We start from the raw sequence: 56,163 nt of genomic DNA, 5'->3' as shown, positions 1-56,163 counted from the left end.
CAGGCCTTCTACCGGACCGTGCTGGAGAGCCTCCCGCTGCTGCCTCCCCTGCACGTGGTGGTGAAGGTCCATCCGAACGAGGACATGACGCTCCTCGGCGAGCAGGTCCGGAGCTGGGGCTGGCCGGATGCCCGGTTCACCAAGGACTACGACATCCACCGCCTGTTCGGCGCCGCCGACGCGGCCGTGATGGTCACCTCCATGGCCGGCATGGAGGCGATGGCGCTCGGCTGCCCGGTGGTGGCCGTCCAGGCGCCCGGGAAGGACTACGAGGGCGAGTACATGCCCGCCTACGTCGGGGAGGGCGCGGCCGCCCGAGTGGACATGGGGGACCCGCGCGGCCTGGCCGCCACCCTCGGGAGGCTCCTCACCGATGACGAGGCGCGCGCGGCCCTCATCGAGCGGGGCGCCAAGTTCGCCGCGCGCTACGTCCATCGGGTGGACGGGGCGCTCGGCCAGCGCCTCCTCGGTGTGGTGGACGAGATCGGCCAGGAGCTTCGCCAGGTGAGGCGGCCATGAGCGGGCGGGAGTTCGCTGTCGCCGGCCGGCGCATCGGTCCCGGCGCCCCGGTGTTCGTGGTGGCCGAGGCCGGCGTCAACCATAACGGGGAGCGGGCGCTGGCCCGGCGCCTCGTGGACGCCGCCGCCGAGGCCGGCGCCGACGCGGTGAAGTTCCAGACCTTCAGCACGGAGGCGCTCGTGAGCCGGGACGCCCCCAAGGCGAACTACCAGCGGGAAGCCACCGGAGAGGCGGGGAGCCAGGGCGAGATGCTGGCGCGGCTCGAGCTCGACGCGGGCGCTCACCGGGAGATCCGGGACCGCTGCGCCGAGCGCGGCCTCGTCTTCTTCTCGACGCCCTTCGACGCGGCGAGCGCCGACCTCCTCGAGCGCCTAGGCGTGCCCTGCTTCAAGCTGGGCTCGGGGGAGATCACCAATCTCCCGTTCCTCCGCCACGTGGGCGCCAAGGGCAAGCCCGTCATCGTCTCCACCGGCATGTCGACGCTCGACGAGGTCGCGCAGGCCGTGGCCGCCCTGCGGGAGGCGGGCGAGGCGCCGCTGGCCCTGCTGCACTGCCTGAGCGCCTATCCGGCGCCCGCCGCCGAGATGAATCTCCGCGCCATGGACACGCTCTCCCAGCGCTTCGGCTGTCCGGTGGGGCTCTCCGACCACACCAGCGGGATCGAGATCGCGGTGGCGGCCGTGGCCCGCGGGGCGGCCATCATCGAGAAGCATCTGACCCTCGACAAGGGGTTGCCCGGGCCCGATCACCGCGCGTCACTGGACCCCGGGGAGTTCGCCGCCCTCGTGCGCGCCACCCGCTGCGTGGAGGCGGCGCTCGGCGACGGCCGCAAGCGTCCCATGCCCGCGGAGGCCGACACGCGGCGCGTCGCCCGCAAGAGCCTGGTGGCAGCCCGTGCCATCACGGCCGGCCAGCGGCTGGCGGCCGCCGACGTGGCCATCAAGCGGCCGGGCACGGGCATCTCGCCGGCCGACCTGCCCCGCGCCCTCGGGCGGGTCGTCAGGCGCGACGTGGCGCCCGACGAGGTGATCGGCTGGGAGACCCTGGGCGAGCCATGACCCCGCCCGCCCGCGCCCTCGGCGTGGTCTCCGTCAGCCGGTCGGACTGGGGCCACCTCCTGCCCGTTCTCGAGGAGATACGGCGGGTGCCGGACCTCAGCCTGCTCCTCCTCGTGGCAGGCATGCATCTCGAGGCCGACTTCGGCCTCACCGTGCGGGCCATCGAGGCCGACGGCTGGCCCATCGCGGCGCGGATCCCGATGAGCGAGACCGACGACTCGCCGGAAGGGATCGCGCGCTCCACCGCCCAGGGCGTGGCGGGCTTCGCCCGGGCCTTCACCGAGACTCGCCCGGATCTGCTGGTGGTGCTCGGCGACCGCTTCGAGATGCTCGCGGCCGCGGTGGCCGCGCTGCCCTTCGCGCTGCCCGTCGCCCACATCCACGGCGGCGAGGCATCGGAGGGGGCGATGGACAACCAGATCCGCCATGCCATCAGCAAGCTGGCCCATCTGCACCTGGCCTCCGCGCCGGTGCACGCCACCCGCATCGCGCAGCTGGGGGAGGAGCGCTGGCGGATCCACGCTGTGGGCGCGCCCGGCCTCGACCGCATCCGGCCCGCCGCGCTCCTCTCCAGAGAGGACACCGCCCGGGCGCTCGGGATTCCCGTCGCAGCTCGCTGGCTCCTGGCGACCTTCCATCCGGTGACCCTCGAGTCCGCCGACGCGGGCGCGCAGGTGGACGAGCTCTTGGCCGCGCTGGAGAAGATCGAGGGCGCGCTGGTGATCACCTATCCCAATGCCGACACCGCCGGGCGAGTCATCATCGACCGGATCGAGGAGTTCGCGGCGCGCCAGCCGCGCTGCCGGCTGGCCAGGAGCCTGGGCGACCGCCTCTATCTCTCCCTGCTCTCCCACGCGGCGGTCATGGTCGGCAACTCCTCGAGCGGGCTCATCGAGGCCCCGTCCTTCGGGCTGCCCGTCGTCAATGTCGGCAGCCGACAGCGCGGCCGGCTGCGCGGGCGCAATGTCGTCGATGTCGGCTACGGCCGGGAGGACATCGTCCGCGGCGTCGAGGCGGCGCTCACGCCGGGCTTCCGCGCGGGGCTGCGTGAGGCCGCCAATCCCTATGGCGACGGCCGCGCCGCCCCGCGCATCGTGGAGCTGCTCCGGGCGGTGTCCCTCGACGCGCGCTTGATCCAGAAGCGGTCGGCGGATGCGGAGTGAGCGCTGGATGAGCCCCATCGGCGATGTCCTGGTGGCCGCGGGGGCGAGCCTGCGCGAGGTGATCGAGCGGATCACCCGCAGCGGGAAGCAGATCGCCCTGGTGGTGGACGGCGCCGGCCGCCTGCTCGGACTCCTCACCGACGGCGATCTCCGCAAGGCCATCCTCCGTGGCGTCTCCCTGGAGGCCAGCGCTGGCGAGGTGATGAACCGCGCGCCGGTGGTGGCGACGGCCGGGCTCGGGGCGGCCGAGGCGCTGGACCTCATGCGGGCCCGTACCATCCGGCACCTTCCGCTCCTCGCCGGCGACGGGACGGTGGTGGACCTCCTGAGGCTGGAGGACCTCCTGGCGCCGCCTCCGCCGCTCCGCTGCCGGGCGGTGATCATGGCGGGCGGAGAGGGCCGGCGGCTCCGGCCCCTCACCGAGTCCACCCCCAAGCCCCTCCTCAGCGTGGGCGGCAAGCCCCTCGTCGAGATCCTCATCGAGCGCCTCCGCCAGTCGGGGATCGCGGAGGTGCTGATCGCGGTCCACCACAAGTCGGGGATGATCCGGGAGCGGCTGGGCGACGGCAGTCGCCTCGGGGTGCGCATCGAGTACGCGGAGGAGCCGCGGCCGCTCGGGACCATGGGCGCCCTCCCGCTCCTCCGCGAGCGGCTGGATCACGCCTTCTTCGTCGTCAACGCCGACATCCTCACCCGGTGCGACTTCCGGGCCATGTGGGAGTTCCACCGGAGCCAGGGGGGGGCTGCGATGACGGTGGGCGTGTCGGTCCATCAGGTGGACATCCCCTACGGCGAGTTCACGCTGAGCGGCGACCGGGTGGTCCGCGTGGAGGAGAAGCCGCGCAAGGAGTTCCCCATCAACGCGGGGATCTACCTCCTCGAGCCGTCGGTGATCGACCTGATCCCCGCCGGCCGCTACTTCGACGCCACCGATCTGATCCGCCTGCTCATCGACGCGGGGAAGCCCGTGGCGGCCCACCTCATCCGCGAGTACTGGCTCGATGTCGGCCGCCACCACGACCTCGAGAAGGCCAACCGCGACATGGCCGAAGGCCTGCTGGATTGAAGTGCGAGCCGAAGCGCGCGCTGGCGGTGAGGGGAGCGATGGACCCGGGGGGGTGCGAGCCGAAGCGCGCCCTGGCGGTGAGGCGAGCGCGATGACCGCGATCGGCGTCGTCGGCCTGGGCTATGTCGGGCTGACGCTGGCGGTGACGCTGTGCCGCAAGGGCTTCGCGGTCCACGGGATGGACGCCTCCCCGGATGTCCTGGCCGCCCTCGGCGCCGGCCGGCCCCATCTCTTCGAGCCGGGGGTGGAGGAAGGGCTGCGACGCTTCCTGGGGGAGCGTCTCCATGTGGGGTCGGCCTTGCCAGCCGGGGGGCTCGACGCCGCCATCCTGTGCGTGTCGACGCCGGTGAGCCCGGACACGCATGCCCCCGAGCTGGGCAACCTGAGGCTGGCGGCCCGCCACATCGCGGAGCGCTGCGGGGAGGACACGCTCGTCATCGTGCGCTCCACGGTGCCGGTGGGGGCCACACGGGAGGTCGTGCTTCCCGAGCTCCGCGCGCGCTGGGCGCGGCCGCGGCTGGCCTTCGCACCCGAGCGCACGATCCAGGGCCAGGCCCTGCGCGAGCTGGAGGAGCTGCCCCAGGTGGTCGGTGGGCTGGACGCCGAGAGCCGCGAGCGCGCGGTGGCGCTCTTCGCCCGCGTGACCCGGCGGGTCGTCCTCGTGGCCTCGCTGGAGACGGCCGAGCTCGTGAAGCTGGTGAACAACTGCCACACCGACCTGATCTACTCCTATGGCAACGAGGTGGCGCTCATCGCGGAGCGCTTCCGCCTCGACCCGCTGGAAGTGATCCGGGCCGCCAATCTCGACTACCCGCGACCGGACCTGGCCAGTCCCGGCTTCGTGGGCGGCGGGTGCCTGTCCAAGGACCCCTACATCCTCCTGAGTGCCGCGACGCGGGCGGGGTATGCCCCCTGGCTGGTCGGCCAGGCCCGCGGCCTCAACGAGCGGCTCCCGCTACACGTGGCGGAGCGGCTGGTGGCCCTCATCCGCGAGACGCGCGGCAGGGCCGAGGGCGCCAGGCTCTGCGTCCTCGGCTGGGCCTACAAGGGCTGGCCGCCCACCGACGACATGCGGGGAACGCCCATCGTCCCCATGCTCCCCCTGTTCCGCGCCGCCGGGCTCGCCCTGCGGGGCCATGACTTCCTCGTCCGGGGTGACGTGATCGCGGGCCTCGGCGCGACGCCCGTGACGCTCGAGGCGGGCTTCGATGGGGCCGACGCGGTCCTCGTCGTCACCAATCACCCGGACTACGCCAGGGCCGATCTCCCGAAGCTCCTCGGCGCGCTCAGGCGTCCGGCCGTGCTCTACGACTGCTGGCGCATCCTGGGCGAGGAGGCGGCGCGAGCCGCCGGAGTCCGCTATGCGGGGATCGGCTATGGCTAGAATCCTCGTCCTCGGCGGGGCCGGCTTCATCGGCTACCATCTGGCCTCGCGCCTGGCCGGGGAGGGGCATGCCCTGACCCTGGTCGACGACCTCTCCCGGGGCCGCCGGGACGCGGAGCTCCAGGCCCTCTGCGCCCGCCCGAACGTCGTGCTCGTCCAGGCAGATCTCACGCGCCCTGGCGCGCTCGGCTCGCTGCCGCGCCAGTGGGAGCAGGTGTACATGCTGGCGGCCGTGGTGGGAGTCCGGAACGTCGAGAGCGATCCCGCGCGCGTCATCCGCGTCAACACACGCTCCGTGCTGGAGGTGCTCGACTGGCTGCCCGGCGGCGGCGAGGTGCTCTTCTTCGCCTCCACCAGCGAGACCTATGCGGGCGGCGTCACGGCAGGGGCGCTGCCCGTGCCCACGCCCGAGGATGTGCCGCTCTCCGTCCCCGACGTGGCCGCCCCGCGCTTCGCCTACGCCGCCAGCAAGATCCTGGGCGAGGCCGCGGTGATCCATACCGCGCGGGCCCGCCGTCTTCCCGTCGTGATCGGCCGCTTCCACAATGTCTACGGGCCGCGCATGGGCACCGACCACGTCGTCCCGGAGCTGTCCCTCCGCGCCGTCAGGCGGGAGCGCCCCTTCCGCCTCTACGGCGCCGCGCAGCGTCGCGCCTTCTGCCACGTGGCCGACGCCGTGGAGGCCATGACCCGTCTCGTGGCGGTCGAGGCCGCCCGGGGACGGGTCGTGAACATCGGCAATGACGGCGAGGAGACCACGATGGAGGACCTCCTGCGGATCATCCTGCGGGCGGCCCGCTTCGAGCCCGCCATCCAGCACCTGCCCGCCCCGCCGGGCTCGGTGGAGCGCCGCTGTCCCGACCTGACGCGGCTCCGCGCCCTGACGGGCTTCGCCCCGAAGGTGCCGCTCGAGGCAGGGGTCGGGGAGACCTTCGACTGGTACCGGGCCTGGTGGGAGCGACGCGGAGGCCGGCCGTGATCCCGCGCACGCCCCCCATTCCGAACGCTGTGCCCCGGCTCGCGGGCAATGAGTGGAGGTACCTCAAGGAGTGCCTCGACACGAACTGGGTCTCCTCGGCCGGGCCGTTCATCGAGCGCTTCGAGCGTGAGGTGGCGCGCTACGTGGGCGCTCCCCACGCCGTGGCGACAGTCAATGGCACCGCCGCGCTCCACGTGGCGCTGAGGGTCGCCGGCGTCGAGCCCGGCGACGAGGTGCTGGTCCCCAGTCTGACCTTCATCGCCACCGCCAATGCCGTCGCCTACTGTGGCGCGCATCCGGTATTCCTCGACTCGGAGGAGGCCTCCTGGGGGGTGGACCCGCAGAAGGTGGCCGACTTCCTCGCCCGGGAGTGCCTCACGAGGGCCGGGCGCACCGTCAACCGCGCCACCGGCCGCGTCGTGCGCGCGCTCCTGCCGGTGCATCTCTACGGCCACCCTTGCGACCTCGACCCGCTGCTCGAGGTGGCCGGCCGCTATCCGCTGGCGATCGTCGAGGACGCGGCCGAGGCGCTGGGCGCGCGGTATCGGGGCCGCCGCGTGGGCGGCGACGGGCGGCTCGCCTGTCTGTCCTTCAACGGAAACAAGATCATCACGACGGGGGGGGGCGGCATGGTGCTGACCGGGGATGCCGCGCTGGCCGGCCGCCTGCGGACGCTGACCACGCAAGCCCGCACCGACCCCATCGAGTACATCCACGAGGAGCTGGGCTTCAACTACCGCCTCACCAATATCCAGGCGGCCCTCGGCGTGGCCCAGCTCGAGCAGCTCGACGGCTTCATCGAGTCCAAGCGCGCCACCGCCGCCTTCTACCGGGAGGCCCTGGGGGCCATCGACGGCGTGCGCCCGTTCGTCGAGGCTCCCTGGGCGCGCTCGAGCTACTGGATGGCCGCGGCGCTCCTGCCGCAGCGGCGCTGCCCCGATGTCCGGGCGCTGCTGCGGGAGCTCAGCGCCGCCGGCATCGGCGCCCGGCCGCTGTGGCGCCCGCTGCACCTGCAGCCGCTCTTCGCCGGCGCCCAGGCCTATCGCGTGGACGTCGCCACCCGGCTCTACGACCGCGGGCTGTCGCTGCCGTGCTCGGTGGGGATCACACCCGAGGAACGGGTGACCGTCGTGGAGGCGCTTCGCTCGCGGCTCTCGCCATGAGCCCGGCCGGCTCCCCGCGCCCATGGCCCGAGCCCGTCCGCCGTCGGGTCGCCGAGTACTACACCCGCTATTACCGTGACACCCTCGGCATCCCCGCCTGGGCGGCACTGGTCGAGGCGCGCCTTGACGAGGAGACCCACGAGGCGATGCACCTGGATCGGCTCGAGGCGGCCCTCGGGCGCACGGTGGCGGGGCTGGCGATCCTGAACGTGGGCTGTGGCACGGGAGGGTTCACCGTGATCGCGCGGCGGGCGGGCGCCGCCGCCATGGGCGTGGACACCGAGCCCGAGGCCGTCGAGATCTGCCGGCTCAAGGCGGCGGCCGAGGGAGCCGGCGGCCCGATCCTGGCAGCGGCGGAGCATCTGCCGTTCAGCGCAGGTGCTTTCGACCTCGTGTACTGCTTCTCCACGCTCGAGCACGTCGCCGATGCGGCCGCGGCCGTGCGGGAGATGGTACGCGTGGTCAGGACGGGCGGCGCGCTCTACCTTCACGCGCCGAGCGCCCTGGCCTGCTACGAGGGGCATTACAAGCTCTTCTGGCTTCCGGGGATGCCGCGGACCGTGGCGCGCTGCTACCTGCGGCTGCGGGGACGGCCCACGCGCTTCGTCGACACGCTCACGCCGCTCCTGCGCGGGCCGCTCGAGCGGCTGCTTCGGGACGCCGGCACGCGCATCGTCCCGCTGGGCCCGTCCGGGACGCGCGCCCGGGAGTCGGGGAGCCCCCTCTGGCCGATGATCCGCGGCTACTACCGGCTCTTCCGCATCTCGCCGAGCATCGAGATCCTGGCGTGGAAGTGAGCGTGGGAGGCGGCCCCGGGGTGAGCGCGTCGCCGATGGCGCTGCGCATGGACGATGTGGGGGCCGCCTCCAAGCGCCACGAGGTGTACGGGCTCACCCGCCTCAGGCTGGGCGGGATGGCGCTGCCGCTGCCCGGCAATGTCCTCTTCCTCAAGTACCTGCCGCCGATCAAGCGATGGGGGCCGTATCGGGAGCTCGCCGCCTCGGACTGGGAGGCGTTGCTCGGGCAGCTCGCCGCCCGGGGTTGCCGCATGACGGTGGCCGTCACCGCCGGCTGGGTGGAAGCCGATGGCGCGGTCAGGGCCTACCCGGAGAAGTTTCCCGAGGCGAGCCGGCTCCTGCGCCAGGGGGTCGAGCGGGGCCTGCTCGAGGTCGCCAACCACGGCTACACCCACTGCCTCCTCGACCGAGGGCGGTTCCGCCCCCGCTGGTTCTCGGGGAACCGTGCCGCACACCGCGAGTTCTACGACTGGCTCCCGGAGGCCGTCCACCGCGAGCATCTCCGCCGAGCCCAGGCGATCCTCCAGGACTTCCTCGGCCGCGCCGTCGAGACCTTCGTGCCCCCCGGCAATGTGCTCTCGCGCAAGACGCTGGCCGCCGCCGCCGAGACCGGGCTCCGCTACCTCTCCTGTCTCGGCGCCCTCCGCTGGGCGCCCGCCGAGGGGCTGACCCCGATCGACGACGCGCGCGTCCTGGCCTTCCATGACAGGGACGTGGTGCTGGGTGGGCTTCCGTGGCTGGAGCGGCTGCTGCTGGCGGCGCCCGCCGGTGGCTACGTCACGGTGCGCGAGGCAGCGACGGCATGAACGTCTGCCTCGCCAACGAGTATTTCCCGCCGCATGCTCCCGGCGGCGCGGAGTGGAGCACCGAGGCGCTCGCCCGGGCGCTCGCCCGCCGCGGGCTCCGCGTCGTGGTGGTCACGCCCAATTACGGCGCCCCGGCCGTGGAGGAGCGCGACGGAGTCCGCGTGCGGCGCTTCCCGTTCCCCCTCAAGCGCGAACCCGGGCGCCCCGGGCTGCCGCCGCGCGTGCTGCGGAGCCCGCTCTTCGCCCTCTGGGCCGGGCTCCAGCTGGCGCGGATCGCGCGCGCCGAGGGCGCCCAGGTCCTGCACGCCCAGAACAAGCACATGCTGCTGCCCGGCATCATCGCCCGCGCGCTCACCCGGGTGCCGCTGGTGCTCACGATCCGCGACGGAAGCCTCATCGACGCGGCGCCCATGTGCCTGCACCACGGGGACAGGCGGCCCGCCGACTGCGGCGTGCGGAAGCTCTGGCGCGAGTGCTCCGAGGAGTACTTCGCCCTGTACGGGGCGGGACGGCGCCGCCGGCTTCGCGTCAAGCTGGGCTTCCTGGCCGGCTGGCTCGATGCCTCGTTCAAGCAGCGCCTGCTCAGGCGGCTCGACGCCGTGGTCGGCGTGAGCGACGGGATCCTCGACGTCTACCGGCGCTCCGGTCTCCTCGAGGGGGTGCGTCGGGTCCGGACGATCCACACCATTCCCCCCGTCTTGGTGCCCGCCTCCGAGGAGCGGGCCGCCGCCCTGCGCCGGGCCCACGGGCTCGCGGGCCACCCCGTCATCCTCTGCGTGGGCAAGCTCTCTCCCGGCAAGGGCACGCCCGACGTGGCGGCGGCCGCCGCCCGCGTGGTCGAGACGGTTCCCGAGGCCCTGTTCGTCTTCGTGGGCGACGGCGAGCTCCCCGGCGCCAGCGGGGCCCCCTGGATCCGCCGGCTGGGGGCCTTGCCCAATGCCGAGGTGCTCGCGCTGTACGCCGTGGCCGACATGGTGGTGACACCCTCGGTGATTCCCGACGCGCTGAGCCGGGTGATCGTCGAGGCGATGACGGCCGGCCGGCCCGTCATCGGCACCCGTGTGGGCGGCACCCCCGAGCTCATCGAGGACGGCGTCACCGGCCTCCTGGTGGAGCGGGGCGACCCCGATGGGCTGGCGCGCGCCATCACGCGGCTCCTCGCCGACGACGCGCTCCGGCGCGCGCTCGGCACCCAGGCGCGGCGCCACATCGAGCGGCAGCTGGATGCCGAGACGAGCGTCGACCTGATGCTCGCTCTCTACCGAGAGGTGCGGGGCGAGGCGCAGGCGTCATGATCCGCACCTCCCTCGGAGCCTCCCATCGCCGCACCCTCCTGGACGCCGAGCTCGCGCGCTGTGCGGGGAGCTTCAGGGGCGTGGTGCTGGACGTGGGCGGCCGGCGCCAGCCGCGCGGACGCTTCCGCCCGCCCCGGGGCGCCGTCAGGCGCTGGGTGCTGCTGAACATCGACCCGCGGGCCGAGCCGGACATCCTGGGCGATGCCGAGGCGCTCCCCATCAGGGAAGCCTCGGTGGACCGGATCCTGTGCCAGGAAGTCATACAGTACGTGGACCGCTACGAGACCATGCTGGCCGAGTTCAGTCGCGTCCTCGTCCCGGATGGCCAGCTGGTGCTCTCGGCGCCGCTCCTGCACCGGGTGGATCACATCGCCGATCGCCAGCGCTTCTCGGGGGGGCGGCTGGTGGAGCTTCTCGAGCGCGCCGGTCTCCGCGTGGACCAGGTCACCCAGCAGGGATACTTCTTCGGCACCCTCGCCCACATGCTGCGCCAGGCCGGGGCCCAGGTGGCCTCGCGGCCGCTGCGAGCGCTCCTGGCGCTGCCCGTGCTCGCGGTGGGCTTCTGCCTGGGCCGGCTCGACCACCGCGCGGCGACGGCCCGCTCGGCCTTTCTCTCCAGCTACACGACCGGCTATGTCGTCATCGCCCGGAAGCGGTGACGGCATGCGGATCTGCACGCCTCATTGCGGTGTGGCCCCCGAGACGACCTCGGGGGGAGAAACCTACGAGCGGGAGCTCCTGGTCCGGCTCGGCCGCGCCGGGGCCCGGATCGAGATCATCCTGGCACGGGGCCGACCGTATCCCGCCGAGGCGCAGAACTGGACCGTCCACCGCTTCCCGATGGGCCGGGGGCTGCGCTGGTGGGTCGCCCCCGCCGTGGTGCCCCGGGCCGTCAAGCGGGTCTGGGACAGCGTGGGCTTCGACCTCCTCCGGGTCCACTCCCTGCGGTACATCGGCCCCTCGGCCCTGTGGGCGCGGCGCCGCTTCGGACTGGATGTGCCGGTGGTCGCCCATCACCATCACCTGGACCCGAGCCCGCTCAACGCCCTCATCGAGAAGCGCGTCGTCGAGGGCGCCGACGCCGTGGTGGTGGGCAGCGAGTTCGGCCGGCGGCAGCTCGGCGAGGATCTCGGGGCGCGGACCGATCACGTGTCGGTGGTCCACTACGGCGTCGATCCCGTCTTCGCGCCGCGCCCGCGCCGGGCGGACCTGGTGGAGCGCTACGGGCTCCGCGGCCGGCCCGCCGTGCTCTTCTTCGGCGGCCTCAAGCCGCGGAAGAACCTCTTCCTCCTCCTCGATGTCTGGAGCGCGGTGGTCGCCCGCCGGCCGGAGGCGCGGCTCCTCCTGGCGGGAGGCGGCCCGCTCCTCGGGGCGCTGCGCCGACACGCGCGGCGGATCGGGCTCGGGGAGAGCGTGGTGTTCACCGGCTACGTTCCGGACGCCGAGAAGGCCCCGCACTTCAACCTCGGCGACGTCTTCGTCTTCCCCTCCGCCATGGAGGGGTTCGGGCTCACCGTGGCCGAGGCCATGTCCTCGGCCGTGCCGGTGGTGGCCTCGGACCGGGGCTCGATCCCCGAGCTGGTGCGGGACGGCGAGGCGGGCTTCCTGTGCGACCCGGCGGCACCGGGCCGCTTCGTGGAGCGGCTGCTTCTCCTGCTCGAGGACAGCGGGCTGCGGGCACGGCTCGGGGCCGCCGGCCGCGAGCGGGTCGACAGGTTGTTCCGCTGGGAGGGGTGTGTCGACGGGACGCGCCGGGTCTACGAGCGGGCGCTGGAGGCGTGGCGCCGCCGCGGCGGGAAGGGGACCGCGTGACCGCGCTCGGGCGACTCCTGGTACGGGCCGTGGACCTCGTCAACCGTCGTGGCAAGGCCGTGGGCGTCCGGCTCGTGCACTGGACGGGGAAGCGCCCGTACCCCATTCACCCCAAGCACCTCGTCGGGCATGCGTGGCACGACTGGTACCTGCCGTACCTGGACGCCGGGGATCTCGTCCTCGATGTCGGCTGCGCCAACGGTGCCCATCTCCGGCGCGCGGCGACGCGCTGCCGCGCCATCGTCGGCTTCGACTACGACCTGGGCCAGCTGCCCATCGCCGCGCGGGGGATCCGCGAGCAGGGCCTCGCCAATGCGCGGGTCTTCGCCTGGGACATCACCGGGCCCTTTCCCTTCCCCGACCGCCTGTTCGACGCCGCGCTCTTCCTCGACGTGATCGAGCATCTGACGCCGCGCGTGGGCGTGCTCCGCGAGATCCGCCGCGTGCTGAAGGACGATGGGCACCTGCTGGTCTCGGGGCCCAACCGCGAGACGCGCTGGCGGCAGACCCTGCGGGAGGCGGCGCTGTTCGCCTACTCCGATCCCGATCACAAGATCGAGTACACGCGGGCGGAGTTCCTGGCCGAGCTCCGCGCGGGCGGCTTCACGGTCGAGGGCGACCTCATGCCGGTGGTGCTGGACACGCCCTGGGCGGGTGCCATCGACGCCATCGGGGGACTCTCGCTGACGCTCTATGACCGTCTGAGCCGGTGGAAGCGAGCCGCCGTGCTGCGCCGGCCGCAGGAGAGCACGGGCTTCCGCGCGGTGGCGAGGAAGGCGCCCTGATGCGGGTCGGGCTCCTGCCTGCCCTCGGCGGCGGCATCCGCGAGCTGGCGACGACGGGCCAGCAGTCCCGGCTCGTCGACGGCTACCTGCGTCCCTATGCGCGGGCCTTCGACGGTCTCTACTACTTCAGCTATCTGCCGGAATCCCTGGCCGAGTTCACCGACGATCCGGAGCTGCTGGCGCGCGTGACGGTGCTCGCGTCCCCACGACCCCTGTGGCGGGGCCGGCGGGCCCTGGCGATGACGCGCGCCCATGCCACCGAGTTCCGCCAGTGCGACGTCCTGAGGGTGTTCCAGATCACGGGCGTGATCCCGGCGCTGGCCGCACGCCGTCGCTTCGGCATCCCCTATGTCACGACCTATGGCTTCTCCTATGGCCGCCTCTCCCGCCCGGGCCCGAAGCGCTGGGTCAAGGCGGTCGTGGAGCGCCGGGGGCTCAGGCGCGCTGCCGCCGTGATCGCCACCACCGAGGCGCTGCGCGCGCGCGCGCTGTCGCTGGGCGCGCGGCGGGTGGAGCTGATCCCCAACGGGGTCGACACCGGGCTCTTCGCCTTTCGCGGGGACCGCGCGGGACGCCCGCCGGGAGCGCCTCGACGGATCCTCTACGTCGGGCGCCTGTCTGAAGAGAAGAACCTGGAGACGCTGGTGTGGGCGACCAAGCCGGCCGGCGCCGCGATCCAGGCCCAGCACGGAGCCGGGGTCCAGCTCGTCACCGTTGGTGCCGGGCCTCAGAAGGACGAGCTCGAGGCTCTGGCAAGGGAGCTTCGCGCTGACGTGCAGTTCCTGGGCGTGATGGACCAGAGGACGCTGCCCGAGATCTACGCGTCGGCCGACGCGTTCGTCCTGGCCTCGTTCACCGAGGGCCACCCGAAGGTGCTCCTCGAGGCCATGGCCTGCGGGCTGCCCTGCGTGGCGTCCGACTGCGAGGGGAATCGGTCGATCGTCACCCACGAGAAGACCGGGCTCCTGTTCGATCCGCGGAGCCCAGAGGCGCTCTCCTCCTGCCTCGTCCGGGTGCTCACCGAGCCCGGGCTCGCGGCCTCGCTGGCGAGCGCTGCCCGCGCGCTCATCGAGGAGCGCTACGGTCTCCCGGCCCTCGTGGCGCGGGAGATCGCGCTCCTCGAGGACGTGGGGCGGGGGAGGCGCTAGGGGTGCCGCTGGCCTACTACTCGCGCTCGGCCACCTCCGCGTTCTGGAGCGAGCACTGGGGCGGGCACTCCGTGGAGGAGCTCCTGGCTGTCGCGGTCCGCTCCCCCCTCACCGGCCTCATCGAGCGCCACCTGCCCGCCGACGGCCGTTTCCTGGAGGCGGGCTGCGGGCTCGGCCAGTACGTGCTGCTCCTGAGGGCGCGCGGACGGGCCGCGGTCGGCGCCGACTGGAGCCTCGAGGCGCTCCGTCAGGGGGTTCGCGCCGGCGCGCCGCTCGCCGTGATGGACCTTCGCGCGCTCGCCGTCCGGGACGGGGCGGTGCGGGCGTATCTCTCCCTGGGAGTCGTCGAGCACGATCCCGGCGGTCCCGACGCCATCGTCGCCGAGGCGGCCCGCGTCCTCGCTCCGGGCGGAACGCTCCTGCTGTCGGTCCCGTACTGGAATGGCGCGCGCCGGCTCCTCGGCCCCTGGCTGGCGCGCGAGGCGCGGCGGAGCCGCGCCCGGGGTGGCGACTTCTACCAGTTCGCCTTCACGCGGGGCGAGGTGTGCCGCTTCCTCGAGGCGCGCGGGTTCCAGGTCCGCTCCTTCCATCCCTACGATCCCGCCCGCATGCTTCGGCAGGCGCTCCGCGGCGTCACGCGGCGGGAGCGCAGGCTCCCCGCAGGGGTGGGAGCACCGGTCACTCACCGCCCCCCACACGCGCCAGCGCCTCCGCCGGGGGTCCGTGCCGCCGTGGGGCGGATCCTCCGGGGCCTCCTCTACGCGCCGCCCACCCTGCGCCTCTTCGCCCACATGATCCTCGCCGTGGCGGTCAAGCCTTCGCGCCGCTGAGCCGTTGCTATACTGCCAGGGATGAGCGAACCCGACTACCGGCTCCGCGACCTCGGCGATCGGCGCGTGCTCACCGTCGCCGGCCACGAGTACAGCACGGCCTACAGCGAGCGCGTCGTGCGCATGCTCGTCGAGCGCAAGGGGGCCCGCCGCGCGGCGCTCTACTTCCCGTTCAAGGAGAGCCGGGGCCGCCATTTCCTGGAGCCGCTGTTCCGCTACCTCCGGGGCCGCGGAGCCCGCGGCCTGTCCGTGCTCGAAGTCGGCTGCTCCTTCGGCCACATCACCGAGTACGTGGCCGAGCAGCCCGAGGTGGCCCGGATCGCGACCTTCGACACGGATCCCGCCTTCGTCGCCATGGTCCGCGCCAAGGTCGAGGAGCTCGGTCTCGGCCGGGTCCGGGAGGTCGCGCTCCTCGGCAACGACGAGACGCAGCGCCTGGCGTATGCCGATGGCGCCTTCGACCTCGTCCTCGTCATCGGCGTGATCGAGCACCTGCCGGTGCGCACCCGGCGCGCGCAGGTGGACGAGTACTACCGCGTCCTCGCGCCCGGCGGCCACATCGCCATCCTGGACACGCCGAATCGGCTCTTTCCCCTCGAGACGCACTCGGTGGGGCTGCCGCTGGTGCAGTGGCTGCCGTCTGGGCTCGCGTACCGCTACGCGCGGGCTCTCAGGGCCGGCACGTTCCGGGCGGTGCCCTACGAGGAGTTCACGGCGGACGGGACGGGCTGGCGCAACGCCTCGCTCCGTGAGTGCCTGCCCTCGACGGGCGGGGCCGGCCTCGAGGATGCCACCGAGGCGGCGGGCTACGGCTGGCGCTTCTTCCGCGACACCGCGCGCTCGCGCGCCCGGCGGGCCGTGCTCCCGCTCTTCGCCATCTGCTGCGCGCTCCTGGCGGCGGCGGGGCAGAGCCCCTCTCTGGCCCTCCCGTACTTCAACCTCGTGTTCCGCAAGCGGTGATCCGCATCGAGATCGGGCGGCGGAACTATCTCCTGTACCTGCTGCTGCCCCATCCGCTCAAGCTCGCGCTCCTGTCGCCCGCCTCGCGCGAGCGGCTCGACCGGATCAACCGCGCGTTCAACGAGGAGATCTACTCCGGGGAGAGGGCCGCCGCCTACGACAGCATCCACGGCTACGCCGAGGCGGAACAGCACGAGTACCCGGCGCAGCCCCTCGTCGCTTCCCACTGGGCTCCCGAGGGCTATGGCCGCGCACTGGAGCTCGGGGCCGGCAGCGGCTACTTCACGGCGCTCATCGCCCGCCGGGCCGAGCGCGTCCTCGCCGTGGAGCCCGTCCCCGACCTCGCGCGCCTGCTGCGCGAGCGCTGCCGGGCGGAGGGGCTGGCCAACGTGGAGGTGGTGACCGCCACCGCGGAGACCTGGGCCGCCGGGGTCGCCGCCGGCGCCTTCGACTCGGCGCTGGTCATCCAGAGCCTCCACCACTTCCACCGGCGCCCCGAGGTCTTCGCGACGCTGGCCCGGGCGCTCAGGCCCGCGGGGCGGCTCTACCTGCTCGAGCCCCACCACAATCTGCTCCGGGCCGCCCGCCTCTTCCGCAAGTACCTGGCCACCTATCACGCGCGCGAGTTCTGGACCGACGAGCGCAACTGGGCGACCCACGACTTCGTCACCCGCGGCGAGCTGGGCCGGCTGTGCCGCGGAGCGGGCTTCACCGGGGTGCGCGTCTCGGGCTACTGGATCCCGTGCTCCCGGCGGGTCGCCCCGGATGCCGAGCGCCGCTTCCGCCTCGAGCGGCGCTTCGGACGGCTGCCCGGTGTGAGGCACTGGGCCCGGGTGCTGGCCCTGGAGGCCCGGCGGGCCCCGGCGTGAGCGCGCCCGCGGTATCGGTGCTGATGGCCGTCCGGGACGGCGCCCCCTGGGTGCGGGAGGCGGTCGAGAGCGTGCTCACCCAGACCGCCGGAGACCTGGAGCTCATCGTGATCGACGATGGCTCCACCGACGGGACCCCCGGGCTCCTCGAGGCGGTGCCCGATCCGAGGCTCAGGCTGGAGCGCGGGAAGCCCCGGGGGCTCACGCCCGCGCTGAACCGGGCGCTGGGGCTGGCCCGGGCCCCTCTCGTGGCCCGGCTCGATGCCGATGACCTCGCGCTGCCCGAACGGCTGGCTCGCCAGCGCGTCTTCCTCGACGCCCACCCGGAGGTGGGGCTCCTGGGGACGGCGGCGCGTGAGGTGGACGGCGCCGGACGCGAGGTGCGCGTGGTCCGCCCCCCGGAGGACGATGCCGCCCTCCGGCGCGCGCTGATCCGCGAGAACCCCTTCGTCCACTCCTCGGTGATGCTGCGGCGCTGGCTCTGCGAGCGGGCAGGCGGCTACGACGAGACGCTCCCGGTGGCCCAGGACTACGACCTGTGGATGCGCCTGAGCCGCGCCACCCGCATGGCCAACCTGCGCGATGTGCTCGTGGTCCGGCGGCTCTTGCCCGGCCGGGTCTCGATCGAGCGGGAGGGAGACCGCCTGCGCACGGAGGCCCGGGTGCGCTGGCAGGCGATCCGCCGCGGCGACTATCCCTGGCGCTGCGCGGTGCACGCCCTGCGCCCGGCCGCGGCGCTCGCGCTGCCCGCGGCGCTGCGGCGCGGGCTGCGGGCGGCGCTGGGGCGCTGAGGTGTCAGCCCCGATACGGGTGCTCGAGCTGCTCGTCTCGTCGGAGCTCGGCGGTGGGCCTGCCCATGTCCGCGACGTGATCGCGCGGCTGCCGCGGACGGAGTTCGCCGTCAGCGTCGGGACGCCGGGCGGGGGCCCGTACGTGGAGACGTTTCGACAGCTCGGAGCCCACGTGGTGGAGGTGGCCTCCGACCGGCTCTCGCCGGGCGCCCTGAGCGCGGTCGTCCGCCTCGTCCGCCGGCACGGGATCCGGCTGGTGCATTCCCACGGCAAGGGCGCCGGGCTGTACGGCAGGCTCGGCGCCCGCGCGGTAGGCATCCCGGCCATCCACACCTTTCACGGTCTGCACTACTCGGGGTACCCGCCGGGCCTGCGCTGGGGGTACCTCGCACTCGAGCGTGGGCTGGCGCGCCTCACACACACCCTCGTCCATGTCTCCGAGAGTCAGGCGCGCGAGGCGAGAGCGCTCGGGCTCTCACCCGTGAACCGCTCCCGGGTGATCGTCAACGGGATCGACCTGGCGCGGGTGAGGGCCCTCGCCGGAGAGCGGCCGCTGACCCGCGAGGCGCTCGGGCTCCCGCCCCGGGCGCTCGTGATCGGCACCATCGCCCGCTTCGACCCGGTGAAGGCGCTCGGCGTCCTGCTGGAGGGACTCTCCGCGCTGGCCGCGCGCTTCCCGTCGGTGGCGCTCCTGCTCGTGGGGCAGGGGGGCGGGGAGCGGGAGCTGCGGGCGCGCGCCGCCGCGCTCGGGGTCCACGGGCGGGTGGTCTTTGCCGGAGCCATTCCCGACGCGGCGCGGTGCCTGCCCGCCATGGATGTCTACGCCTCCGCCTCGCTCGGAGAGGGGCTGCCGCTGACGCTCCTCGAGGCCATGGCCTGCGAGGTTCCCGTGGTCGCCACCCGGGTGCCGGGGCATGTCGATGTGGTCGAGGAGGGCGTGACCGGCTTGCTGGTGCCGGCGCGGGATCCGCGGGCGCTGGCCGCGGCGGTGGGGGCGCTCCTGGGGGACGACGCGCGGAGAGGCGTCATGGGGGCCGAGGGGCGGGCGCGCGTGGCCAGGCACTTCTCGGCCGATCGCATGGCGGCCGAGGTCGCCACGCTCTACCGCGAGGTCCTGCGGGCTTTTCCAGCGTCCGACTGCGTCGCGTCTAGGTTATAATGCGGGTCGTTTCGCGCAGAGATTCGCGACAGCCCGGGCGGCGGGAGACTGAGACGGATGCGAGTACTGATCACCGGAATCACGGGGTTCGTCGGCAGCCACATGACCGAGTTCGCCCTGGCCCGCGGCGCCCAGGTGTTCGGGTCGGCCCGCTGGCGGAGCAAGACGGAGAACATCGACCACCTGCGATCGAAGATCACCCTGATCGAGTCGGACCTGCGTGATCTCTCCTCCGTGCGCGGGCTCCTGGAGACCGCCCAGCCCGACTACGTGGTCCACCTCGCCGCCCAGAGCTTCGTGGGGGCCTCCTGGCAGGCGCCGGCGGAGACGCTGAGCATCAACATCCTCTCGCAGGTGAACCTGCTCGAGGCCATCCGGGGGCTCAAGATCTGCCCCCGCCTCCTCGTCGTCGGCAGCAGCGAGGAGTACGGCCTCTGCTACCCGGAGGAGCTCCCCATCAAGGAGAGCAATCCGCTGCGGCCGCTGTCGCCGTACGCCGTGAGCAAGGTGACCCAGGATACGATGGGGTACCAGTACTTCAAGAGCTACGGCTTGCCCATCATCAGGAGCCGCGCCTTCAACCACGAGGGGCCGCGTCGAGGCGATGTCTTCGTGACCTCCAACTTCGCCAAACAGGTGGCCGAGATCGAGGCGGGGCTGCGAGAGGCCGTCATCCACGTGGGCGACCTCAAGCCGCGCCGCGACTACTCCGACGTGCGCGACATCGTGCGCGGCTACTGGCTGCTCCTGGAGCACGGCGAGCCCGGCGAGGTCTACAACCTCTGCTCGGGGCGCACCTGGGCCATCCAGCAGGTGCTCGACTTCCTCCTCGATCAGTCCACGGTGAAGGGGATCCAGGTCGAGACCGATCCCGCGCGGCTCCGCCCCTCCGACGTCATGGTGCTCGAGGGCGATCCCTCCAGGATGCACAAGGCCACGGGCTGGAAGGTGGAGATCCCCTTCGAGCAGACGCTCAGCGACCTCCTCGACTACTGGCGCCGGCGGACCCCTCCTTCGCCGCGCTGAGCTCCCGGGCCCGGGGGCGGCCATGAGAGTGGCGCTGATCCACGACTGGCTGACCGGGATGCGGGGCGGGGAGCGCTGCCTCGAGGTGTTCTGCGAGCTCTTCCCCGACGCCGACCTGTTCACGCTGCTGCACGTCCCGGGCTCGGTGTCGCCCATCATCGAGCGCCGCCGCGTGGTCACCTCCTTCGTCCAGCGGCTGCCCGGGGCGCGCCAGCGCTACCGCGCGTACCTCCCCCTCTTCCCCGCGGCCATCCGGAGCCTCGACCTTCGCGGCTACGATCTGATCCTCTCTGGAAGCCACGCCGTCGCCAAGGGCGTGCGCGTCCCGGCGGGGGCGCTCCACGTCTGCTACTGCTACACGCCCATGCGCTACGTCTGGGATCTCTACGACGACTATTTCGGCCGGCGGGCGGGGCCCGTCACCCGCGCGCTGATGCCGGCGCTCGCAGCCTGGCTCCGCCGGTGGGACCGGCGCACGGCTGCCGGCGTCCATCATTTCGTGGCCATCTCCCGTTTCATCGCCGGCCGCATCCGCCGCGCCTATGGCCGCGACGCCGACGTGATCTATCCGCCGGTGGACGTGGCGCGCTTTCACCCGGACGAGCCCCCGGGCGACTTCTACCTGGTCGTCTCCGCGCTGACGCCCTACAAGCGCGTGGACCTGGCCGTGGAGGCAGCGGGGCGGCTCGGGCGCCGTCTCGTGGTGGTGGGGACGGGCCCCGAGGAGGCGCGGCTCCGCCGGCTCGCGGGGCCCACGGTGGAGCTCCTGGGCTGGCGGGACGACGCGGAGGTGGCGGGTCTGCTCGCGCGCTGCCGGGCCCTCCTCTTCCCGACCCTCGAGGACTTCGGCATCACGCCGCTCGAGGCCATGGCCTCGGGGAGGCCGGTCATCGCGCTGGGCGCGGGGGGGGTGCTGGAGACCGTCGTCCCGCCCGGAGGCCCCGAGCCTCCCACGGGCCTCTTCTTCGAGCGCCAGACGGTGGACGACCTGGCCGGCGCCATCGAGCGCTTCGAGTGGGAGGATCACCAGTTCGAGCCCAAGGCCCTCCGCCGCCGCGCCGAGGCCTTCGACCGGCCGCTCTTCAAGGAGCGTGTCGAGACCTACCTCCGGGCGCGGATGTCGGAGCGCCTCCCGTGCTGAAGGCCCACTCGCGGCTCCTCGAGCAGGTCACGCTGGCAGGGGATCTCCTCGTCGTCCTCGGCTGCTGGTTCCTGGCCTACCTCACCCGCTTCTACCTCGCCGGCCCGCCGCTGCGCCACCAGGAGGTGCCGCCTCTTGGCCCCTACCTCCTCATGGTGGTGCCCATCCTCGTCGTGTGGGGTATCTCCTTCCGCGCCTTCGACCTCTACCGGCCCCGGCGCATCGGCTCGCGGCTGTCCGAGGTGGCCGACGTGGCCAAGGCCTCGTCCGTGGCGGCCCTGGTGCTGGTGGCCGTCATGACGTTCTTCTTCCGGGAGTACGACTACTCCCGCGTGGTCATCGTCTACTTCTGGCTCTTCTCCATCGCCGCCGTCTCCATCGCCCGCTCCGTGTTTCGCGAGGCCCTGCGCTTCGCTCGGCGCCAGGGCTACAACCAGCGCTTCGCGCTCGTGGTGGGCAGCGGCGAGCTGGGGGGCACGGTCATCGAGCGGCTGCGCGCGCGCCCGGACGTGGGCATCCAGGTGATGGGGATCGTGGGCGACCAGAAGGAGGGGCGCGCGGGCGTGCCGTGGCTCGGCGGTTACGCGGACCTGGGCGCCATCCTCGGGGCGCGCGACGTGGATCACGTCATCCTCGCGCTGGCCCACGAGGACTACGCGCGGCTGCCGGGGCTCCTCGACGCCATTGGCGACGAGCCCGTGGCGATCCACGTGGTGCCCGACCTCTTCCGCTTCACCTCGCTCCGCGGGGGCGTGGAGGAGTTCGATGGGATCCCCTTCGTCCACCTGCGCGACTCGCCGTTGCACGGCTGGAGCCAGGTGGCCAAGCGCGCCTTCGACATCGGCTTCGCCGGGGCCGCGCTGGCGCTCCTGTCACCCGTCCTGCTCGCCGTCGCGGGCCTGGTCCGGGTCACGTCGCGGGGACCGGTCCTCTTCCGCCAGGAGCGCATGGGGCTCGACGGCCAGCGCTTCGGGATGCTCAAGTTCCGCACGATGCGGGTGGCCGCGGAACAGGAATCCGGGCCGGTCTGGGCTCAGGCGGCCGACCCGCGGCGGACCCCGCTCGGGGCCCTGCTCCGGCGCTTCAGCATCGACGAGCTCCCCCAGTTCCTCAACGTGCTCCGGGGGGAGATGAGTGTGGTGGGGCCGCGGCCCGAGCGTCCGGTGTTCGTCGAGCGGTTCAGGCAGACGGTGCCCCACTACATGCTCCGCCACAAGGTCAAGTCGGGCATCACGGGCTGGGCCCAGGTCAATGGGCTGCGTGGCAACACCTCCCTCGAGAAGCGGATCGCGCTGGATCTCGAGTACATCGAGCGCTGGTCGTTCTGGTTCGACCTCAAGATCATCGGGCTCACGGTGCTGCGCGTCCTCTTCGACCGGAACGCCTATTAGTGCCGGGGCAACTCACTGGCTCGTGATTTGCCCCGGCACCCCGTGATCATCGTGCGCCGTGCCCTGCTCGGGGCGTTCGTCCTGGGGCTCGGGTTCTCGATCACGCTCTCCCAGTCAGCGCTGGCGGCGCTGACGCTGCTCTGGCTCTGGCGGCTCCGCGATCCCACGGTTCGCGCGCGCCAGACGTGGCCGCTCGTCGGGCCCCTCTGCGCCTTCGCGGCCGCCACGCTCCTGTCGGCGGCGCTCTCCGCCGAGCCAGGGGCAAGCCTCGCGGCCTCCCGGGGCCTCCTGATGGGGGCGGCACTCTGGGTGACGGCCGACGCCGTGGCCGGCGATGCGGCGGCGCAGCGCTTCCTCTCCGCCCTCACGCTCGTGGCGGCCGCCGCCGCCTGCATGGGGCTTGTCCAGGTCCTCGCCTGCCCGGGGGAGCCGTCGAGCCCCGGGCTGCTCCGCTGGTTCTTCCACCGCTGTGATCGCGCGCGCGGGGCCTTCAGCATCTACATGACGCTGGCGGGGGTGCTGAACGTGGTTCTGCTGGCGGCCCTTCCGCGGCTGCTCGTGGGCCCGGGCCGGGCCTGGCGCGGCTTGGCCTGGCTGGCGATGCTGCTCGGACTCGGAGCCACCTACACCCGCGGGGCCTGGCTCGGCTTCGCCCTGGGTGTGATGGCCGTCGTCGCCCTGGCGCGGCGGCGGCGCCTGGTCGTCGCCGCGGCCCTCCTCGCAGTGGCCGCCATCGCGGCGCTGGCGCCCGGACCGCTGGGCTACCGGCTGCGGTCCATGGGCGATCCGGCGGAAGCCGGCGTCAAGGAGCGCCGCTACATGTGGCAGAGCGGGATTCGGATGTGGGCGGAGCGGCCGTGGCTCGGGGTGGGGCCGGGGGGGGTCAAGCGGCGCTACGCGGAGTTCGCCCTGCCCGAGGCCTTCAAGAAGCGCACGGGGCATGTGCACAACACGCCGCTGCAGATCCTCGTGGAGCGCGGGGTGCTGGGGCTGGCAGCGTGGCTGTGGATCTGGGTCGCCTTCTTCGTCCGGGCGGCGGGGCTCCTCCGGGCCCGGCCGCGGGACGATCACGCCGGACGCGCGCTCGTCCTGGGCAGCATGGCCGCGGCCGTCGGTTTCCTCGGCGCCGGGCTGTCGGAGTACAACTTCGGCGACTCCGAGGTCACGCTGGTCATGTGCGCCCTCATGGCGCTGCCCTTCGCCGCCGCCCGCCCCGGGCCGGACACGCCAGGCGGCGCCCGGTGAGCCGCGCGGGACTGCAGGTCGACGTCGCCATCTTCGGCAACCAGCCGGTGCCGACCATCGTCCTAGAGCACGCCAGTGCGGCGGCCCGACATCGGCGGCTCGTCCCCGAGCGCCTCATCGACCTCTTCGCGCTGGCGGGGACGCCCGCCGAGGTCGCGGAGCGGGCCAGGGCCATCGCCGGCGTTCCCGGCGTGCGACGCCTCGTGATGGTCCCGCAGGTGCCTGGCCAGGGCTTTGTCGAGCGGGAGGAGCTCCTGCGGCAGTTCGCCGCCACGGTGATCGGGCGAATCGTGTGACGGGGTTCGCGAGAGGAGAGGACACGATGATGAAGGTCATGCAGATCCAGGACGAGTGGAGTCCGGAGCACATCAGGCTGGCTGAGCGGCCGCGCCCCGAGCCCGGACCGGGGCAGGTGCTGATCCGGATGGAAGCCGCCTCGGTGAACTACCGCGACGTCATCATGGCCCGGCGCGGCTACGGCCGGCGGAGCGGAGCATTGCCGCTGGTGCCGCTGTCGGATGGCGCGGGCCGGGTGGTGGCGGTGGGCGCCTCCGTCACCCGGGTCGGCGTCGGCGATCTCGTCTGCCCCATCTTCGGCCAGACATGGGCGAGCGGACCCATCCGGGAGGAGCACTGGGCGGAGGTGCTCGGCGGACCGCGGGACGGGGTCATGCAGGAGCACATGGTCCTCCGCCAGGAGGGCGTGGTCCGCGCGCCCCGGCACATGACGGCGCTCGAGGCCGCCACGCTGCCCTGCGCCGCCGTGACGGCCTGGAACGCGCTCGTCACGCAGGGCGGTGTCAAGGCCGGCGACGTGGTCCTCGTGCAGGGCACCGGCGGCGTCTCCCTCTTCGCCCTGCTCATCGCCAAGCTGCACGGAGCCCGCGTGCTGGCCACCTCGTCGAGCGATGCCAAGCTCGAGCGCCTGAAGGCCATGGGCGCCGACCACGTGGTCAACTACCGCAACACCCCCGAGTGGCACAAGGTGGCCCGCGAGGTGACGGGGGGGCTCGGCGTCGATCTCGTCGTGGAGGTGGGCGGCGCGGGGACGCTCGAGTCCTCCGTGCGCGCGGTGCGGTGCAGCGGGACCATCGCGCTGATCGGCGTGCTCTCCGGCGTGGCCGCCAGCCTGGCGCTGGGCCCCGTCGTGACCCAGAACATCCGCATGCAGGGGGTCACCGTGGGCAGCCGCGAGCTCTTCGAGGACATGGTGCGCGCCATGGAGCTGTGGCAGACGAGGCCGCCCATCGACGACAGCGTGTTCGCCTTCGAGCAGGTCGGCGAGGCGATCACGGCCTTGCCCGCGGGCCGGCACTTCGGCAAGGTCTGCATCCGCTTCTGATCAGGGTACTTCGAGGATGAGCCGCTTCGCCGCGGGGTCGACGGTGACCCGGAAGTTCCGGAGGAAGTCTCCCCCAAGGAGCCCCTGCACGTCCGGCCGCCCCGGTGCCGCCTCGTAGATGCCCACGTCCAGCTCCTCCACGGCCAGCTCGCCGACGCGGAGCGAGCGCAGGCGCGCCACGGGGATCGTGATTCGCCGTCCGCCTACGAGCTCCGCGCTCATGCTTGGCGCCCTCGTGCCCGGCGCGAGGCCCGGCCGGCGGGCCACGGCAGGGTCGAGCAGGGAGGCGCTCGCGCCCGTGTCCAGCAGGAGAGTGACGGTCTGGCTCCCGTTGAGGGTCACGGGGACCAGGATCCGGTTGTCGGACAGGGTCACCGGCACCTCGGTGCGCCGCACGGCGCGGCTGGCCGTCGAGAGGTGACCCGATGCGCTGACGACGCCTGACTGCAGGACCTCCTGCACGCCCGCGGCGTAGCAGGCCCCGAAGGCCTCCCGCTCCGGACAGGAGCCGTGGCAGGTGTAGCGGAGGCGCCCGTGGCCGTCGATCTGGTCGATGCTGGCGACGCTTCCGAAGCGCGCCTGGCATCGCTGTGCCACCTCCCACATGGCGGCCTCGCGCGCGTGCTGCTCGGGCGGCATGCCGGCGCAGCCTGCCGCCAGCAGGGCCAGGATCCCCAGCCACAGCATGGCTGCCATCCTCCCTCGTGGGCCCCGGCGGGGTCAAGAGGGAGCGCCCCGGTGTGCCCTCAGCCCTGGAAGCTGACCTTCTTGTGGCCGCCGTCGCAGAACGGCTTCTTGCCGGACGCGCCGCAACGACAGAAGTAGGCCGTGTCGGTGCTGGTGGTGATCGGCTGGCCCTGCGGGTCGAGGACCTCGATCTGGCCCTTCACCATGAGAGGTCCGTCCTTCAGAATCGTCACCTTCGTCGCCATCGCATCTCCTTTCTGATCGTGGCGCCCGCGGCGCCTGAGTGCCGGGGACGGCTCAGCCGCGAGCGCGGGCCCCGGGGTGCGGCCCGAGCGCGGCGTCCACCGACGCGGCGCCAGCTCCGGTGAGGAACAGCGTGAGGTTCGCGCCGAGCAGCGTCAGCGCGAACTCGTAGCCCTTCGGCAGGAAGAAACCAGCCGTGAGGTGCACGAGCACGATCGCGACCAGCATGTGCACGGCGAGCACGAGCGCGACGACGCGCGTGAAGGCGCCGGAGATCAGCGCGAGCCCGCCGAGGAGCTCCACGGCGATCACGACCACGGCCGCGAGCGTGGGGGCGGGAACGCCGAGGCTTCCGAGGAATCCGGCCGTGCCGCCGAGTCCGAACTGGAACAGCTTCTGCGCGCCGTGGACAAGGAACACGAGGCCGACGACCAGACGCAGCGGCAACAGGCCCCACGTGGTCAGCGGCGCGACCGTCGTCTTGAGCATCGGCACTGCCTCCTTGAAGTTGTGGTGTCGCTGCCAGGCACGCGTCTTTCTCCTGCGCATTCTTATGTATTGCGCACTACTGTGTCAAGTGCAATCTTCTGGTTTCCGGACGGCGGCCGGCTGTGGTACACCAAGACCAGTCAGATGCGCAAGCCCAACACGCGCGAAGCGGCCCGCCCGACGCCGGCGAGCGAGTCCCACGAGGACGTCTTCTGTCCAGTCGTCGCGACCATGGACCTGCTCGGGCAGAAGTGGACGCTCCACGTCCTGCGCGTGCTCGTGGACGGCAAGAAGCGATTCAACGAGCTCGCCCACGCGCTGGGCGGCGTGAACTCGCGCACGCTCCGCAAGCGGCTGGCGGCGCTCGAGGCCGAGGGGATGCTGCTCCGCCACGTCGTGTCGCACATTCCTCCCTGGGTCGAGTACGAGCTCACCGAGAAGGGGCGGACGCTCAACGGCGTGATCGAGGCAGTGGACCGCTGGGGGCGTCGCTGGATGAGGCCTCCGCGGCCGAAGGCTCGCTCGGCGCGGCGGGCACCCCCCGCTCGGGTCTAGAGCATCGGGTCCACCGCTCGGCGGCGGACGCCCGGCCGGCGCGGTGATCCACGGCGTCGGCGACGACCTGCAGGGGCGCGTCACCCGGCTGGGCGGTCTCGACGTGCGCGCGCTCCAGGGCCAGCTCGAGCCGGACGGCGCGTGCCTCGGCACCCGCTGGTGATCGGGCCGCTCCGGCGCCCCGGGACGTCGTGACGGGTCCTCTCAGCCCGCCGCGCCAGGCTTTCGGGCGTAGCCCATGTACCCCACAGACGTATCCTTGCTCGCCACGAGCCCGGCGCTGCGGCCGAACTCCGAAGCTGATCCGGCCCAGTTTTCGCCGGCGGAGCGTACGGATCAGACGGATGGGGTTCCTCGACCCAGGGCTGATCCCGACGATCTCCTGGCTTTCGAGCCCGTGCGCCGCGAGCTGCGCCCTGAGCTCCTCGGGCTTGATGAACATGTCCCAGCCGTGCAGGTTGGGCGGCATGAAGCTCGTCCACGACCACTCCTGGAGCAGCTTGATGTAGAGGAGCCTGGCCTGAAAGGTGCGATTGATGGTGTCGAACGAAGAAGATGCCGCCAGGCAGCAGGACACGCGCGACCTCAGCGATGACGGCTCCCACGTCACCCACGTGCTCAAGCACGTCGCCGACAGTGAGTCAGACCGGCCTGGAAGGCCGGAAGGTGGGCCAGGATCTGGCGAATGCCCGTCGGATCGGTCAGGGGTCCTGGCGAGCGTCTCCGTCGGCAGACGCCGATCAGCTGCGCCTGCCGATTCCTCTTGACGGCGCCATGGGACCTGGGGCAGACTCCCGCTGGGTCGATTGTCGACAATGCTGGCGACACGGCGGGCGACAAGAAGCCAGACCGGGCGCCGGGGGGGCAAGCTCTCCCGCGCCCATGCGATCGCGGCGCGCCTGGAGGCCGAGATCATTGCCGGCGAGCGCAAGCCGCGCGAGCGCCTCGTCGAGCTGGAGCTGGCGGCGCGCTTCCGCGTCAGCCGGGCCCCGGTCCGCGAGGCCCTCCGGCTGCTCGAGCGCGAGGGCCTGGTGGCCAGCGACACGCGCGGGGTCCACGTGGCCGCCATCACCCCGGGGGAGGTCGCCGACATCTTCGAGATCCTCGCCTACCTAGAGGAGCTGTACACGGCCCGGGCCGCGCAGCACCTGACCGCCGACGCCCGCGGCCGCATGCGGGACGTCCTCGACCAGATGGCCACTGCCGTCCGCGAGGGCGCCGTCCGCAGCTACTTCGAGCTCAACATCCGCTTCCACGCGGTCATCCGGGAGGCCTGCCCCAATCGCCGCTTGATCGCCCTCCTCGACAGCCTCGGCAAGGCCACCCTCCGCTACCGCCACATGGCGATGTCGCTGCCCGGCCGCCTGCCGGTTTCGCTCGAGGAGCACCGCCGGATTCTTCGGGCGCTGGAGGGGGGCGACGCCCCGGCCGCCGGCCGCTCTGCCCGGGAGAGCGCCGAGCGGGCGTTCGCGGAGCTGAACCACTTCCTGACCAACAACCCGCAGATCGCCTGAGCAAAGGAGCCCGCATGAGTATCCCACACGTTCACCCGGACGCCAGCGTCGCCCCGAGCAGTCCCCGCGAGGCCGAGCTGCTCGCCAAGGCCAACGAGTACAGCTTCCGCGGCCGCATGGACAAGCGCACCATCGCCGGCCCCGTCTTCGAGCGCGGCCGGGGCTCGGTCGTCACGGACGTCAACGGCAAGGATTACCTCGACTTCAACTCGGGGCAGATGTGCGCCGCGCTCGGCCACAACAATCCCCGGATCGTCGAGGCCATCAAGGAGAGCTGCGACACCTTGATCCACGCCAGCAGCAGCTATTTCAACGTCGCCGAGATCGCGCTGGCGGAGCGCCTGGGCACCGTGGTTCCCCGCCCCCTGAAGAAGTCCATGTTCCTCGGCTCGGGCAGCGATTCGAACGAGGCGGCCGTGACCATCGCCAAGAAGTACACGGGCGGCTTCGAGGTGGCGAGCCCGCACGTGAGCTTCCACGGCTTCTCCGAGGCCTCGCGCGCCCTGACCTTCGCCGGCTGGCACGCGGGCTACGGGCCCATGATCCCGGGCAGCTACGCGATGATGGCGCCGTACTGCTACCGCTGCCCCGTCAACCAGACGTTCCCCTCCTGCGAGCTGGCCTGCCTCAAGGGCAGCATGGAGCTGCTGGACGCCCAGTCAACGGGCAACCTCGCGGCGGTCATCACCGAGCCGCTCTTCAGCGCGGGGGGCGTCATCGAGCCGCCGCCGGGGTGGCTCGGGGCGGTCAGGACCGCCTGCCACGACCGCGGCATGCTCCTGATCTTCGATGAGGCCCAGACGGGCCTCGGCAAGCTCGGCACCATGTTCGCCTGCGAGCAGGAGGGCGTCATCCCCGACATCCTGACCCTCTCCAAGCACTTCGGCGGGGGGCTGGAGATCAGCGGCGTCGTGACCACCCCGGAGATCGAGGATGTGGTCTCCTCGCGCGGCCTCGTCATCGGGCACTCGCACACCAACGATCCCATCGCCTGCCACGCGGGCCTGGCGAGCCTGACCCTCATCGTCGAGGACAGCCTCCCCGACCGGGCCCAGCGCGTGGGCAAGAGCTGGAAGACCCGGCTGGAGGCCCTCGCGGCGAAGCACGAGATCATCGGCGACGTCCGCGGGCGCGGCCTCATCCAGGGGATCGAGCTGGTGCGGGACCGGGAGGGGAAGGCGCCCCACTTCGAGGCGGGGCGGGGGATCACCCAGCACTGCCTCGCGCGGGGGCTCCTCTTCAGCCTGCGCCGGAACGGCAGCGTGCTCCGGTTCGTGCCGCCCTTCTACACCACCGAGGAGCAGATGGACCGCGCCGCGGAGATCCTCGACGCGGCCATCACCGCGACACTCGACACCCTCGCCGGGGCGCGATGATCGAGTTTCAGGGCGTCAGCAAGTGGTACGGGACGCGGCCCGTCCTCGCTGGCATCGACCTCGAGGTGCGGGCCGGCGAGGTGGTGGTGGTCTGCGGCCCTTCCGGCTCGGGCAAGAGCACCCTGCTCCGCTGCGTCAACGGGCTCGAGCCCGTGCAGCGGGGCCGCGTGATCGTCGATGGCGTCCCCCTCGATGCGCGCGGCACGGACCTCCTGCGGCTCCGCGCCTCGATCGGCATGGTCTTCCAGGCCTTCAACCTGTACCCGCACATGACGGCCCTCGACAACATCGCCCTGGCGCCCGTGATCGTCCGGCGCCAGCCCCGGGCGCGGGCCGTGCAGGACGCCCGCGGGCTCCTCGCCAAGGTCGGGATCCCCGACAAGGCGGAGGCCTACCCGAGCCAGCTCTCCGGCGGGCAGCAGCAGCGCGTGGCCATCGCGCGCGCGCTGGCCATGGAGCCGAAGATCATCCTGTTCGATGAGCCCACCTCCGCGCTCGACCCCGAGATGATCGACGAGGTTCTCGAGGTCATCGTGGGACTGGCCCGGGAGGGCATGACCATGCTGGTGGTCACCCATGAGATGGGCTTCGCGCGGCGGGTGGCCGGCCGCGTGGTGTTCCTCGATGGGGGCCGCGTGGCGGAGGACGCCCCGTCCGCTGGCTTCTTCGCGCGGACGACGAATCCGCGCGTCCAGGCGTTCCTCAGCAAGATCCTGGTGCACTGAGGCAACCGCTCACAAAGGAGGAGTCATGAAGCGTTCCCACATTCTCGCCGTGATGGCTCTCGCCGTGGTGACACTGCTGACCGCGACCGGTCTCGCGGCCGCCGAATCCACGCTCGAGGTCGTGAAGAAGCGCGGCACCCTCGTCGCGGGGGTCAAGGCCGACTACCCGCCCTTCGGCTACACCGACAAGGATGGCAAGGTCGTCGGGTTCGACATCGACATCATGCAGTACCTGGCGAAGAAGCTCGGCGTCCAGTCGGACCTGCGGCCGGTGACCTCGGCGAACCGGATCCCGATGCTCCAGAACAGCACCGTCGACGTCCTGGCCGCGAGCTTCACGATCACGCTCGAGCGCGAGAAGGTGGTCGATTTCACGATCCCGTACTTCGTGAGCGGCGGCAGCTTCCTCATCAAGAAGGGCTCGCGCATCACGGGCTACGCCAGCCTGGCCGGAAGGACCGTCACGTTCACGCAGGGCACCCCGTGGGAGAAAAAGGTCCTCCAGGAGCAGCCCAAGGCCAAGGTCCTCGTGTTCCAGGACAAGCCCCAGGCCGTCCTGGCCGTCAAGCAGGGCAAGGCCGACGCCTACGTCGATGACGACGTCCCGCTCTATGTCTTCGCCAAGGACCACCCCGAGCTCCAGGTGATCCCGGGTGCCACCGCGAAAGCGCCGATGGGCATCGCCGTCAGGGAAAACGACTCGGCATGGCGCGATTTCATCAACTTCACCCTCATCGAGATGTGGGAGGACGGCACTTACAAGGCGCTCCACCGCAAGCACTTCGGCGTGGACCCCGATCGGGAGCTCAAGATCTACCCCTGGAAGCTCTAGGCCCGGCTGAGGCAGGGCCGGCAGCGGCAGGACGATGGCGTACCAGTTCGACTGGAGCGTCCTCCTCACCTATCGCCACCTGCTCTGGAACGGCCTGGTCCTGACCGTCGAGCTGTCGGCCGCGGCCATGGCCGCGAGCCTCGTCCTGGGTAGCCTGGTCGGGCTCGGCCGCAGCTCGGAGGTCGTGTGGCTCCGCCGGGCCCTCACCGCCTACGTCGAGTTCTTCCGCAACATCCCCCTGATCGTGCAGCTCTTCTTCTGGTACTTCGCCGTCGGGCTGGAAACCTGGCCAGCGGCCCTGCTCGGGCTCACGGCCTATACCAGTGCCTACATCGGCGAGGTGGTGCGCGCCGGGATCCAATCGATTCCCGGCACCCAGTTCGAGGCCGCGCGGTCCTTCGGAATGACCGCCTACCAGGTGGTCCGCCACGTCATCTTCCCCCAGGCCCTCATGCGGATCGTGCCGGCGCTCGCCATCGAGTTCATCAACGTCATCAAGAACTCCTCCATCGCCATGACCATCAGCCTGACCGAGCTGACGTTCCAGACCCAGCAGATCGAGTCCCAGACCTTCCGCGGGTTCGAGGCCGCGACCGCCATCACCCTGCTCTATGTCGTGCTCGCCTTCACGATCGTGCTCGGCATGAATCGGCTCGAGCGCGCGCTCCGGCTCGACCTGAGGATCGGCTAGCGTGGACGTCGGGGTGATCGTCGAGAACCTGCCCTACATGCTGTCCGGGCTCCAGTGGACGGTGATCCTGGCCTCCATCAGCATGGTCGGCAGCTTCGCCGCCGGCACTGCCTTCGCCATCTTGCGGTTGTCGCCCTACCGGTGGCTGCGGTGGCCCGCCATCCTCTACGTCGACGTCATGCGGACCATACCCCTGATCATGGTGATCTTCTGGGTCTTCTTCCTGCTGCCGGTGCTCACCGGCCAGCCCACCACGCCCCTGAAGGCCGCGCTCCTGGCGCTCATCGCCTTCAACACCAGCTACATGGCCGAGGTCATCCGCGCCGGCATCCAGTCGGTGCCTCGAGGCCAGATGGAGGCGGCGCGCGCCTGTGGGTTGACCTACCTCCGGGCCATGCGGTTCGTCATCCTGCCCCAGGCCATCAAGAACATGGTGCCGGCGCTGGTCAACCGCTTCGTCGCTCTGTTCATGGGCACCTCGCTCGCCTACATCATCGGTGTCACCGAATTCTTCCGGGCGGCCAACAACGTGAACAACCGCGTCTACCGCTCGTACGAGATCTACACCTTCGTCGCGATCGTCTACTTCGTCTGCTGCTACTCCCTCTCCCTGCTGAGCCGGATCCTGGAGCGCCGGCTGGCGCGGGCCGAGCGCTTCACGGCCGGTCCCGCGTCCGTGATGGTCGAGGGCGAGCCCGTCGCCCTCGGCGCGCTCCGCGCGGGCCAGGCCCCATGCGCGCTTCCGGGCGCCGGCTCCCGCCGTCCGGAGTGAGGTTTGAGGCGGCGCATGTGCAGAAGGCCTCCGCGCGAGGCTGGCACGCGAGTTGCTGCGCAGAGAGAGGGGAACGTTGCGTTCCCAGGGGACAGCAAGATGCGGCCGCGCTCACGGACGGCAGAAAAGGAGGACTGATCATGCTCCGTCGCCTGATGATCCTGGTCTCGGTTGTGGCGGTCCTGGTGGTTGCCTCGGCGCCCGTACACGCCCAGTTACAGCCGGCGCCGCAGCAGGGTCCACCTGCGAAGCCCGTGCTGGGCGAGCTGGAAGGGACCGTGAAGAAGATCGACACGGCATCACGAACGGTGCAGTTCTCTACCGGTTTCTGGGGCATCTTCGGCAGGACCCTCGCGGTGACAGACGAGACGCAGATCCAGCTGGAAGGCCGGCAGGCGTCGCTCGCAGATATCCGCGAGGGAGCCAAGGTCAAAGCCTCCTACGAGGTGCGGGAAGGCAAGAGCGTCGCGAAGCGGATCGAAGTGATGGCGCCCCCTCCGGAGGCGGCTCCCCAGCCGCGTCCGAAGGCGCAGTAGTCTGGTGCCCGGGAGGGGGGGCGGGCGGTGGACCGCTCGCCCCCCACGTTCCTGCAAGTAAGTATTTCCGGGAAGGTGTAAGATCTCCCGCCCGCTGTCGCCCTGTCCTCCACCAGTCTCCCGCCTCGTTCCCCCTATCGCCCGGACTTGCTTGGGGCTAGCACAGCGCGGCGGGCCCTGGCAGGACCCTTGCTGTACGGGCCCCCAGGGATGTTCGGCATTCGGCCGGAACGCGAACCAACCAGCAAGATAGGGAGGAAACGACCATGTGGAGACGATGGAGTGTGACAGCCCTGGGCCTCGTCGCGGCGCTCGTTCTGGTCTCGGCACCGGCGTGGGCCGCGGACATCGAGGGCAAGATCAAGAGCGTGGACCCCGCGGGGCGTCTGGTCACCCTCGAGGACGGCACCCAGCTCGTGATCCCGGCCACGCTCAAGGTCGCGCGCCAGGAGCTCAAGCCCGGCGCCAGCGTGAAAGCGACCTTCCAGGATCAGGGCGGCCAGAAGATGGTGACCGCAATCCAGGTGCAGGCGGCCAAGGACTCCATGAAGCCGGGCACGGAGCAGGCGCCTTCGCGCCAGATGCCGCCTGCCGGCAAGGAGGCGGAGCCGAAGAGGTAGATCCGCTCGTAGCTGCCGCGGCCGCCGGTCGCGCACCGAAGGAGGCCCCCAGTGAAGATCACGCTGTCGGTCATCAAGGCTGACGTAGGGTCGATCGGTGGGCATACGAAGCCGTCCGAGCGCATGCTCGAGGCGGTGCGCGACCGGCTCCGCGCGGCGAGCCGCAGCCAGCTCGTGATCGACGGGCTGGTCACCCACACGGGTGATGACATCGCGATCATCATGAGTCACCGGCGGGGCGTCGGGGCGGTCGAGGTCCACCGGTTCGCCTGGGACAGCTTCCTCGCGGCCACTGACGAGGCCCGCCGGGCGGGCATGTACGGAGCGGGGCAGGACCTGCTCGTGAATGCCCCTTCGGGAAACGTGCGCGGAGCCGGCCCGGCGGTGGCCGAGATCGAGTTCGAGCGTGATCCCGCGAGCCCCGAGCGGCCCGCCGAGGCCTTCCTGGTCTTCGCCGCCGACAAGTGCGGACCCGGCGCCTACAACTATCCCCTCTACACCGTCTTCTGCGACCCCATGCACAACGGCGGCCTGTTGCTGAGCCCCAAACTGCACAAGGGATTCACGGTGACCATCATCGACATGGACCACAAGGGCCACGACGGCGACCGCGTCATCCGGCTGGATGTCCCGGAGCGGATATGGGACGTCGCGAGCTTGCTGCAGGACGCCGACCGCTTCGCCATCGAGTCCATCCACTCGCGCCACAAGCCGGACGAGCAAATCGTGTCGGCGTCGGCCACGCGGCTGCACAACATCGCGGGCAAGTACACGGGCAAGGACGACCCGGTGGCCATCGTGCGGACCCAGGGCATCTTCCCCGCGCCGGAGGAGCTCGTAGAGCCCTACACCCTGGGCCACTTCGTCACCGGCGACTGTCGGGGCTCTCACGTGATGCCCATCATGCCCGTCGCGGCCAACACCGCCGTGGCGGGCCCCTACTGCCTTCCCCTCGTCTCGTGCCTGGCATTCTCCATGGATCCGGGCGGAACCTTCAGCCGTGAATACCTCGACATCTTCGGCAACCCGGCATGGGACGCCACGAGGCTGAAAGTGCAGCAGAAGTCCGACGAGTGGAGGCGCCAGGGCTTCGTGGGACCCACCATGGCCTCCCACGCCGAGCTGAGCTACACCGGCCTCGTGGACGCGCTCGCCATTCTCGACCTGGAGTTCGTCATGCGCCGGGAGCCCGGCCAGGCCAAGCGCGAGGTGGTGACGGCAGGGACGCGAGGCGCCGCCGGACCGGCGCTAGCAAGGCGGGTCACGAGAGAGGGAGCTGAATGAACCTGTGGCCGGCATTCTGGGCCGCGAGCGCGTTCATCGCGGCGACCGTGACAGCCCTCGCGCTGCGCCGGATCATCCTCGCGGGCACCCGCCGGTGGACGCCGCAGGCGGAGCTGCTGAGCGCCGGCGCCGACGCGATCCGAGTGCCATCGCTCTGGTGGTGCGCCCTCCTGGGCCTCTACGTCGGGAACGAGGTCCTCGAGGAGATCTCGCCCCTGCCCACTCGATGGCACGACCATCTCCGCCTGTTCCTCGAGATCGCCGTGATCCTGTCGATCACGCTCGCGGTGGCCGGGCTCGCCGGACGCCTCGCGGGCCGGGCCGTCGAGCGCGGGGCACTCGGGGGCTCCGTGACCGGTCTCGCGCAGACCATCACCCGCGCCACGGTGGTCATCGTGGGCGTCCTGGTGCTCCTGTCGACTCTGGGGATCCAGATCACGCCCATCCTCACGGCCCTCGGCGTCGGGGGGCTGGCGGCCGCCCTGGCCCTCCAGGACACGCTGGCGAACGTGTTCGCCGGCGTCCATCTCCTCGCCGACCGGCCGATCCGGGTCGGCGATTACGTCAAGGTGGGCGACAACGGCGAGGGATTCGTGATCGACGTCGGCTGGCGCTCCACGCGCATCCGGTCGCTCGCGAACAACGTCATCATCGTGCCGAACCAGGCGGTGGCGCGGGCGACCATCACGAACTACGCCCTCCCCGAGCCCCGGGTGGGGATGGGCCTGAAGGTCAGCGTGGAGTACTCGGTGGATGCCGACCACGTGGAAGCGCTGCTCCTCGATGAGGCAACCCGAGCGGTCGGGCACGTTCCCGGACTGCTCGCCGTCCCCGCTCCATCCGTGAGTCTCATTCCGGGTTTCGGTGAGTACTCCCTGGACTTCACGGTCGGCTACCACGTCGAGACGTTCGTGGACCAGTACCGGGTACAGCACGAGCTGCGCAAGCGGATCCTCCACCGCCTGCATAGGGAGAGCATCAGCATAGCGGTTCCGGCTCGGGCCGCGTGGGCCGGGAGGGATTGATGCGCCGTGCTGCGCGCGGCGATGGAAGCGCCCGCGCCGGCCGCCTCAGTCGTCCCGGAGCAGCAGGTCCAGGTGGCCAGCTTTCCGCAGGTAACGTTCGACATCGGTGACGGGCGTGACGAAGGTCTGCCCCGGCATGGGCACGTCGATGTACCAGCCGGAGGGACCGCCCCCCCCGGCGACCCGCGCCGTGCCATAGCCTTCGACGATGCCGAGCAGCCGCCCCGTGCTCGCCTGATAGACGCCGCTCCCGCTCGCGCCATACGCAACGAGGGCATCGATCATGAAGCGCGATGGCCGCCCGCCGTCCTGCGTCTCCCCGAGCTGGACCTGACTCACCACGCCGGTGGCCAGGGTCATGTACCCGCCCCAGGGGAAGGCCACGACCCAGACCGCCTCCCCGAGTGTCGGCGGCCACGCCGCCCGGGCGGGCGCGCACCGGTCGGTCCCCACGCTGAGGACGGCCACATCGAGCTCCGGCGTATCGTAATGTGCCAGCACCGCCGCCGGTAGCTTGGTCCCCGCGCCATTGTGGCGCCCGAAGAGCGCGTAGACGTCGCCGCGATCGACGAGACCGGACAGCGTGTGGCCACTGGTCAGCACGAGGCAGTCCGCTCCCCGGGGGGAGTGTTTCACGCCGACGGCCACCCCCGAGCCGGCGCGGACGCGCCGCCCTTCCCGCTGCTCGATCACGATCTGCACGGAGGACGGCAGGATCCGCTCGAGGATCTGCTCGCGCGTCGGCTCCCAGAGCCGGCTCAGGCTGCAGCCTGCGACGCCGCCCAGCGCCACCCCACCGACCAGCACGACCCACCCGAGGCTTGCCATCCGAGGCATCTTGACCTCCAATGAGACCTCATCATGATCATACCCCGCTGCGCAACGCGCCAGCGCGACACCAGGCGGCCCCGCCTCAGCCGGGTAGGACTTACAGAGCCGGACGTGTAACTCCTTCCCGGTCCTCGGACCTCCGCCCCCGCACGCGCCGTCGCGCGTCGCGCATCTGCCGGCCACAACGCGCGTTGGCGCACGATCCCCACCTGGCATCGCGGTTGCCTGGTGTCGTCGGCAACGCGACTGCCCCATTCCACCGGTTCGGGGCGCCAGCGCGCGCCCTGACCAGGAAGGAGGTGAATCCGATGCGGAAGCTCCTGAGTACCGCGTTGATGCTTGCCATCGCGTCACTCGTCATCCTGACCGCTGTGGCCGGGGCGGCCGAGATCCAGGGCAAGGTCCAGAGTGTCGATCCGGCGGCCGGCCTCCTGACCCTCGAGGACGGGACGAAGCTGACCCTCGCGAGCGGCATGAGCCACCACGACCTCAAGCCCGGCTCGACCGTGAAGGTGAGCTACGAGGACAAGAACGGCAGCAAGGTCGTGACGAACATTCAGGTCATGCCAGGCCGCTAGTCGAGCGGTCCGAGGTCGACCGACGCCTGAACGGAGGCCGCCGCCCATGGCCCGATATATCTGCATCGTATCGCGCGATCATCCGCTGCTGGCGGGCTACCTGATGGTTGCCCTGGCCCCGGACGCCTCCCCGCCCGGCGAGATGGAGGTCGTCCTGGACCGGCGCCGGGAGCCCGGCGCGCCCGACAGCGTGGCCCGGTCGACGGGCCTCGAGCGTCGGAACCGGCAAGAGGTCGAGGCGACCCTGCGCACACAGCCGTACGTCTGTCTGCCAGAGCCGCCGCAGCGGTCCCTCGCTCGTGAGCGAGTGCTGGTGGTGGCGCGGGAACCCGAGGCCGAGCGCCTCCGGGAGGTCGTCCGATGGCCGCTGATGCTGGCGCTGGCAGTCCTCGGCGTAGCCATCGTCGCGCTGGGCGCCGTGGCGCTCGGGCCGCCGCGGGAGGTGGCGGACCCGTCCCGGGCGATCACGCCGGCGCCCATGCCGGAGGCCGCCCCCGCCCCCGCCGATCCGCCGCTCACCGCCGCCTTGCCGGAAGCCGCCCCCGCCGATCCGTCGGCCCCCGCCGCCGCGTCCGGCGGGGAGACACGCGTCTCGCCAGCACCCGCGCCAGGGAGCAGGGTCCCGAGCGTGCCGGGTCCCTCGCTTCCGGGACGGCTCGCCACAGCGGCTCCCGGGGCATCGGCGGGCCCGGTCCTCGAAGGCCCCGTCGATCGTGGGCCCGTCTTCCCGGGGCTGCCCAGCGTCGAACTCGCCAGCCGGCGCGAAGGGCAAGGCGCCAGCCGGAGCATCGTCTACACCGCGCGCGTGCGGGACGCCGACGGCCAGCCCGTGGAGGCTGCCAGCGTTTCCCTCCTCACGGTGCTCTCCGACGGAACACGGCGGGAGGTCCCCCTCAGCCCGGTTTCAGAGCCCGGAGCGTACCGCGGCAGGGACCCGGCCGGCGATGGGTCCACGGGGGATCTGCGGGTGCGCGTCGCCGTCCATGGGCGTCGATTCGAGGTGCCCATCTTCCGCTGATGGTCCTCTCATCGGCCGGGTCGCCATCCGGTCCCGCCGTGCGAGAACGGCGCGGCGCCCGTCGGAGTCGAACTCCTGGCTGTCAGCGGTCTCCGCGCGTCGCTCCCAAAATACGCGAGATGCCGGCCAGGGGAATGAAGGTCCAATCCGGCCGGTTGTTGAGCTCGTAGCGGAGCTCGTAGCACGCCTTCTCGAGCTCGAAGGCCGCGCAGGCCCGCCGGACCCCCTCCGCGGAAGGCGGCAGGAGGCGGACCGGGCTCTTCCCGGCCGCCGGCACGTAGCCCTCGATGAAGTCGCGGGCGGCCAGCCGCTCCCACACCTGGAGCCAGGGGCGCAGCCGCTCCCGCCGGTCCAAGGGCCGGGCCAGGAGCGTGGTATGGGCCGCATAGTCGAAGGACCGGAGCATCCCGGCCACGTCCCGCAGCGGGCAGTGCTTGGCGCGCCGCTCCGCCAGGGAGCGGGCCGGCTCCCCCTCGAAGTCGATGACGACGAAGCTCTCGGCGGTCTTGAGCACCTGTCCCAGGTGGTAGTCGCCGTGGCAGCGGATCTTGTGCGTCATGCCGTCGGCGAGGAGGCACAGCTCCTCCGCGGCCCGCTCAATACGCCCGCGCCCGCCGAGGAGCTGGGCGAGCGCCGCCCGGTCCCCCTCGGGAGGCCGTGAGGAGGCCGCCTCCAGGTCGGCCGCCAGGCGCTCGAGATCCTGCACGATGCCGCGCCCCCAGCGGCTGGCATCCGCGGGGGTGATCGCCTCGGGACGGAAGTCCGGCAGCGACGGATCCGAGGCGAGCGCCGCGTGGAGCCCGCCGGTCACGGCGCCCAGCTGGTGGATCTCGGCGAGGAGATCGGCGCCGAGCGTGGCCATGCGCGGCTCGACCTCGCCGGGTGTCGCGGGCTCGGCATCGAGCGCGTCGCAGAGGCGGCCGAGGCGCGCCAGGGCATGCGTCCAGCCATCCCCGGTGTTGACGACGAACTGCTGGAGGAGCGCGAGTGTCGTCGCCTCGCCGTCGCCGGCATACTCCACCCAGCCCGCGAGCCGCGGCGCGTGGGGGAAGCGTGCGCGGCCCCCCAGGAAGTGCAGCATCTCGAACTCCGGATTGGTGCCTGCCTGCAGTCGCCGGACGGACTTGAGGATCAGGCGCCGGTCGAAGACGATCGACGTGTTGCTCTGCTCCCCGGCGTGGGGGGTGGCCGGCAGGGTCTCCATCTCGTCCCCCGACGGGCCGCCCCACGGCTCCATCGCCGCGCAGCGGAAGACCCCCCTGGTCCCCGGCAGCGTGCGGCGGGAGGAGATCGCCTTCAGGAGCCAGCGGCCGAAGTCCGGGTCCCAGTGCGCGTCGTAGAGCATCTCGGCGCCGACCGGGCCGATCGTCCGGTCGCCGCCCGCTGGCGAGCGCCCGACCGTCACCGGCACGTAGTAGCGATCGTCATCCGCGCGGACCAGCAGCAGGACGAGCGGGGGCTCGGCGCGGAGCGCGGCCCAGTCCTCCACGCGCACCACCCCGAGGCCACGCGCCTTGGCGGCGAACCAGCGCTGGCGCTCGACGAAGGCACGGAGCCCCGTCGCGCCGGGCCCCGCCAGGTACTGCACGACCGCGGCGGCGCTAGAGCGGGGCGAACTCGATGCCATAGAAGAGCTGATCGGGCGACGGCGACTGGAGCCGGAACCAGTAGTAGCCGTACGGCGCGAGGCTGATGAAGTACGGCAGCTCGCCGATGGTGGGGAACCGGCTCTCGCCGAGCATCTCGATCGGCATGTAGCCCTTCCAGGGGCGCAGGTCCAGCTCGACGGGCTGCGCCGCGCTCGAGAGGTTGTGCACGGCGAGGACGGTCTCCCCCTCGTACGACCGCACGTGGGCCAGGACGCTCTCGTTGGCCGGGCGCAGGAAATGCAAGCTCCCGCGCCCGAACACGCGGGTCTTCTTGCGGACCGCGATGATGCGCTTCATCCACTTCAGCAGCGAGGAGGGCGTGCGGAGCTGCGCCTCGACGTTGATGGCCTGGTAGCCGTAGACGGGATCCACGATGAGGGGCAGGTAGAGTCGCGCGGTGTCAGCGTGGGAGAAGCCCGCGTTGCGGTCGCCGGTCCACTGCATGGGCGTGCGGACGCCGTTGCGGTCGCCGAGGTAAATGTTGTCGCCCATGCCCATCTCGTCGCCGTAGTAGAGGATCGGGCTGCCCGGCAAGGTGAAGAGCAGGGCCGTGAGCAGCTCGATCTTCCGCCGATCGTTGTCGAGCAGCGGCGCCAGCCGGCGCCGGATCCCGAGATTCAATCGCATCCTCGGGTCGTCACCATAGGCGTAGTAGAGGTGACGGCGTTCGTCCTCGCTCACCATCTCGAGCGTCAGCTCGTCGTGGTTGCGGAGGAAGAGGCCCCACTGGCAGGCGGCGGGGATCTCGGGAGTGTGGATGAAGATGTCGGTGATGGGCCGGCGGTCGGCGTGGCGCACGGCCAGGAAGATGCGCGGCATCAGCGGGAAGTGGAACGCCATGTGGAACTCGTCCGCGTCGCCGAAGTAGGCGCGTACGTCCGTCGGCCACTGATTCGCCTCGGCCAGCAGGATCCGTCCCGTGTAGCGGGTGTCCATCCACCGGCGGATGTCCTTGAGCAAGGCGTGGGTCTCGGGCAGATTCTCGCAGGTCGTCCCTTCGCGCTCGAAGAGATAGGGCACGGCGTCGCAGCGGAAGCCGTCCAGCCCCTTGTCGAGCCAGAAGGCCATGACGTCCAGCATCTCCTGCCTGACGGCCGGGTTGTCGTAGTTCAGGTCGGGTTGATGGTGGAAGAACCGGTGCCAGTAGTACGCCTTCGCGACCGGGTCCCAGGACCAGTTCGACGCCTCCGCGTCCACGAAGATGATGCGCGCCTCGCGGTTGGCGCGATCGGTGTCGCTCCACACGTAGTAGCCGCGGTAGGGGGAGTCGGGCGCGCGGCGCGCCTCCTGGAACCAGGCGTGCTGGTCCGAGGTGTGGTTCATCACGAGATCCGCGATCACCCGGATGCCCCGGCCATGGGCGGCGTCGAGGAACCGCTCGAAGTGGTCCATCGTGCCGTAGTCGGGGTGGATCGCGCGGTAGTCGGAGACATCGTAGCCGTCGTCGCGGAGCGGAGACTTGAAGAAGGGGAGCAGCCACAGGCAGTCGACGCCGACTTCCTTGAGGTAGTCGAGCTGGCTCGTCAGGCCGACGAAGTCGCCGATGCCGTCGTCGTTGCCGTCCTTGAAGGCGCGGACGTGCACCTCGTAGAAGACCGCGTCCTTGTGCCAGAGCCCGTCGCCGACCGTCATGGCGCGCTAGTAGAAGTACTGGAAGTCGCGCTCGCGCCGCCGCCACCGCTCCAGCCGGTAGACGCGGGCGGGGGACACCCGGGGATCCAGGGTCACGGTCTGTCGCGGCCCGCGGCAGAGCTGGCGGCTGTCCGAGAGGAGGTCGTGGAGCTCGTAGGTCTCCTCGGGCGCGAAGCCCAGGTCATCCAGCGGCAGGTGCAGTGTCGCCTCGTGGGCGGCGAAGGGATCCAGGTTCACGGCCACCAGGACCACATTATCCCGCGTCTCGGTCATCTTGCCGTAGAAGAGGATGTGCGGGCTGTCGGCCTCGTAGAAGCGCAGGTTACGGTCCCCGTGGAGCGCCGGGTTCTCCCGGCGGATCCGGTTGAGCTGGGCGATGTAGTCCTTGATGTGGCCCGGCCGGTCCCAGTCCCGCACGCGGATCTCGTACTTCTCCGAGTCGAGGTACTCCTCGGTCCCGGGCACGGCCGCGGCCTCGCAGAGCTCGTATCCGCTGTAGATGCCCCAGAGCGGCGAGAGGGTCGCGGCGAGCGCCGCCCGCATCTTGAAGGCGGGGGGCCCCCCGCGCTGCAGGATCTCGGGCAGGATGTCGGGGGTGTTGCAGAAGAGATTGCCGCGGAAGTACTCCGCCATCTCCGACCGGGTGAGCTCCTCGAAGTACTCGGCGAGCTCCTCCTTGAAGTTGCGCCAGGTGAAGAAGGTGTAGGATTGGGTGAACCCGGCCTTGCCGAGGGCCTTCATGACCTTGGGCCGGGTGAACGCCTCGGCCAGGAAGACGACGTCGGGGTGGCGGTCCTGGACCTCGCGGATCAGCCATCGCCAGAAGTCCAGCGGCTTGGTGTGCGGGTTGTCCACGCGGAAGATGCGGACGCCTTGCTCCACCCAGCACAGGACCACGCGCCGCAGCTCCTCCCAGAGGGATTCCCACGCCTCGCACGAGAAATTGACCGGGTAGATGTCCTGGTATTTCTTCGGGGGGTTTTCCGCGTGCTTGATCGTGCCATCCGGCCGCTGGTAGAACCACTCCGGATGCTCCTGCACCCACGGGTGGTCGGGTGAGCACTGGATGGCGAAGTCCATGGCGATCTCGATCCCGAGCCCCCGCGCGGCCTTGAGGAAGCGGCGGAAGTCGTCGAGGGTGCCCAGCTCCTTGTGGACTGCCGTGTGCCCGCCCTCGGGTCCGCCGATGGCCCACGGGCTGCCCGGGTCGGCGGGGTCCGCCACGAGGCTGTTGTTCCGGCCCTTCCGGTGGGTGCGCCCGATCGGGTGGATCGGCGTCAGGTACACGACGTCGAAGCCCATGCGCTGGATGTCGGGCAGCCGTTGGACGCAGTCGTCGAAGGTGCCGTGCCGCCCGGGGATGGTCCCCTGCGAGCGCGGAAACAGCTCGTACCAGGCGCCCCAGCGCGCGCGCACCCGGTCCACGACCACCTCGAGCGCGCGGTCGTGGCGGGTCCGGTCCTTCCGCGCCTGGGCCCGGGAGACGGCCCGGCGGAGACCCGGGTCGAGGAGCAGGTCGAGGCGCTCCGCCTGCGCGGCGAGGGTGTCGTACCGCTCCAGCGCCAGGCGTAGCGGTGCCGCGTCCGCCGCCGGCGCCCGGGCCGCCGCCTGGCGCATGAGCTCTCGCCCCTCCAGCAGCTCGCTCCCGAGATCGGTCTGCCCGCCGGCGAGGCGGCGCCCCATCTCCTCCACCCACGAGCCGAAGACGTCCGTCCACGCCTCGACCGTGAAGAGGTAGCGCGTGTTCCGCTCGAGCGGGAAGTGCCCGCTCCAGCGGTCGTTGTCGAGCGGGCGCATGGGCACCTCGCTCCAGCCCGGCTCCTCGCTGCTCCGGTAGAGGACCACCGCCTCGAGGACGTCGTGCCCTTCCTTGAAGATGTCGGCCGAGACCTCCAGGTGATCCCCGACCTCGCGCTTGCACGGGTACCGGCCGTCGTCCACGGCCGGTTGTACGTGCTCGATCACGATGGAGCCCTCCCGTTCTCTCCTCGGGGGCGGCGGGATCATCGCCAGCGGTCCACCAGGTACGGCTTGCGCTCCTCGAACTCGCGGCAGAGGCGCTCGGTCACCTCGGTCACGGCGGAGGGCGGCCGGTTCAGGGTCTCGAAGATCACCGCGGCCACGCGGCCCAGGTAGAGCGGCGCGAGGGACTGGGCGACGTGGCTCCGGTAGACGACGCGTGCCCGATAGGCCAGCAGGAAATCGTACACGACACCAGCCCAGAGCCGGTCGGAGAAGCGGAACTCATCGACCGCGGCGTCGCTGAGCGCCAGCACCTCGCTCAGGTTCTCCGGGGCCAGGATGCGTTCCCATACCGGGAAGAGGTCACGCACGCCCTGGCGAAAGCCGACCAGCATCCGTTCCGGGTCGGGGGCGGTGTCGAGCTGTGGCTCGGGGCGCGGCCCGAAGCACGGGACCGCTTCGGAGCCGTGCCGCTCGAGCCAGAGGGTCTCGTACCGCTCGGCGATGGCGAACAGGGACCCGGCCGTGCGCCCCACGATGGCGCCGAGCGGCGCCGGCCGCGCCGGGGCGGGGATGCGCCGGGGGCCGAGCGTGGCCTCGCCGATCGTGAGCTCCTGCGCGACGGCCGCGGCCGGCAGCCAGAACTCGATGCCGTTGCGGGCGAGGTCGGTCTCCCAGACGTCCTGCTCCAGGAAGCCGGCGACCGCGATCGCCGAGCAGCCGAACTCCTCCGCCAGCGGCCGGGCGAGTCGCTTCCCGAACAGCGCCCGCGTCAGGGGGACCACCAGGGCGTGGGTCAGCGTCCCCTCGTAGCGGCTCGCCTGGTAGACCGGCAGCACCATCCCGTAGTCGTCCTTCAGCACGGGGCCGGCCAGGCCGCGCACCCAGTCGGCGGTGAGGCCGACGATCTCGGCGTTGAGCAGGACGATGCTCCGTGCGCCCAGCGCGCGCGCGGCGGCGAGGGTGGTGCGGACGGCCTCGTCCCGCCCGAGCTGGAGCGGCGGGCCCGCGCTCGGGTGGGCGGGGCGGGCCCGGACGACCGGCACGTCCCCGAGCCCCTGGGCGAGGAGCGCTCCCGCCTCCTCGGAGGGCGCCTGGTCGACGTGGATGACGGCGGACGAATGGCCGGAGAAGTGCGCCTCCAGCCCGGCGCGCACGGCGGCGGCCACGCCAGCGAGGCCCGGAGTCGCCGCCGTCGTCGGCACGCCGATCACGAGGTCCGCCGAGCCGATGCGCTCGATCTCGGCTTGCGCCTCCTCCGTCAGCAGCGTGCGCTCCATGGCCTGCGGCGCCCCTCAGGCGGACAGGTGGGCGAGCAGCGCCAGGTAGTCGCCCAGGTGTCGCGTGATGAGAAAGTTGCGCCGCACGTACTCGCGGCCGGCCGCTCCCATGCGGCCGATCATCTCCGGGTTGTTCAGCAGGTGTCGGATGCGGAACGCCGCGCCTTCGACGGTCTCCACCGTATATCCCGTGACCCGGGACACGATCTGGGAGGGGATGCCGCCGGCCAGGCTGCCGACGACCGGCTTGCCTTTCCACATGGCGGCCGCCACGTCGGCGCCGAAGTCCGTCATGAGCGGCTTCTGCAGCACGATCGTCGCGGCCCGCTCGAGCGCGTTGAGCTCCTGCTGCGGGTCCGGGGGCAGGACGACCACCGTGATGTCGGGGTCCTGGCTCGCCGCCTCCTGCGCCTCCGCCAGCACGCCTCCCGGCCCCGGCGCCGGGCCGGCGAGCACCAGCCGCACGTCGTGGTGCTTCTGCACGAGGCGGTACGCGTTCACCACCCCGAGCGGATCCTGGAGGCGCTCGAAGGGGCCCACCTGCAGGAGGATCGGCTTGTCCGCACGGACACCGAGCCGCTCCAGGTGCCGGCCCTGCTCGGCGCGCGACATCTCGCGGTTGCGCTCGGAGAGCGGGTCGATCGAGGGCGCGATGAGGAAGCGCCGCGTGGTCAGCGGTGCGGCGAACTTCGCGATGGAGAAGACCACGGCGTCGTACTTCTCGACGACCGGCCGCAGGGCGTTCCACAGCTGTGGCTGCGGCGACGAGAGGTCGCCGTGGTAGCGCCACACCCAGCGCCCGGCCGCCGGCCGTCCCTCCACGAGCAGCAGCGCCGCCGTGTCGTGGACCATCACGAGATCGGCGTCGAGCGGGAGGCGCCGCGCATTGCCGGCGCACGTGGCGTGGAGGCGCTCGAGCATCGCCTCGGTGACCACCTGTTCGATGCCCGCGAGGCCCTTGGCGACGGCGCGGACGGTGGCGTCGAAGTCGGCGGTGCCGATGACCACCTCCCAGCTCGTCTCGATGCCCAGGTCGTTGAGGATCGGGACGAGCCGCTTCAGCATCTCGACGGCGCCGCCGCCGTACCGGGACTCGCTCACCTCGACCAGACGGCGCCCTCGCAGCCGCTCGGCGATGCGCAGCAGGAAGTCCACGGAGCCGCGCGGGGCCACCGCCCGGTAGTCGTCCAGCTTGACGGCGAGCCCGTTCGGCACTATTGGTCCCCCTCCTCCAGGGCCCGGTTCAGCGCGATGAGATGCCGCTCCCGGACCCGCTCCAGCGTGCCCGCGTAGGGATCGATGTGGCCCAGACGCTCGGCCAGCTCGTGCCGCCCGAGCGCGGTGTCGATCCACTCGGCGAAGTCGCCCCGGCCGCGACCGAGCCGGTAGCGCGCCTCGACGGTGTGGAAGAAGAGGGCGCTCACGTCCACCTCGGCCAGGGCATCCCGGAACTCCCGGAGGGTCCGGGCCTGGTGCCCGGTGGGGACCGGCACGAGGTGGTACTGTAGGAACTGGAACGGCTGTCCCGCTCGGGGCGGCGCCGCCGGCAGCTGCTGCAGATGGTGCTCGATCGTCGAGACCAGCTCGGCCCGCACGGCCTCGATGGATCCGAGCTGGAATGGATCGATGGCGGCGAGACGCTCGGTGAGCCGCCGATCGCGGAGCTCGACGTCCGTCCACAGCGCGAAGTCGTTGGGGTAGGCGTCCAGCAGCGGGGGACGGTGCACCAGCAGGACGGACGTGTGACAGAAGATGGACTCGGCCGGCACGCGCCGGATCTGCTCCAGGAGCTCGCGCAGGTCGTGCGCGTCGCAGGAGACGAGCTCGCAGACCTGGACGCACCCCTGGAACACGAACGACTCAGCAGCGGCCATGGCGGGGGTCCCCCTCGGATACAGTACCCTTGACGGGAGCGGAGCCGTGAAGATCCTGATGCTCACGCGGGAGTACCCGCCTCACGTCTACGGTGGCGCCGGGGTGGTCGTCGACCACCTGACCCGGGCGCTGGCCGGCCGGGCCACGGTCGAGGTGCGCTGCTTCGGCGAGGCCGATCGCGACGAGCCCGCGCTCCGCGTTCGCGGCTATGCTCCGTGGGAGCGGCTGGCCGGGACCGCCGAGGCCCGGCACGCGCCGGCGCTCCAGGCCCTCTCGGTGAACCTGGCCATGGCGTGCGACCCGGTCGTCGCGGACGTCGTGCACTCGCATACCTGGTACGTGGCACTGGGCGGCCTGCTCGTCCGCGCGCTGTTCGACATCCCGCTGGTGGTCACGCTCCACAGCCTCGAGCCCCTCCGGCCCTGGAAGGAGGAGCAGCTCGGGCCCGGATACGCGCTGTCGAGCTGGGCCGAGCGTGGGGCCGTGGAGCAGGCCGAGCGCGTGATCGCCGTCTCGGCCGGGATGCGGGAGGATGTCCTCGCCCATTTCTCTGTGGACGCGGAGCGCGTCCGGGTCATTCACAACGGGGTCGATGCCACGGCCTTCCGCCGCACTGACCGCCGCGAGGCGCTGGCCCACCACGGCGTCCGCCCCCCCTACGTCCTGTTCGTGGGGCGCATCAGCGAGCAGAAGGGGATCTTCCATCTCCTCGAGGCCGCGACGAGGCTCCCCGTGGAGGTCCAGCTCGTCCTCTGCGCCGCCACCCCGGACACCGCGGAGCTGGAGTCGCGGCTGCGTACCGCCGTGGCGGGTCACCCTCGGGTGCGCTGGGTCAACGCCATGCTCCCGCGGGAGGAGCTGGTGCAGCTCTACAGCCACGCCGCGGTCTTCGTCTGTCCGTCGGTCTACGAGCCGTTCGGGCTGATCAACCTGGAGGCGATGGCCTGCGCCGCCCCGGTCGTCGCCACGAGGGTCGGGGGCATCCGCGAGGTCGTCGTCCACGACGAGACCGGGTGGCTCGTGCCCCCCGCGGACCCCGTGGCGCTGGCGACCGCCGTCAACGCCGTGCTCGGCGATCCCGGGCGCGCCGCCGCCTTCGGGCGCGCCGGCCGCCGCCGCGTCGAGGAGCATTTCAGCTGGGCGCGCATCGCCGGGCTGACCCTCGGCGTCTACCAGGAGGCGATCGAGGCTCATCGCTCCCGCTCCGCGAGATACCAGCCCACGCCCCAGGGCGGGAGCTCCGGCACCCCCGGGGCACCCAGGCCGAGCGCGTAGAGCTGGCGTCCCCACTCCGGCGGCGGGCCCGGGTGAGGGACGGGCTCCGGGCCGAGGTTGACGATCAGCCGCAGCACCCTCCGGCCGTCAAAGGCCCACTCGATCTCGACGCCCGCCTTCCCGAGCCTGCTCCAGCCCGTCCGCGGCACCGGCTCTCCCGTGAGCAGCGGGGCGATCTCAGCGTGCCGGATGCGGAGCAAGGCGCGATGGAAGTCGAGCCAGTCGCGGCCCTCCGGTCGGTCAGCGGCGCTCCAGTCGAGCACCGACCGCTCGAAGGTCTCCGGGGCCTGGGGATCGGGGATGCGCTCGCGAGCCACGGGGTCGGCGAACTCGGGGAAGCGGGCGAACTCCCGCCGCCGCCCGTGGGCGACGGCCGGGCCGAGATCGGGGCCCAGGTCGCTGAAGAAGAGGAAGGGCTGGACGGCTCCCCACTCCTGCCCCATGAAGAGGAGCGGGAGTTCCGGCGCGAGGAGGAGCACGGCCGTGGCCGCCCGTACGGCCTCGGGCGGCGCGAGCGCCGTGACGCGCTCGCCGAAGGCGCGGTTGCCCACCTGGTCGTGGTTCTGGAGAAAGCCGACGAAGGCGGTGGGCGGCAGATCCCGGCTCGGCTCCCCGCGCCGCCGCCCACGGTAGCCCGAGTGGTCGCCCTGGTAGACGAAGCCCTCCGTGAGAGCGCGGCCGAGCGCCGACTGGGCGGGCTGGTAGTCGGCGTAGTAGCCGCCCCGCTCCCCCGTCAGCAGGACGTGCAGGGCGTGGTGCAGGTCGTCGTTCCACTGGGCCTGGTAGAGCGGCCGGGCGCCGTGCCGGGCGAGGTAGCGGGCCTCGTTGCCGTCGTTCTCGAGCACCAGGTGGATGCGCCGCTCGCTGCCGGGACCTTCGGCCACGGCCCGGGCCAGCTCCACGAGGACGTGGGAGGGTGAGTCGTCGCCGATGGCGTGGACGGCGTCCAGGCGCAGCCCGTCCATGTGGTACTCCTCGAGCCAGTGGACGGCGTTGTGCACCACGAAGGCCCGCACGACCGCCGAGCCCGCGCCATCGAAATTGATCGCGTCGCCCCAGGGTGTCCGGTGGCGCGGATTGAAGAAGGCGGGCGCGTAGGGGTGCAGGTAGTTCCCCTCGGGCCCGAAGTGGTTGTAGACGACGTCCAGGACCACGGCGAGGCCGCGCGCGTGGGCAGCGTCGACGAGCGCCTTGAGCTCGTCGGGCCGCCCGTAGCGGGCCTCGGGGGCGAAGGGGAGGACGCCGTCATAGCCCCATCCCCGGCGACCGGGGAACTCGCCCACGGGCATCAGCTCGAGGGCGGTGACCCCGAGGGAGGCCAGGTGGTCGAGACGCTCCGCGAGCGCGGCGAAGCTCCCCCCACGGGTGAAGGCGCCCACGTGGACCTCGTAGAAGATCAGCCGCTCGGCGGGAATGCCGTCCCAGCCGGTATCGGACCAGCGGTAGGCGAACGGGTCCACGACCTCGCTCGGTCCGTGCACGCCGTCGGGCTGGCAGCGGGAGGCCGGATCCGGCACGAGGAGCTCGCCGTCGATCCGGAAGCGGTACCGCGTGCCGGCCGGGGTCTCCCGCACGGTCAGCTCCGCCCAGCCCTCGGGATCGCGCGGCATGGCCAGCGCCCGCTTCTCGTCCTCCAGCCACAGCTCCACGCTGCGCGCGCCGGGCGCCCAGAGCCGGAACCGGGTGGCGTCGCCCTGGACCTCGGCGCCGAACGGCATGCGGTGGATGCTCCGGACCGCAAGGCTCACGGGGTCGCCGCCTCCTGCTCGAGCAGCGCCACCGGGAAGCCGGCGAAGACCGTGCTCGCCGGCAGCGTCGGCACGCCGTCGCGACGGTCGGTGTCGAGCGCCCGGCCCGTGAGCCGGTCGCGGTAGCGCCCTGCCAGGTGCTCGCTTCCGAGCGATAGCCAGGTGTCGCCCCACGCATCCGCGCCGAGCGGGAGCGCGCCCGAGAAGCCGGTCAGCCGCGCCATGAGCCTCGGCACTGCCACGACCACCGCGCCGCCGGCACCCACGCGCGCGAAGCCGACCAGGTGCTCGGCGCGCGCGCCGCCGGCCTCCAGCGGCCGGTAGGCGCCGGTCTCGAAGAGGCGTGGGCGTTCCTGTCTCAATGCCAGCCCGCGCTGGATCAGGTAGAGCTTCAGCCGCCCGTCGGCCCAGCTCTCGAGGAGCTCGGCGCACAGCGCTGCCAGATCGCCGCTGCGCGCCTCGAGGAGGGCGCCGAGGGAGGCCAGCAGCGTCCGGCGCCGGGCGAAGTCCACGGGACGCCGGTTGTCGGGGTCCACCAGCGAGAGGTCCCAGAGCTCGGAGCCCTGATAGAAGTCCGGCACCCCGGGCGCGCCGAGCTTGAGCAGGGTCTGGGCGAGGGAGTTGCCGGCCCCATAGAGGGCGACCCGTCGCTGGAACGGCAGGAGGCTGGCGAGGAAAGGCCCGCCGGCCGCCAGGAGCCCCGTGACGAAGTCCCGCAGCGCCGCATCGTACGCCGGGCTTGGATTGGTCCAGCTCGTCTTGCGCTTGGCCTCCTTGGCGGCCTTCTCCATGTACGCGCAGATCCGGGCGGTGAACGCCTGGAGGTCCGCGTGCGGCTCCACCGGCCACGCGCCGACGAGCGTCTGGTACAGGAGGTACTCGTCGTTGCGGTCGGGCGCCGCCTGCCCGTCCACCTCCCGCTTCCACCGCCGCGCGATGACCCGCCAGCGGCGGACGCACGCGGCCCACTCGACGGGGATCTCCGACAGCACGTTGATGCGCGCGCGGACGTCCTCGCCCCGCTTGGTGTCGTGCGTCGAGGTGCACAGGAGCGACTGGGGCCAGCGCGCCAGGCGCTTCGCGTTCTTCTCGTGGAACGCCACGACCGGCTCGCCGAACCGCCCCGGGTCACCGCCCACCTCGTTCAGCGAGACGAGGCGGTTGTAGACGTAGAACGCCGTGTCCTCGATCCCCTTGGCCGTCACGGGCCCGCTGGTCTGCTGGAACCGCATCACGAAGTGACGCCGCCTCGTCCGATCCTCTTCGCCGGCGTCCGGGGGGTTGCGCAGCAGCAGGGTGTCGCGGATGAAGTCGAAGATGGACACGTTCACGGTGGGGTTGCGCCGCTTGGCGTCCGCCACGGCGCGCTCGACGAAGGCGCGGTCGCGCGCGCTCACCTCGAGCCCCTCGTCGCCGATGTACGTCCGGTACACGGGGAAGCAGGCGATGACCTCGCGCACCGCCCGGATCAGGCTGTGCAGCGTGAAGTCCCGGGTGTGCCGGTTGGTCTCGGAGAGCCGGTCGAGCTGGTGTCCGAGGCGGTTCACCTCGCTCGCCATGGAGAGCTGCATGATCAGCCGCTTGGCGGAGTGGACGACATCGGCCATGGGCGGCGCGCTCCCGGCGACCCGCGCATAGAGCGCCGTCATCTGGCGCGAGTTGCCCCGGTCCACGAACAACCCGTTGACCGACGCGAGGAAGTCGTACCCCGTGGTGCCCGCGAGGCGCCACCACTCGGGCAGGCCCTCGTCGGCCATGCGGATCTTCTCGGCGACGACCCAGAGCGGGCGGGCCAGGGCGGTGGCCGGGTCCGGTCTCGCCAGCTCCCGGTACCGCGCCAGCAGCACCTCCGTGCCCTCGCCGACCACGTCCGGAGCCAGGCGGCGGGCGGTGTGAACCACCGCGCCTTCCTGCAGCCGGCGGAAGTACTCGCCCGGGGCGTGGAGCCCGTCCGGGTGGTCCACCCTGAGGCCGGTCACCGTGCCTTCGCCCACCAGCCGGAGGATCAGCTTGTGGATGGCGTCGAAGACCTCGGGGAGCTCCGTCCGGATGGCGGCGAGATGGTTCACGTCGAAGAAGCGCCGGTAGTTGACCTCGTCGCCGGCCACCCGCCAGTCGGCCAGCCGGTAGGCCTGCCCCGCGAGCAGCCGTTCCAGGAGGTCGAAGCTCGCCGGGTCTCCCGGTGTCCCGTTGAAGCGCCGGACGTTGTCGTCGATGAACTCGTGGATCTCGGGGGATTCCTTGACGAGCGCCGCCAGCCGCTGCTTGACGATCTCCTTCTCCCGGAGCCGCTCCTCCAGGCGCGCCGGATCGACTTCCGTCTGCGGCGGGAGATGGTCCAGAGCAGTGAGGATGCTCTGGAACTGCCGCAGCTGTGGGTGCTCGGGACCGAGGCGTGCGCCGAGCGCTTCCGCGCGGTGGGTCAGCACCTGCGCGTAGGAGTCCGGCGCCACGGGCAGGCGCGACCCGGCGTAGCGCACGAAGAAGGCGCCCTCGGAAAACTCGAGCTGGAGCTGCTGGGACTCGAGGACGCGCCCGTACTGGTCCGGCAGCACCGGCAGCAGGACCTTGTTGCGCAGCTCCGGCTTCACCGGCGCCCAGTCGATGTCGAAGAACCGCGCGTAGGGGGAGGCGGGGCCGTTCTCCAGCACGTCGAGCCACCAGGGATTGGCGTCGCCGGAGATGCCCATATGGTTCGGGACGACGTCCAGGATGACGCCGATCCCGTGCTTCGCCAGGGTCCGGGCCATCTGATCGAAGGTGGCCTCGGTCCCGATCTCGGGGTTGAACGCGTTGTGGTCGGTGATGTCGTACCCGTGAGAGCTGCCCGATCCGCATCTGAAGCAGGGGGAGAGGTAGGCCTCGCTCACGCCCAGCGAGGACAGGTATGGCGCTAGCGCCCCGACGTCCTCGAAGGAAAGCGTCGGGCCGAGCTGGAGCCGGTAGGTCGCGCGCCGCGGACGCGCGAGCGCCTCCACGATCTCCTGGAGGAGGGCGTCGACGTCGCTCATGAGGCTGTCGTCACCATGGCGCCACCGGGTCCCGGGCCGCTGTCGCCGGTCCACCCGGCCGGGCCCTCACAGATGCGTGAGCGTCTCGCTCGGGTGCGGCTCGTGCCGGAGCCGGCGCTCCAGGATCTGCCGAGCCAGCGCCCGCCCCCCGAGGCCGAAGGCCAATGCCAGGGCCAGGATCAGCCCGCCGAAGGTGATGCCGAAGGCGACCAGCACCATTTCCTTGCCGATGCCGAGGTGGGTGACCGCCGTGGCGCTCGCGAAGAGGAGGATGCCCCAGCGCACCGCCCGGGCCAGCAGCCTGGCCTCCGGCACCCCGGCGTTGACGGCGGTGATCAGCACGCCCTCGCCGAGGAAGTTCGCCACGAGCCAGCCGACCAGGAAGATCAGGACGGCGCCCAGGGCCCTGGGGACCCACGCGAAGACGAAGTCCGTGACCCGGCCGACGCCCGGGATGGCGAGAGCGTCTACTGCCAGGGTCAGGGAGAGGACGAAGATGCCCCAGAACGCCATCAGCGAGAGCAGCTGGGAAGGCGGCCGGCGCAGTCCGGCGCGCGCGAGGGCGGCCACGAGCCCCCACGTCTCGGCGCGATGGTCGAAGGCGACCGCCCGGGCCAGCCGTCTCAGCAGCCGCGCGGCGACCCAGGCGAGGATGAGCCCGACGGCCGCCAGGGTCAGCATGGCGAGGACGCTCGGGAGCACCGCCGCCAGCCGCGCGTTGAAGTCCCGCAGAGCTGCCCAGACCAGATCGCTCCACATCTCAGCCATGACCATGCCTCCTTCAACCCCATCCCGCCCGTCGGCACGTCGCAGGGGAGCCAGAAGGATCGGCAGACCCGCTGGCCCCGACACCAGTCCAGGCCCCGCCTCGAGGGGTGGCATCCCTTGGGTGCGCCCCGGCCCGAGGCGGGCCGGCGGGTCGGCCTGCACCTGGGTACCAGGATACCGACAGTATGTGAACCTGGGAACTCGAAACCCATGAGCGGGCAGGGAAGCCGGGGGCAGCAGATCCCGGGCACATCGCTGGCGCGCGCGCCGCTTCGCCGGGAATCGGATCACGGGCGGAGCTTGACCTGCAGGTGATCTCCGGCGGCGCGCATCTCGATGGTGACCCCGCTCAGTCGCGGGAGGCCGCGCTGAGCGGGGAGCACGTCTGTCCGCACTTGACGCAGCCCAGGCAGCGCAGCGTCAGAGTCTTTGCGGGGGCTGCGCCGCGCGCTCGAGCCATCCGGGCTCCGGCACCACCATGCCGGGGACCGCCTCGGCGGTGCCGGCCGCCTCGTCGGCGTCGGCGTCCTCATCGGTCGCGACCATTCGCACCACGACGCGGTCGGTGAGCAGGAAGGCCTGATCCAGCCAGATCTTGGAGAGGCCCATGGCCGCCGCGCGGCCGATCGAAGCCTCGACGGCGCGGGTGATCGCCGAGCCCACCGACTGCTCCGAGAGATCCTCCAGGGCTGCGGCGGTCTCGATCACGACGACGGTCGCGCCCACGGGCGCGGCCATCAACAGCACGAGCAGCACGGCCGGTAGCATGCCTAGCAGGGTTCGCATTTTCTCCTCCGGCCCGGCCGAGCCTGCCCGGGCTCTTGAGGAGGGAGTCAGCATTGCGCATGCCACGCGCCCCTGGCGTGATCTAACTGCCTGCCGTGATGGGTATCAGGTTCGGACCTCGTGTGGGGACGCGCACGGGACTTCGGATGGCGGGAAATAACTGCCCGGCCCCGGACGAAAGACTTACACGCCTCCCGGCGCCAGCCCGTGAGCCTTCGGTCTCCCGTTGACCAGGCTGCACCGCACGCCTATCATCCCTGCGATGGAGGGTGCCATGGACGACAGCACACAGCCCCAGGAGCCGGACCGGAACGAGTTCATCCAGCAGCCGGCCAAGCTGCTGCGGATCACCACCATGGTCCGGGGTCTCCTGGACGAGGTTCGGCAGGCGCCCCTCGACGACTCCGGGAAAAAGCGCATGCGCGAGATCTACGAGCTCTCGCTGACCGAGCTCAAGGACGCGCTGTCGGAAAACCTGCAGCGTGAGCTGGAGACGCTGGCGATCCCGCTCGAGCAAACGCCGTCCGAGTCCGAGATCCGTGTGGCGCAGGCCCAGCTGGTCGGCTGGCTCGAGGGCCTGTTGCACGGCATCCAGGCCGCCCTGTGGGCCCAGCACATGCAGGCTCAGAACCAGATCGAGGAGCTGCGGCGCCAGGCGCTGCCGGGCGGGAAGCTGGAGCCGTCCACCGGGGAGCCGGAGGGGCGCACCCCGGGCGGCCAGTATCTATAGGGAGGACTCGACCGTCGCGGATCTTCGATCCGCGCTCTCCGGGCATCATCGAGCCCGGGGAATGATCCGATGGCCATCCGCATAGGGACGTCCGGCTACAACTACCCCGAGTGGCGCGGGAGCTTCTACCCGGAGAAGCTCCCGGCCGGCGAGATGCTGTCCTACTACGCCGGGCGCTTCTCGACCGTGGAGATCAACTACACCTTCTACCGGATGCCCAGCGCCAAGACCGTCGCCGGGTGGAATGCCGAGACCCCCGCCGGCTTCTGCTTCGCTCTCAAGGCGCCCCGGCGCATCACCCACGACGCCCGCCTCGAGGACGTGGACGAGCCGCTCCGGTACTTCCTCGATACGGCCTCGCAGCTCGGCCCGAAGCTGGGTCCCGTGCTGTTCCAGCTACCGCCCACCTTCAAGAAGGACCGGGAGCGGCTGAGCGCCCTGCTGGCGCAGATCCCGCCGGGGCTCCGCTGCAGCTTCGAGTTCCGCCACCCGAGCTGGTTCGCCGACGATGTGTACGAGCGCCTCCGGGCAAGGGACGCGGCACTCTGCGTGGCGGATACGGAGAAGGGGACGACCCCACTGGTCGCCACGGCTGACTGGGGCTACTTCAGGCTGCGCGACGAAGGGTATACGGCGAAGGACCTCGAGGAGTGGGGCCGGACCATCACGAGGCTCGGGACGGGCTGGCGTGACGCTTTCGTCTACTTCAAGCACGAGGAGGCCGGGGCCGGCCCGGCCTTCGCCCGGCAGCTCCACGCCCTGCTGAACCGGTAGCTCCAGGCCGCCGTCGGCGACGCGGATGCCTAGCGTGAGTTTACCCCGGAGCTGGTGGGCGCTTCGGGAAACGGGCTGAAATCACGCGCGATTCTCGCCCGAGGAGCGTAGTTACTACGGAGTCGGGAGCAAGTCAAAGCCCACCGCCAGCCGCCGCGCTGGCTCGGG

At 71.7% G+C, this 56,163-nt stretch carries 55 protein-coding genes (1 of these 55 only partly in view); 41 read left to right on the top strand and 14 right to left on the bottom strand.

The annotated features are described in order from the left end of the window. The 25 genes from HYV93_10870 to HYV93_10750 all read left to right on the top strand — a co-directional run. Window positions 1-519, top strand: partial view of a hypothetical protein gene (locus HYV93_10870; GenBank protein ID MBI2526477.1) — the final stretch only. Its footprint begins 1,446 nt before the window's first position; only the last 519 of its 1,965 coding nucleotides appear in the window; its start codon lies beyond the left edge, outside the window; its stop codon occupies window positions 517-519. Then, entirely contained in the window at window positions 516-1,577 is a 1,062-nt protein-coding gene (gene neuB / locus HYV93_10865) for an N-acetylneuraminate synthase (protein MBI2526476.1), read from the top strand. The genes HYV93_10870 and neuB overlap by 4 nt, the downstream gene beginning before the upstream one ends. Next, complete coding sequence (gene neuC / locus HYV93_10860; GenBank protein ID MBI2526475.1) at window positions 1,574-2,740, top strand: UDP-N-acetylglucosamine 2-epimerase (hydrolyzing); 1,167 nt, start codon at window positions 1,574-1,576, stop codon at window positions 2,738-2,740. The genes neuB and neuC overlap by 4 nt, the downstream gene beginning before the upstream one ends. Before the next feature lie 7 nt (window positions 2,741-2,747). Beyond that, entirely contained in the window at window positions 2,748-3,806 is a 1,059-nt protein-coding gene (locus tag HYV93_10855; protein MBI2526474.1) for a nucleotidyltransferase family protein, read from the top strand. A gap of 91 nt (window positions 3,807-3,897) precedes the next feature. After that, window positions 3,898-5,190 (top strand): nucleotide sugar dehydrogenase, encoded by a 1,293-nt coding sequence (locus HYV93_10850; protein ID MBI2526473.1) that lies wholly within the window; start codon window positions 3,898-3,900, stop codon window positions 5,188-5,190. Beyond that, a complete protein-coding gene (locus HYV93_10845) occupies window positions 5,183-6,169 on the top strand; it encodes an NAD-dependent epimerase/dehydratase family protein (GenBank protein MBI2526472.1) in 987 nt (328 codons plus the stop codon). Before HYV93_10850 ends, HYV93_10845 begins: the two co-directional genes overlap by 8 nt. Continuing rightward, entirely contained in the window at window positions 6,166-7,332 is a 1,167-nt protein-coding gene (locus HYV93_10840; GenBank protein MBI2526471.1) for a LegC family aminotransferase, read from the top strand. The genes HYV93_10845 and HYV93_10840 overlap by 4 nt, the downstream gene beginning before the upstream one ends. Next, complete coding sequence (locus HYV93_10835; protein ID MBI2526470.1) at window positions 7,329-8,129, top strand: methyltransferase domain-containing protein; 801 nt, start codon at window positions 7,329-7,331, stop codon at window positions 8,127-8,129. The genes HYV93_10840 and HYV93_10835 overlap by 4 nt, the downstream gene beginning before the upstream one ends. A gap of 20 nt (window positions 8,130-8,149) precedes the next feature. Then, window positions 8,150-8,935, top strand: a complete 786-nt coding sequence (locus HYV93_10830; protein ID MBI2526469.1) for a polysaccharide deacetylase family protein — start codon at window positions 8,150-8,152, stop codon at window positions 8,933-8,935. Beyond that, complete coding sequence (locus tag HYV93_10825) at window positions 8,932-10,230, top strand: glycosyltransferase family 4 protein (GenBank protein ID MBI2526468.1); 1,299 nt, start codon at window positions 8,932-8,934, stop codon at window positions 10,228-10,230. Before HYV93_10830 ends, HYV93_10825 begins: the two co-directional genes overlap by 4 nt. Continuing rightward, window positions 10,227-10,889, top strand: a complete 663-nt coding sequence (locus tag HYV93_10820; GenBank protein MBI2526467.1) for a methyltransferase domain-containing protein — start codon at window positions 10,227-10,229, stop codon at window positions 10,887-10,889. Before HYV93_10825 ends, HYV93_10820 begins: the two co-directional genes overlap by 4 nt. 4 nt (window positions 10,890-10,893) lie before the next feature. Next, on the top strand, window positions 10,894-12,042 hold the full coding sequence (locus HYV93_10815) for a glycosyltransferase family 4 protein (GenBank protein ID MBI2526466.1): 1,149 nt from the start codon (window positions 10,894-10,896) through the stop codon (window positions 12,040-12,042). After that, window positions 12,039-12,827 (top strand): class I SAM-dependent methyltransferase, encoded by a 789-nt coding sequence (locus HYV93_10810; protein MBI2526465.1) that lies wholly within the window; start codon window positions 12,039-12,041, stop codon window positions 12,825-12,827. The genes HYV93_10815 and HYV93_10810 overlap by 4 nt, the downstream gene beginning before the upstream one ends. Further along, complete coding sequence (locus HYV93_10805; protein ID MBI2526464.1) at window positions 12,827-13,975, top strand: glycosyltransferase family 4 protein; 1,149 nt, start codon at window positions 12,827-12,829, stop codon at window positions 13,973-13,975. Before HYV93_10810 ends, HYV93_10805 begins: the two co-directional genes overlap by 1 nt. A gap of 2 nt (window positions 13,976-13,977) precedes the next feature. Next, complete coding sequence (locus HYV93_10800) at window positions 13,978-14,805, top strand: class I SAM-dependent methyltransferase (GenBank protein ID MBI2526463.1); 828 nt, start codon at window positions 13,978-13,980, stop codon at window positions 14,803-14,805. 21 nt (window positions 14,806-14,826) lie between these two features. Further along, entirely contained in the window at window positions 14,827-15,765 is a 939-nt protein-coding gene (locus HYV93_10795; protein ID MBI2526462.1) for a class I SAM-dependent methyltransferase, read from the top strand. After that, on the top strand, window positions 15,762-16,634 hold the full coding sequence (locus tag HYV93_10790; GenBank protein ID MBI2526461.1) for a class I SAM-dependent methyltransferase: 873 nt from the start codon (window positions 15,762-15,764) through the stop codon (window positions 16,632-16,634). The genes HYV93_10795 and HYV93_10790 overlap by 4 nt, the downstream gene beginning before the upstream one ends. After that, window positions 16,631-17,425 carry a glycosyltransferase gene (locus HYV93_10785; protein ID MBI2526460.1) on the top strand — a complete coding sequence of 265 codons (795 nt, stop codon included), beginning with the start codon at window positions 16,631-16,633 and terminating at the stop codon, window positions 17,423-17,425. The genes HYV93_10790 and HYV93_10785 overlap by 4 nt, the downstream gene beginning before the upstream one ends. A gap of 1 nt (window position 17,426) precedes the next feature. Continuing rightward, window positions 17,427-18,584, top strand: coding sequence for a glycosyltransferase (locus tag HYV93_10780; GenBank protein ID MBI2526459.1), 1,158 nt, complete (start codon window positions 17,427-17,429; stop codon window positions 18,582-18,584). 57 nt (window positions 18,585-18,641) lie between these two features. Next, on the top strand, window positions 18,642-19,610 hold the full coding sequence (locus HYV93_10775; protein ID MBI2526458.1) for a GDP-mannose 4,6-dehydratase: 969 nt from the start codon (window positions 18,642-18,644) through the stop codon (window positions 19,608-19,610). Window positions 19,611-19,668: 58 nt separating this feature from the next. After that, window positions 19,669-20,751, top strand: a complete 1,083-nt coding sequence (locus tag HYV93_10770; GenBank protein ID MBI2526457.1) for a glycosyltransferase — start codon at window positions 19,669-19,671, stop codon at window positions 20,749-20,751. Further along, window positions 20,745-22,142, top strand: coding sequence for an undecaprenyl-phosphate glucose phosphotransferase (locus tag HYV93_10765; GenBank protein MBI2526456.1), 1,398 nt, complete (start codon window positions 20,745-20,747; stop codon window positions 22,140-22,142). Before HYV93_10770 ends, HYV93_10765 begins: the two co-directional genes overlap by 7 nt. A gap of 42 nt (window positions 22,143-22,184) precedes the next feature. Continuing rightward, entirely contained in the window at window positions 22,185-23,387 is a 1,203-nt protein-coding gene (locus tag HYV93_10760; GenBank protein MBI2526455.1) for an O-antigen ligase family protein, read from the top strand. Then, window positions 23,384-23,683, top strand: coding sequence for a hypothetical protein (locus HYV93_10755; protein ID MBI2526454.1), 300 nt, complete (start codon window positions 23,384-23,386; stop codon window positions 23,681-23,683). The genes HYV93_10760 and HYV93_10755 overlap by 4 nt, the downstream gene beginning before the upstream one ends. 29 nt (window positions 23,684-23,712) lie before the next feature. Further along, window positions 23,713-24,729: an NAD(P)-dependent alcohol dehydrogenase gene (locus tag HYV93_10750; GenBank protein MBI2526453.1), complete on the top strand. Its 1,017-nt coding sequence runs from the start codon at window positions 23,713-23,715 to the stop codon at window positions 24,727-24,729. Here HYV93_10750 and HYV93_10745 read toward each other — a convergent pair whose 3' ends face one another. The 3 genes from HYV93_10745 to HYV93_10735 are packed head-to-tail and all read right to left on the bottom strand — an operon-like array spanning window position 24,730 to window position 26,148. Further along, window positions 24,730-25,416, bottom strand: a complete 687-nt coding sequence (locus HYV93_10745; protein ID MBI2526452.1) for a retropepsin-like domain-containing protein — start codon at window positions 25,414-25,416, stop codon at window positions 24,730-24,732. Between the two features lie 59 nt (window positions 25,417-25,475). Next, a complete protein-coding gene (locus HYV93_10740; GenBank protein MBI2526451.1) occupies window positions 25,476-25,661 on the bottom strand; it encodes a CDGSH iron-sulfur domain-containing protein in 186 nt (61 codons plus the stop codon). A gap of 52 nt (window positions 25,662-25,713) precedes the next feature. Further along, a complete protein-coding gene (locus HYV93_10735) occupies window positions 25,714-26,148 on the bottom strand; it encodes a DoxX family protein (GenBank protein MBI2526450.1) in 435 nt (144 codons plus the stop codon). 144 nt (window positions 26,149-26,292) lie between these two features. On the opposite strand from HYV93_10735, the gene HYV93_10730 reads away from it, so the two are divergent. From HYV93_10730 to HYV93_10680, 11 genes are all read left to right on the top strand, one after another. Then, complete coding sequence (locus HYV93_10730) at window positions 26,293-26,703, top strand: helix-turn-helix transcriptional regulator (GenBank protein ID MBI2526449.1); 411 nt, start codon at window positions 26,293-26,295, stop codon at window positions 26,701-26,703. Window positions 26,704-27,518: 815 nt separating this feature from the next. Further along, the gene (locus HYV93_10725) at window positions 27,519-28,217 is read left to right on the top strand and encodes an FCD domain-containing protein (protein ID MBI2526448.1); all 699 of its coding nucleotides are present in this window, start codon (window positions 27,519-27,521) and stop codon (window positions 28,215-28,217) included. Between the two features lie 14 nt (window positions 28,218-28,231). Further along, window positions 28,232-29,593, top strand: coding sequence for an aspartate aminotransferase family protein (locus HYV93_10720; GenBank protein MBI2526447.1), 1,362 nt, complete (start codon window positions 28,232-28,234; stop codon window positions 29,591-29,593). After that, window positions 29,590-30,318: an amino acid ABC transporter ATP-binding protein gene (locus HYV93_10715; protein ID MBI2526446.1), complete on the top strand. Its 729-nt coding sequence runs from the start codon at window positions 29,590-29,592 to the stop codon at window positions 30,316-30,318. The genes HYV93_10720 and HYV93_10715 overlap by 4 nt, the downstream gene beginning before the upstream one ends. A 25-nt stretch (window positions 30,319-30,343) precedes the next feature. Then, window positions 30,344-31,150: a transporter substrate-binding domain-containing protein gene (locus HYV93_10710; protein ID MBI2526445.1), complete on the top strand. Its 807-nt coding sequence runs from the start codon at window positions 30,344-30,346 to the stop codon at window positions 31,148-31,150. 34 nt (window positions 31,151-31,184) lie between these two features. Beyond that, window positions 31,185-31,841 carry an amino acid ABC transporter permease gene (locus tag HYV93_10705; protein ID MBI2526444.1) on the top strand — a complete coding sequence of 219 codons (657 nt, stop codon included), beginning with the start codon at window positions 31,185-31,187 and terminating at the stop codon, window positions 31,839-31,841. A gap of 1 nt (window position 31,842) precedes the next feature. Then, window positions 31,843-32,613, top strand: coding sequence for an amino acid ABC transporter permease (locus tag HYV93_10700; GenBank protein MBI2526443.1), 771 nt, complete (start codon window positions 31,843-31,845; stop codon window positions 32,611-32,613). 140 nt (window positions 32,614-32,753) lie between these two features. Then, window positions 32,754-33,149, top strand: a complete 396-nt coding sequence (locus HYV93_10695) for a hypothetical protein (GenBank protein MBI2526442.1) — start codon at window positions 32,754-32,756, stop codon at window positions 33,147-33,149. Between the two features lie 266 nt (window positions 33,150-33,415). After that, entirely contained in the window at window positions 33,416-33,769 is a 354-nt protein-coding gene (locus HYV93_10690) for a DUF1344 domain-containing protein (protein MBI2526441.1), read from the top strand. 51 nt (window positions 33,770-33,820) lie between these two features. Next, window positions 33,821-35,053, top strand: a complete 1,233-nt coding sequence (locus HYV93_10685) for a fructose 1,6-bisphosphatase (protein ID MBI2526440.1) — start codon at window positions 33,821-33,823, stop codon at window positions 35,051-35,053. Then, a complete protein-coding gene (locus tag HYV93_10680) occupies window positions 35,050-36,078 on the top strand; it encodes a mechanosensitive ion channel family protein (GenBank protein MBI2526439.1) in 1,029 nt (342 codons plus the stop codon). The genes HYV93_10685 and HYV93_10680 overlap by 4 nt, the downstream gene beginning before the upstream one ends. A gap of 45 nt (window positions 36,079-36,123) precedes the next feature. On the opposite strand, the gene HYV93_10675 is transcribed toward HYV93_10680, so the two are convergent. Then, entirely contained in the window at window positions 36,124-36,906 is a 783-nt protein-coding gene (locus HYV93_10675) for a trypsin-like peptidase domain-containing protein (GenBank protein ID MBI2526438.1), read from the bottom strand. Between the two features lie 311 nt (window positions 36,907-37,217). Between HYV93_10675 and HYV93_10670 the strand changes: the two genes are divergently transcribed. Then, window positions 37,218-37,487: a DUF1344 domain-containing protein gene (locus tag HYV93_10670; GenBank protein MBI2526437.1), complete on the top strand. Its 270-nt coding sequence runs from the start codon at window positions 37,218-37,220 to the stop codon at window positions 37,485-37,487. 46 nt (window positions 37,488-37,533) lie between these two features. Then, entirely contained in the window at window positions 37,534-38,505 is a 972-nt protein-coding gene (locus HYV93_10665; GenBank protein MBI2526436.1) for a hypothetical protein, read from the top strand. Window positions 38,506-38,587: 82 nt separating this feature from the next. Here HYV93_10665 and HYV93_10660 read toward each other — a convergent pair whose 3' ends face one another. Genes HYV93_10660 through HYV93_10635 form a run of 6 tightly spaced genes read right to left on the bottom strand, consistent with a single transcriptional unit; the run spans window position 38,588 to window position 46,902 of the window. Further along, the gene (locus tag HYV93_10660) at window positions 38,588-40,132 is read right to left on the bottom strand and encodes a phosphotransferase (protein MBI2526435.1); all 1,545 of its coding nucleotides are present in this window, start codon (window positions 40,130-40,132) and stop codon (window positions 38,588-38,590) included. After that, entirely contained in the window at window positions 40,107-41,786 is a 1,680-nt protein-coding gene (gene treS / locus HYV93_10655; GenBank protein MBI2526434.1) for a maltose alpha-D-glucosyltransferase, read from the bottom strand. The genes HYV93_10660 and treS overlap by 26 nt, the downstream gene beginning before the upstream one ends. 6 nt (window positions 41,787-41,792) lie before the next feature. Continuing rightward, window positions 41,793-43,793 carry an alpha-1,4-glucan--maltose-1-phosphate maltosyltransferase gene (locus HYV93_10650; protein ID MBI2526433.1) on the bottom strand — a complete coding sequence of 667 codons (2,001 nt, stop codon included), beginning with the start codon at window positions 43,791-43,793 and terminating at the stop codon, window positions 41,793-41,795. Then, on the bottom strand, window positions 43,790-45,028 hold the full coding sequence (locus HYV93_10645) for a hypothetical protein (GenBank protein ID MBI2526432.1): 1,239 nt from the start codon (window positions 45,026-45,028) through the stop codon (window positions 43,790-43,792). The genes HYV93_10650 and HYV93_10645 overlap by 4 nt, the downstream gene beginning before the upstream one ends. A gap of 15 nt (window positions 45,029-45,043) precedes the next feature. Then, the gene (locus HYV93_10640) at window positions 45,044-46,243 is read right to left on the bottom strand and encodes a glycosyltransferase (protein ID MBI2526431.1); all 1,200 of its coding nucleotides are present in this window, start codon (window positions 46,241-46,243) and stop codon (window positions 45,044-45,046) included. Further along, entirely contained in the window at window positions 46,243-46,902 is a 660-nt protein-coding gene (locus HYV93_10635; GenBank protein MBI2526430.1) for a hypothetical protein, read from the bottom strand. Before HYV93_10635 ends, HYV93_10640 begins: the two co-directional genes overlap by 1 nt. Here HYV93_10635 and glgA point away from each other — a divergent pair. Next, window positions 46,901-48,178, top strand: coding sequence for a glycogen synthase (gene glgA, locus HYV93_10630; GenBank protein ID MBI2526429.1), 1,278 nt, complete (start codon window positions 46,901-46,903; stop codon window positions 48,176-48,178). The two genes, HYV93_10635 and glgA, sit on opposite strands and share 2 nt — an antisense overlap. On the opposite strand, the gene treZ is transcribed toward glgA, so the two are convergent. The 4 genes from treZ to HYV93_10610 all read right to left on the bottom strand — a co-directional run bounded on the left by treZ (window position 48,094) and on the right by HYV93_10610 (window position 54,491). Then, window positions 48,094-49,896 carry a malto-oligosyltrehalose trehalohydrolase gene (treZ, locus tag HYV93_10625; GenBank protein ID MBI2526428.1) on the bottom strand — a complete coding sequence of 601 codons (1,803 nt, stop codon included), beginning with the start codon at window positions 49,894-49,896 and terminating at the stop codon, window positions 48,094-48,096. The two genes, glgA and treZ, sit on opposite strands and share 85 nt — an antisense overlap. A 26-nt stretch (window positions 49,897-49,922) precedes the next feature. Beyond that, window positions 49,923-52,937 carry a malto-oligosyltrehalose synthase gene (gene treY, locus HYV93_10620; GenBank protein MBI2526427.1) on the bottom strand — a complete coding sequence of 1,005 codons (3,015 nt, stop codon included), beginning with the start codon at window positions 52,935-52,937 and terminating at the stop codon, window positions 49,923-49,925. A 66-nt stretch (window positions 52,938-53,003) separates the two neighbouring features. Continuing rightward, window positions 53,004-53,705, bottom strand: coding sequence for a hypothetical protein (locus tag HYV93_10615; protein MBI2526426.1), 702 nt, complete (start codon window positions 53,703-53,705; stop codon window positions 53,004-53,006). Between the two features lie 420 nt (window positions 53,706-54,125). Then, on the bottom strand, window positions 54,126-54,491 hold the full coding sequence (locus HYV93_10610; GenBank protein ID MBI2526425.1) for a hypothetical protein: 366 nt from the start codon (window positions 54,489-54,491) through the stop codon (window positions 54,126-54,128). Window positions 54,492-54,765: 274 nt separating this feature from the next. Here HYV93_10610 and HYV93_10605 point away from each other — a divergent pair, with 274 nt between their 5' ends. Together HYV93_10605 and HYV93_10600 are read left to right on the top strand one after the other, a co-directional pair. Continuing rightward, entirely contained in the window at window positions 54,766-55,221 is a 456-nt protein-coding gene (locus HYV93_10605) for a DUF2587 domain-containing protein (GenBank protein ID MBI2526424.1), read from the top strand. Window positions 55,222-55,290: 69 nt separating this feature from the next. Next, on the top strand, window positions 55,291-55,995 hold the full coding sequence (locus HYV93_10600) for a DUF72 domain-containing protein (GenBank protein MBI2526423.1): 705 nt from the start codon (window positions 55,291-55,293) through the stop codon (window positions 55,993-55,995). The last annotated feature ends 168 nt before the right edge of the window (window positions 55,996-56,163 follow it).

This window comes from Candidatus Rokuibacteriota bacterium (assembly GCA_016188005.1).
GTDB lineage: Bacteria > Methylomirabilota > Methylomirabilia > Rokubacteriales > CSP1-6 > UBA12499.
Note: the sequence above shows the minus strand (reverse complement) of the source record. Positions and strands in the feature narration are given on the sequence as shown.

Bases quoted from the DNA above. Each gene is read 5' to 3' on its own strand.
- neuB (MBI2526476.1), top strand. From the start codon at position 516: ATGAGCGGGCGGGAGTTCGCTGTCGCCGGCCGGCGCATCGGTCCCGGC.
- HYV93_10705 (MBI2526444.1), top strand. From the start codon at position 31,185: ATGGCGTACCAGTTCGACTGGAGCGTCCTCCTCACCTATCGCCACCTG.
- HYV93_10730 (MBI2526449.1), top strand. From the start codon at position 26,293: ATGCGCAAGCCCAACACGCGCGAAGCGGCCCGCCCGACGCCGGCGAGC.
- HYV93_10660 (MBI2526435.1), bottom strand. From the start codon at position 40,132: ATGGCATCGAGTTCGCCCCGCTCTAGCGCCGCCGCGGTCGTGCAGTAC.
- HYV93_10740 (MBI2526451.1), bottom strand. From the start codon at position 25,661: ATGGCGACGAAGGTGACGATTCTGAAGGACGGACCTCTCATGGTGAAG.
- HYV93_10805 (MBI2526464.1), top strand. From the start codon at position 12,827: ATGCGGGTCGGGCTCCTGCCTGCCCTCGGCGGCGGCATCCGCGAGCTG.
- HYV93_10820 (MBI2526467.1), top strand. From the start codon at position 10,227: ATGATCCGCACCTCCCTCGGAGCCTCCCATCGCCGCACCCTCCTGGAC.
- HYV93_10680 (MBI2526439.1), top strand. From the start codon at position 35,050: ATGAACCTGTGGCCGGCATTCTGGGCCGCGAGCGCGTTCATCGCGGCG.
- HYV93_10710 (MBI2526445.1), top strand. From the start codon at position 30,344: ATGAAGCGTTCCCACATTCTCGCCGTGATGGCTCTCGCCGTGGTGACA.
- HYV93_10720 (MBI2526447.1), top strand. From the start codon at position 28,232: ATGAGTATCCCACACGTTCACCCGGACGCCAGCGTCGCCCCGAGCAGT.
- HYV93_10665 (MBI2526436.1), top strand. From the start codon at position 37,534: ATGGCCCGATATATCTGCATCGTATCGCGCGATCATCCGCTGCTGGCG.
- HYV93_10715 (MBI2526446.1), top strand. From the start codon at position 29,590: ATGATCGAGTTTCAGGGCGTCAGCAAGTGGTACGGGACGCGGCCCGTC.
- HYV93_10645 (MBI2526432.1), bottom strand. From the start codon at position 45,028: ATGGAGCGCACGCTGCTGACGGAGGAGGCGCAAGCCGAGATCGAGCGC.
- HYV93_10650 (MBI2526433.1), bottom strand. From the start codon at position 43,793: ATGATCCCGCCGCCCCCGAGGAGAGAACGGGAGGGCTCCATCGTGATC.
- HYV93_10605 (MBI2526424.1), top strand. From the start codon at position 54,766: ATGGACGACAGCACACAGCCCCAGGAGCCGGACCGGAACGAGTTCATC.
- treZ (MBI2526428.1), bottom strand. From the start codon at position 49,896: ATGCCGTTCGGCGCCGAGGTCCAGGGCGACGCCACCCGGTTCCGGCTC.
- HYV93_10635 (MBI2526430.1), bottom strand. From the start codon at position 46,902: ATGGCCGCTGCTGAGTCGTTCGTGTTCCAGGGGTGCGTCCAGGTCTGC.
- treS (MBI2526434.1), bottom strand. From the start codon at position 41,786: ATGACGGTCGGCGACGGGCTCTGGCACAAGGACGCGGTCTTCTACGAG.
- HYV93_10855 (MBI2526474.1), top strand. From the start codon at position 2,748: ATGAGCCCCATCGGCGATGTCCTGGTGGCCGCGGGGGCGAGCCTGCGC.
- HYV93_10795 (MBI2526462.1), top strand. From the start codon at position 14,827: ATGAGCGAACCCGACTACCGGCTCCGCGACCTCGGCGATCGGCGCGTG.
- HYV93_10600 (MBI2526423.1), top strand. From the start codon at position 55,291: ATGGCCATCCGCATAGGGACGTCCGGCTACAACTACCCCGAGTGGCGC.
- HYV93_10850 (MBI2526473.1), top strand. From the start codon at position 3,898: ATGACCGCGATCGGCGTCGTCGGCCTGGGCTATGTCGGGCTGACGCTG.
- neuC (MBI2526475.1), top strand. From the start codon at position 1,574: ATGACCCCGCCCGCCCGCGCCCTCGGCGTGGTCTCCGTCAGCCGGTCG.
- HYV93_10845 (MBI2526472.1), top strand. From the start codon at position 5,183: ATGGCTAGAATCCTCGTCCTCGGCGGGGCCGGCTTCATCGGCTACCAT.
- HYV93_10815 (MBI2526466.1), top strand. From the start codon at position 10,894: ATGCGGATCTGCACGCCTCATTGCGGTGTGGCCCCCGAGACGACCTCG.
- HYV93_10835 (MBI2526470.1), top strand. From the start codon at position 7,329: ATGAGCCCGGCCGGCTCCCCGCGCCCATGGCCCGAGCCCGTCCGCCGT.
- HYV93_10675 (MBI2526438.1), bottom strand. From the start codon at position 36,906: ATGGCAAGCCTCGGGTGGGTCGTGCTGGTCGGTGGGGTGGCGCTGGGC.
- glgA (MBI2526429.1), top strand. From the start codon at position 46,901: ATGGCGGGGGTCCCCCTCGGATACAGTACCCTTGACGGGAGCGGAGCC.
- HYV93_10695 (MBI2526442.1), top strand. From the start codon at position 32,754: ATGCTCCGTCGCCTGATGATCCTGGTCTCGGTTGTGGCGGTCCTGGTG.
- HYV93_10610 (MBI2526425.1), bottom strand. From the start codon at position 54,491: ATGCGAACCCTGCTAGGCATGCTACCGGCCGTGCTGCTCGTGCTGTTG.
- HYV93_10690 (MBI2526441.1), top strand. From the start codon at position 33,416: ATGTGGAGACGATGGAGTGTGACAGCCCTGGGCCTCGTCGCGGCGCTC.
- HYV93_10775 (MBI2526458.1), top strand. From the start codon at position 18,642: ATGCGAGTACTGATCACCGGAATCACGGGGTTCGTCGGCAGCCACATG.
- HYV93_10750 (MBI2526453.1), top strand. From the start codon at position 23,713: ATGAAGGTCATGCAGATCCAGGACGAGTGGAGTCCGGAGCACATCAGG.
- HYV93_10770 (MBI2526457.1), top strand. From the start codon at position 19,669: ATGCGGGGCGGGGAGCGCTGCCTCGAGGTGTTCTGCGAGCTCTTCCCC.
- HYV93_10725 (MBI2526448.1), top strand. From the start codon at position 27,519: ATGCTGGCGACACGGCGGGCGACAAGAAGCCAGACCGGGCGCCGGGGG.
- HYV93_10615 (MBI2526426.1), bottom strand. From the start codon at position 53,705: ATGGCTGAGATGTGGAGCGATCTGGTCTGGGCAGCTCTGCGGGACTTC.
- HYV93_10670 (MBI2526437.1), top strand. From the start codon at position 37,218: ATGCGGAAGCTCCTGAGTACCGCGTTGATGCTTGCCATCGCGTCACTC.
- HYV93_10735 (MBI2526450.1), bottom strand. From the start codon at position 26,148: ATGCTCAAGACGACGGTCGCGCCGCTGACCACGTGGGGCCTGTTGCCG.
- treY (MBI2526427.1), bottom strand. From the start codon at position 52,937: ATGAGCGACGTCGACGCCCTCCTCCAGGAGATCGTGGAGGCGCTCGCG.
- HYV93_10825 (MBI2526468.1), top strand. From the start codon at position 8,932: ATGAACGTCTGCCTCGCCAACGAGTATTTCCCGCCGCATGCTCCCGGC.
- HYV93_10745 (MBI2526452.1), bottom strand. From the start codon at position 25,416: ATGCTGTGGCTGGGGATCCTGGCCCTGCTGGCGGCAGGCTGCGCCGGC.